The following is a 57,671-nucleotide window of genomic DNA, read 5'->3' as shown; positions in this document are numbered from 1 at the left end:
AAGACTTTCCACCCTACGGATACCGGCATGAGTTATTCCCTCGGCGTCGTGATGGATCCCATCACTGAGATACATTTTAAAAAAGATACCACCCTGGCACTGTTGCAGGCCGCACAGCGCGAAGGTTTCGATCTCTACTATTTCGAACAGAGCGATCTTTATCTGGATCGCGGCCGCGCCATGGGTCGCGGCCGCCCCCTGCGCGTTTTCAATGATCCCGCGCGCTGGTTCGAAACCGGGGATGTCGCCGACATGCCGCTGGGAACAATCGATGTACTGTTAATGCGTGTCGATCCCCCCTTCGACAACGAATACATCTACTCCACTTATATCCTTGAAGCCGCAGAGCGCGAAGGCGCACTGGTAGTGAACAAACCACAGGCGCTGCGCGATTGCAATGAAAAAATATTCGCCACCACTTTTCCTCAGTGCTGCCCACCACTTATTGTCAGTCGCGACATGCAGAGACTGCGCGAATTTCACAAAAGTCACAAAGACGTCATTTTTAAACCGCTGGACGGCATGGGGGGCAGCGGCATCTTTCACTGCAAGCCGGACGGAGCTAATCTCGGCACCATTCTAGAGATGCTGACCGATAATGGCCGCAGACAAATTATGGGCCAGCGCTATATTCCGGAAATCACTAACGGTGACAAACGCATTCTGGTGGTGGATGGACAGGCGGTACCCTACTGTCTCGCACGCATTCCCGAGGCCGGCGAAACCCGGGGCAATCTGGCCGCTGGCGGACGGGGTGAGGCCCGCCCACTTTCCGATCGCGACCGCTGGATTGTCGAGCAAGTAGCGCCGACGCTAAAAGAGAAAGGGCTGCTGTTTGTCGGCCTGGATGTAATCGGCGAATATCTGACCGAGATCAATGTCACCAGCCCCACCTGTGTGCGTGAAATAGACGCTGCCTACGGTACCGATATCGGCGGGCTGCTGATGCGCGCGATCACAGACCGATTAAAGAAAAAAGAGTAAACTCGCGCCCCACTTTGCGGGAAGCTGAGCAGTAACTAAATAAGCGACAATGAATTCCACCGCCGACACCATGCAATTCCAGGCCGCTCAACAGGATCGCTTTGCGTTCGCCCTGTTCCTCGCCTGCGCCTTGCACGCGCTGCTTATCTTCGGCGTCTCATTTACCATACCGGAAGCCAGACAGACACCGCCCACCCTGGAGGTGACACTGGCGCAACACCGCGAGATGGAGACGCCCGAGAATGCTGATTATCTGGCCCAGCATAACCAGCAGGCCAGCGGCACGGCGGAAGACCCGAGAGAGCTGTCCAGCAACCGCCGCGCCGACATCGCCGACACCGTTATCCGCGCGGTCAATCCGCTGCCGCAACAGCAGGCCGCTCGCCCTGCGGAGCAGCGCCGTCAGCTGGTTACCACTGTCGGCGAAAGCCCGCAGCAGGCACCGGAGCTCCCCGCGGAAGACAAGCCCTCCAAAGAAAAGCGTGGCGACTCGCCCAGTGACCTGCCGCTCACCAATCCGGAAATCGCCAGCCTGCAGGCACGCCTGGACAAAATCCGCCAAACCATCGCACAGCGCCCCCGCGTACGCCGCCTGACTTCAGTGGCCACCAAGGCCTCCACCGATGCCGCCTATTTGCACGACTGGCGCCAAAAAGTGGAAACTGTGGGCAACGACAACTTCCCCGAGGAAGCACTGCGCAAACAGATTACCGGCAGCCTGCGCATGATGGTGCGCCTGCTTCCCACCGGCGCGGTGGAGAAAGTGGTGATACTGGAGTCATCTGGCGAGCCTATTCTCGATGATGCCGCCCAGCAAATCGTGCGCCTGGCCGCCCCCTTCGCGCCTTTCCCACCGGAAATCCGCAAAGAGGCGGACCGCTTGGAAATCATCCGTACTTGGCGCTTTGAGATGACTGGATTCTCCACTGCCGCAGGACGGGACCCCAAGCGCGGCTAAACTTCAATTTCGCGCTCGCAATACGATTACACTGGTACCATGCATAACACCAATATCGACAGCGACCTGACGTCCGGCAGCCTGCGCGGCCAGTTCCTGCTGGCCATGCCCGGCATGCAGGACCCGCGATTCAAACAGACCATCACCTTTATGGTGGAACACACCGACGAGGGCGCCATGGGCATTGTTATCAACGCGCCCAGCAAGGTGACCTGGAAAGAAGTTTTTGAACAGCTATCTCTGGACGACAACAGCCAGCGGGGGGACGAAACCGTGCTGCTGGGCGGCCCCTTGTCCCCGGAGCAAGGTTTCGTGTTGCACGGCGCTGGAGTGACATTTGACTCAACCCTGGAGGTCAGTGATGACATCAGCCTCACCGCCTCTAAGGACATCCTCGAATCTCTCGCCGCCGGCCGCGGCCCCGACGACATACTCTTGGCCCTGGGCTATGCGGGTTGGGGACCGGGTCAACTTGAGGGAGAGTTGGCTCAAAACGCTTGGCTGACGCTGCCGGCCGAGCCAGAAATCCTCTTCGCCACGCCTTGGCAGAAACGCTGGCAGACGGCTGCCGCACGCCACGGTATCGATATGAGCGGTCTCGGCTCCCAGGCAGGACACGCATAAGTGAACACCAACAAGCCCATAACCGCTCTCGCCTTTGACTTCGGCACCCGCTCTATCGGTGTCGCCTTCGGCCAGAGCTTGACGGGTAGCGCCCGCGAATTGCAACCGCTGGCAGCGAAAGACGGCACGCCCGACTGGGAGGCGGTGCAAAAACTGATCCGAGAATGGCAGCCACAAAGATTACTGGTAGGCTTGCCGTTGAATATGGATGGCAGCGAGAGTGAGTTTGGCAACCGCGCGCGCAAATTTGGGCAGCGGCTGCACGGGCGAACCGGCCTGCCGGTGGACTATGTCGATGAACGGCTGTCCACCCGCGCCGCCAAACAGGAAGCCTTCGAGCGCGGCCACAAAGGCAACTATGCGCGCGATCCTGTCGACTCCATCGCCGCGCGCATCATTCTGGAAGACTGGTTGCGCGCCCGCTCATGAATGGCGCGCCGCCAGCCGGCCCACTCTGATAGAATGCCCCACCCATTTCCCGAGTGAACAAACCGCATGTCCATTGACCGTATCCGCATCGCCACCCGCGAGAGCGCGCTAGCACTCTGGCAGGCCAACTATGTGAAAGAACGCCTGCAGCAGCAACATCCCGAATTGCACATTGAATTGCTGCCACTCACCAGCCGCGGCGACAAGTTGCTGGATATCCCCCTGACGAAAGTGGGGGGCAAGGGACTGTTCGTAAAGGAACTGGAAGTAGCCATGCTCGAGGGCCGCGCCGACATCGCCGTGCACTCCATGAAAGACGTGCCGATGGCATTCCCCGAAGGCCTGCACCTGCCCGTGATCTGCGAGCGCGAAGACCCGCGGGATGCCTTTGTCAGCAACAACTACGCATCCCTGGACGAACTTCCCGAAGGCGCAATTGTGGGTACATCCAGTCTGCGCCGACAGTGCCAGATACTCGCACACCGCCCCGATCTCGAAGTGAAATTCCTGCGCGGCAACGTCAACACTCGTCTAGCCAAGCTGGACGCTGGTGAGTTTGACGCCATTGTGCTCGCTTCCGCCGGCTTGCTGCGCTTGGAAATGCGTGAGCGCATCCGCCAGTTCCTGCCGGTGGACATATCCCTGCCAGCGGGCGGCCAGGGGGCAGTAGGTATCGAATGCCGCGCAGATAGGGAGCTGGAAGCACTGCTACAGCCACTGCACTGCGAGGCCACCGCCACCCGCCTGGCTGCGGAGCGCGCGGTGGTCAAACGCCTTAACGGCGGTTGCCAGATACCCATCGGCTGCTACGCCGAGCTTGAAAAGGACCAGCTGTGGCTGCGCGGACTGGTTGGCAGCCCCGACGGTCGCAGCCTGATCCGCGCAGAACGGCGCGGGGCCGCCGCCGAAGCCGAGGCGCTGGGCAAGGGCCTGGCGGAAGCACTGCTTTCGGCCGGCGCAGACAAGATACTCGCAGCACTCTGACCCCCGTGAACAACGTACTTCAGGGCAAGCGCATACTGATCACCCGCCCGGAACACCAGTGCGGCGACTGGCTCGCGTTGCTGCAATCTGCCGGCGCGCGGGTGGACAGTATTCCGATGCTCGCCATAGAGCCTATCGAGAAAGGACCGGGGTGGCAGGTACTCAAAGCGCAAGTGCTCGACTTCGATCAGGTAGATCACGCTATTTTTGTATCCCGCAACGCCGTGCAGCTAGGCTGCGACTGGCTGGAGGACTACTGGCCGCAACTGCCTCAGGGCCCCCGCTACTACGCCATAGGTGCTGCAACCACGAGCGCTTTGCGCAGCCGCGGCATTGAGTGCGTCACTAGTGAATCTATACCCGATACCATGGACAGCGAGGCCCTGTTATCCCTGCCTTCACTGCAAAATGTGACCGGCCAGCGGGTTTTGATCTTTCGCGGCAGCGGCGGGCGCACCTTGATGGGAGACACCCTGCGCGCGCGCGGCGCGCGTGTCGACTACTGTGAGCTTTACCGACGAGTACTGCCCGCAGACGCCCTCCCGCAGCTGCAACAATACAATGTGCAGCCGGATGCCATCAGTGTGCACAGTGGCGAAACTCTCACCAACCTGGCGCACTGTATACAGCAGGCAACCCGCCCCGCATTGTTTGAGGTTCCCGTGGTCTGCCCTAGTGTCCGCGTCGCCGGCCTGGCCGGCGAACTTGGCTTTCAGCGTGCCACCGCCGCGCGCAATGCCGGCGACGCCGCCATGCTGGCGGCACTGCAAGCGTTACTTGCGAATGACTGAGGCGATTTCGCTACAAACCGCAGACAAAATATTTCAAAAGCACGCCAGACTTCGTATCAAGCGTGCCTGCACTCGCTATAATCTGACGACATTTTCCATCTTCCGCGCCAGCCACGCCTATGACTGACGAAACATCTAAAGACACCGCTCAGGCATCCACCCCACCTGAAGGGGAGAAAAAAAGTAACTTCGCCAAAGCCGCGCAGGAAAAATCCACGCAAACAGGAGACCGCAAAGGAAAAAGGCGGGCCAAGGGCGGAAAGGGCTGGCTGTGGCTGTTTGTGTTCGCCGCCATCGGCGGCCTCGGCGCCTGGGGCTGGCTCAGCTGGCCACAACTGCGGAGCCACGTAAGCAGCTACCTCCGCCTCACCCCTTTGACGCAAGATTCCGCCTCTCCTACAGAAAGTGTCCAGGCCCCGCAACCCGCCGGACAACCCCGGCAGCCGGCAACACCGCAGCCACCCTCCGGTGCACAGGCACCGGAAGCACCGGCTCCCTCTAGAGACGCTGATACCGCCGCGCAGGAACAGCGTCAAGCCGAAAGCGCCTTGCGCAACCAGGTACAACAACAGAGTCGCACCATCGCGCTGCTGCAACAGCAACTGGCGGCCCTACAACGGGAAATGACCTCCCAGGCCAATCGCCTCAGCGAATTGGGCAATGTCAACCGCAGCGACTGGCAACTGGCCGAAGCCGACTATCTGCTGCGCCTGGCCAACCAACGGCTGCTGCTGGAACGCGACAGCCGCGCCGCTCTCGGACTGCTGGAAGAAGTGGACAAAATCCTCCGCCGGCTCGATCAGCCGGACCTCTACGGCGTACGCCAACAGCTGGCCAATGACATCACGGCATTGAAACTGGTGGAGAACATCGATCGCGAGGGGCTCTATGCACAACTACGCGCCTTGGAAGATCAGCTGATCAGAGTCAATATCCAGCCGGAATTTGACATCACCACCCAGGGCACCGTTGATACCCAGGTCGAAAGCGACGCGGATTCATCCCCTTTGCAGCGCGGCTGGGATAGCTTCACACAATTCCTGCATGAATCGGTGCGTATCCGCGATGGCAATATAGACCCGGTATTGCTTTCCCCGCAAAGTGAAGCGCGCTTCCGCCAGAGCCTGCGTCTCAATATGGAGCAAGCCGAACTGGCCCTGCTACGCGAAGACACCAATGTGTATCGGGACTCCCTCAATCGCAACCGACAGTTGCTGTTGGAATACGCTGTTCCCGGTAAGCGGCGGGATGCCCTGATGGAGGAGCTGCGGCAACTCAGCCAAGTGACCATCAAGGCCGACCTACCGAGCCTTGCCGCTTCGCAACGGGCACTGCACGACTATATCGAACGGTTACACAAAACCACCTCTCAGAGCACTGACGTGCCGGGAGGCGACAGCCAGTGAAACGTTTCCTGTTCGCCGCTCTCGCACTGCTGTTGTTCGGTGCCTTCCTCGTGGAGGCAATCCGTACCTATCCCGGCTATCTGCTGATTGCCATTGGTGGCGGTATCGACAAGCGTATAGAGTTGAACCTTTGGGTCGCCATCATCGCACTAATGTTGGGTGTGCTCGCTCTCTTCGTCGTCCTGTGGCTCGCGCGCAGCCTGCTGCGCGCAGTCGGCGGTAGCGTCAGCCGTATCCGCTTTGGCCGCCAGCGAGTGGCGCGCCGACGCCTCACCAATGGTTTGGTGGAATTTATGGAAGGCAACTGGGCCCGTGCGCGGCGCCAGCTACTTAAAAGCGCCCCACGCTCCGAGGCCCCGTTGATCAATTATCTGGCCGCCGCACGCAGTGCCTTCGAGCTCGGTTATCGCGACGAGGCAAACGAGCTGCTGGCCCGGGCCGAAGCCAGCGGAGAAGATACCCGGCTCGCCGTCGCTCTCAGCCAAGCGCGCATGCAACTGTTGGACAAACACTACGAACAGTGCATTGCCAGTCTCGAGCGCGCGAAGCAGGTGGAGCCCAAACACCCGGCACTGCTGCAACTACTCAAACAGGCTTACTACCGTCTGGGCGACTGGAACAGTCTGCGGGAGCTGCTGCCCCAGCTTGAAAAACACGCCAATATGCGCGAGGAAGAGCTGCAACAGTTAGAACTTGAGGTTTACCAACACCTGCTTACAGATGCCGTCGATCGCCGCGACAAAACCAAATTGCGCGAACTGTGGCAAAGCCTCAGCGGCCGCTGGCAGCGCAATATGGAACTGCGCGGCCTTTACGCCAGATTACTTCATCAGGTTGGCGAAGACGTAGAAGCGGAAAAGCACCTGCGCTGGCTGCTCAACCGCGAATGGCAACCGGAGCTGGCCCGCTTGTACGGCTGCCTGACCGGTGCCGATGCCAGTACCCAACTCACTGTTGCCGACGGATGGCTCAAGGAATACGGCGAAAACGCCGACCTGCTCACCTGTATCGGCCGCCTGTGTCTCCGCAATGAACTCTGGGGCAAGGCTCGGCAATACTTTGAAAAAAGCCTATTGCTCAGATCAGAACCCGCCACTTCCGCGGAACTGGCGCGACTGCTATACGCCCTGGGCGAAACTGATGAGGCCGCCGAACGCTACAAAGAAGGCTTGATGCAGGCGGTAAGCGACCTGCCTTCACTGCCGCTTCCGAGTGAAGAGCGCGCGCTCTTGGGATCCACTACCAAATTCGACAATCACAACCCCGCATAGACAAGGAGAAAAGTATGCGCCTCCCTGCGGTTTTGCTTTTGATATGCAGCACACTGCTCGCCACCGGCGCCATCGCCGAGGTGCAACCGCAAGATGCCATGCTGAGCGGCTACTCTTACCCCTACCCCGTCAAACAGTTTGATCTGCAAGCCCAACAACAGCCGCTCACCATGGCCTACATGGACATACCGCCAGCAGCGGGGAAAAAAGCCCAGGGCACAGTATTGCTTTTACACGGCAAAAATTTTTCCGGCGCCTATTGGAAGGACACTATCGACGCCTTGAGTAGTGCGGGCTACAGGCTCATAGTGCCGGACCAGATCGGCTTCGGCAAATCCAGCAAACCACTCAACTTTCAATACAGCTTTCACGCCCTCGCCGACACCACCCGCGCACTACTCGATCAGCTCGATGCCGACAAGGTGACTGTCGCCGGCCATTCCATGGGCGGTATGCTCGCCACACGCTTTACGCTTATGTATCCAGAGCGGGTGGAAAAACTGGTTATGATCAACCCGATCGGCCTGGAGGACTACAAGCGCTACGTGCCCTATCTTCCTCTCGATAAATCCATAACACGGGAGGAGGCTCAGACACCGGACGCCGTCAAACGCTATATGACACGCGCCTACTTTGACGGCAAGTGGCGCCCGTCCTACAACCCACTGGTGGATATCCAGGGGGGATGGACCATTGGTCCAGACGCAAAAACCATTGCCGTGGTAGATGCTCTGACCACGGATATGATCTTCACTCAGCCGGTCGTTTATGAGTTCCCCGATCTTAAAGCTCCCACCTTGCTGATCATCGGAACCCGCGATCGAACCGCCATCGGCAGAGACCGCGCACCGCAAGCGCTCAAGGACAAATTGGGGCGTTATGATCAGCTGGGTAAGAAAACCGCCAACGCCATTCCCAATGGCACTCTAGTGGAGCTGGAAGGTGTCGGCCACGTACCGCAATACGAAGCCTTTGACCGCTATATGCGCGCGTTTCTTGAATTTTTACAAAAATCATAGTGGCCAATGGGGGCTCTGCGCCCCTATTCTAAATTCCCTGAATCTTGTCCGGCCGCTTCCTACGCGCATGTAATCACCCAAACCCTTTAACAATCATCCAGTAAGCATTTGAAAACAATTACCTATAGAATATAAAGACTGGGGAAATCTTTAGCCACATTGCTTTTGTAACACAACAAATCTTTGCAACCGGGCGAATAAAACAAACAGCGCCTTCAGTGTTCCCAAAAACCCTGTTGCGGAGGGCGAACGATGAATAACGATCCGCAAACTATTGTGATGCATCTCTCAATACATCACTTTCCCTGCGTGGCATAGCAGTTGCCATTCGCTACTCAGCAATGTTTCTAAAACTCAGCAAACCGTAAACTGTTACAGTATTATGATTTTCTCCCTCCCTCTGGGTAGAAGAAAAAGGCAAATTCACTTATTGGCTGATAGCCGATACACTAACCTACCAACATATCGCAAGCCATGAGACCGTAATGCCAACGCAATTTCAGGCAATTGCAGAATCTAACAGAAATCTGAATATCCAGATTGCACGGGAAATTGCCCAGAAGATACTTTCCGGAACCCTGGCTCAAGGAAGCATTATTCCCGGTGAGGTGTACCTGTGCTCCCAGTTCGGCGTCAGTCGCACAGTTCTCCGTGAAGCGATCAAGCTGCTTAAATCCAAAGGCATGCTCGAGTCCAAACCCAAAGTGGGGACCCGCGTTTGCTGTAAAACGCGCTGGAACTTCCTCGATGCGCAACTGCTGGAATGGATGACCGAAGTTGAAACACCCGAAGGTGTATACCTGCAATTCCTGGAACTACGTCGCGCCATCGAGCCCCAGGCGACGGCGCTGGCTGCCGTCCGCGCAACTGAAGAGCAACGCACTGAGCTCACCACTATTTTTCAGCAAATGAAAGCCATTGCCAAAGATTTTGATCAACAAGCCTGGACCGAAGTGGACACCCTGTTTCACCACCTGATTTTCCTCGCCACCGATAATAGCTTCTACAGGCCCTTCGGCAATGTAATGGCGACCATGCTTAAATGGTTTATCCGCTTTTCATCCAAGGATGGCGGTGTATGTATCGAGGAACACCGCCAGATTTATGAAGCCATTATGGACCGAGATCCAGTACGTGCGATGCAGGCCAGCATGTCGCTGATGGAAAACCACAATCACCGTCTCAGCGAACCGCAATCTGTACCAATATAAGAGTGCCGGCGGTATTTTCTGCCAGCTTCGGGAATTCTGATTAATTAACCCGGTCGCTGTCGTTATTTTTGGGACACGCCACCAATAGGTAACTTGCAAGCTCCAGGAAAATCTTACCTAGCTTAAAGTTACAGAACCACATCGAGGATAAAGGCCACCAACCACAATCCTACCCACAACCAGACAATATCCAGTTGTCCATTTGTCAAAAACTTCATATCCGCCTCCTGAAGCAAGCCTTTTCTTATTATGAGCATCAGATTGGGTTTTGTACTGATAACGTACAAAACCCAATCTCCGAATTATTCGGAGCCTTTGTGAGACACAAGCCTAAAACTGTCAAACAAAGTCACAGTATCGGCCGGCGGCTGGCCTAAATACGTCAGCCTGAAATCATCCACCCGAACTTCACTGCCACTTCCTTGATACTCGGCAAAAATTGTCAGTGAGGTATTGTTGCCGCTGTTGAATGTAATCAAATCCTGTCTAAAGCTGTCGTCTCCCTTTGGAGCTCCGGACAGCGTGCTGTAGTCAGATAGTTTTTCTGCAACTACCGTTGATCCATCACTGCTCAGGACACCAAATTTTACTTTTGCGTCACTGCCATTCTTCTCAAGGATGTACATTGACAGCGTATAGTCCGTGTAGGCCACAACATTCACAGTTTGAGAAATTCGGGGCTCACTGGGTGAGCCCGAGTCCTCTGCATTGTATTTGAATTTAATCGATCCATCGGCACCGCTGGCGGAGTTACTGGAATCCTGCACCTGACCGATTCCCACGCCCTCGTAGACGTCCCAACCATACTGTCCGTCTGTGAAATCCGCATTAATAATTTCCGCCTCTTCGGCAATATAGTCGTCGATTAGGGCGAAAATCTGCGCGCTGTTTGCAGTACCAGAATTGAAACTCAATGTAGACAATTTGTATTTATCGGTACTACTCAAGTCACTACGGTAGATTTCTGTGCCAAGATCAACTAGTAAAGTCGCATGCCCCTTTACAAAGGCTGATAGGGTGTAATTGGTATTCTGATTGAGGCTCACGCTCTGGGAAACACTGGCCGCGGGGGAGTCCAACCTCACACTTCTACCACGAGAGAATACTTCTCCCACATCTGTTGTCAGTATCGCGCCGTTATTGATCCATCCATCCAGCCCACTATCAAAGTCGTGATTCACAATGGCGACTTTTTTTACGAATCCACGGCTCATTGGTGGCCGGTAGTTGATTGGACCGACATCTTCGGCGCTCAACAAACCGCTGGTCACTGGATCAGTGGATATGTCGTCCGCGCCGGCAAGTGTATTCCCTAAGCGCACCTGCCCATCCATATCATTTACAACACCATCAAAGTCCCCCCGCTCGAGGCCATCCACCGCCGACAAATCAACACTTCCATCAGGCCGGTAAATACCCTTTGAATCCTCTACCAGGCTGGCATCCTCAAAACGTATTCCCTCTACTGAGGACAGAAGCTCACTGTCGGAAAATGTTCCACCATAAAAGATATTCCCACCAATGACTGAATTCACTGGCATTCCATCTTCTGCCTGAACAATAACCGGACCAATGCCTGAGGCAATAATATTATTGTGCAGGTAGATATTCCGTGGATTTGTCGACTTGCCTCCACCATCTACGTTGAGACTGTTGACGCTGTCAACTATGGTATTGTGCGCAATATATACATTTTCCACTTGCTGGTATCCATTGGTATCGTTTCCATCGGCTCCCAACAAGACAATTCCACCGTGGTGAAGGGTATCCAGGTAGCGAGCACCCTGAATATAGTTGTTTATGATGGTGTGTCCATCATCGACAATCCGCAGCCCTCCAGCAAAGGGGTGATCGTCACCGAGAATAAAGTTACCGCTGATCGTTGCGCTAGAGCCGTGCCGGGTTGTTATCGATCCATGACTATCCCGAACTGTATTATTGCGAATAGTATTATTTCCAGATTTATTGGAAATAATCTCCGCTTCTCCCTGAATTCTTTCAAAGTAGTTGTATTCAATCACGGAGAAAGAATCGCCGGTATGAGAATCGCTTGTCCCCAAGCGTATCGCCTCATACTCATTGTCACTACTGTCGGCATAAGCCTTGCCATTGGCAGGAGGGCGATCTCCGAAATAGTTATGATCGATTGTTGCCCTATCCTGCTCCATGGTATCCACGGTCATTCCATTTTCTGAGTCCAACCAGCGGTCAACCACCAGCAAAGCACCACGGTTATTCTTTCCAGCGAACCAGCTGTGATCCACGCGATTATTTGAACCGTAAATATTGATCCACTTGCTCGATTCCGTGCTGTCCACATCGAAATCAATGATGGAAATTTCCGTAATCCGGCAGTAATTGCAAGGTATATTGCCGTTGCCGCGGGTTTGAATGACATCGCTATTGGCCGCATAGCCGTCTTTGAAAATCAATCCCTGCAAGACAACGTATTCCCCGCTCATATTGACGCTCACTTCACCTGTTACAGTAACAGTACCTGAACGCTCGGCGGCGACGGTTATCGGCGCTTCGGGGCTTCCAACACCACCGAATTGCAACTCAAGATTTCTGTATTCACCCGCGGCGAGACATACAGTAGTCCCCGGTGCCATATCGTAACTGACAGCATCTTCCAGGGCCCCAATGCTTGCGACCGTCTCCGTGCAATGGATTGCCGGAACGGTATCGTTATCTCCCAGGCTACCGCGAGCAAAATTTGGACCTTCGGGATCGGGTTCTGGATCGGGTTCTGGATCGGGTTCTGAATCGGGTTCGGGATCAGGTTCTGGGGCGGGTTCCGTAGATACGATCCCATTGAAGTTAGTTTTAGCGTCGCTATTGGAGTTGCCTCCACATCCGGGGAGAAAGGAGAGCAATACCAGCACTCCGAGCAGGTATTTGATATGCACTGTGATTCCCTCATCTCGCATTTATCTGTTTTATTGTTGCGCCCATCGCACGGACCGAGCGGGGCCACAGCATGCTAGCAAAGCCATATTTGTCGAACAATATTATTATTTTAATTTATGCGCTATTACAGATTTGGCTTCTAGAAGACAATATAAAAACAATAAATTGTTCTGATACAGAGGAAATACAGGTTGATTTAACATTCGCAGGAGCGCTTAACAGATTACGCCCGAGGGATTAGATTCTTTGCGGATAAGAGGGGGAGAGAGTTGTGCACCCCGCATCCGCTAAGGTGCACACGAGAATCGTTGAAGGCTGAAGGGTAACTTGGGTGCTTTTTACAGGCCGAGCTCGGCCCATATTTCATCTACTTTTTTAACCACTCTGGGATCTCTTTCAATTGGTCTGCCCCACTCCCGGGCGGTTTCTCCCTGCCATTTGTTTGTGGCATCAAAGCCGATCTTGGAACCAAGACCGGAAACCGGAGAAGCGAAATCGAGGTAATCGATGGGTGTGTTTTCCACCATTACAGTGTCCCGTGCGGGATCCATACGGGTAGTTATGGCCCAGATAACGTCCTTCCAATCACGGGCATTGACATCATCATCGGTAACGATCACAAATTTCGTATACATGAACTGTCGAAGAAAGGACCAAACCCCCATCATCACCCGCTTGGCATGGCCGGGATACTGTTTTTTCATGGTCACTACCGCGAGACGGTAGGAGCATCCCTCCGGCGGCAGATAGAAGTCGACAATTTCCGGGAATTGTTTCCGCAATATCGGCACGAAAACTTCGTTTAGAGCCTCGCCCAGTACCGCCGGCTCATCCGGCGGCCGACCAGTGTAGGTGCTGTGATAGATCGGATCTTTGCGGTGGGTGATTTTTTCCACGGTGAATACGGGGAAGCGATCCACTTCGTTGTAGTATCCGGTATGATCACCGTAAGGTCCCTCATCGGCCATCTCATCGGGGTGTATAAAGCCCTCCAATACGAATTCTGCACTGGCGGGCACCTGCAGGTCGCTCAATTTGGCCTTGACCACTTCAGTTTTATCGCTTCTCAGCAGACCGGCAAACGCATATTCCGACAGGGTATCCGGCACTGGTGTTACCGCGCCGAGAATGGTGGCGGGATCTGCCCCCAAGGCAACCGCTACCGGATAGGGCTCACCGGGATGGCGCTTACACCAGTCGCGGAAATCCTGAGCTCCCCCCCGATGGGAAAGCCAGCGCATAATCAGACGATTGCGACCCAGTAGCTGCATGCGGTAGATACCCAGGTTCTGGCGTTTTTTCTCGGGGCCACGGGTAATCACCAATGGCCAGGTGACCAGTGGCGCCGCATCGCCCGGCCAGCAGGTCTGGATCGGCAATTTGGTCAGGTCCACATCCCCTCCGCTGATTTCCACCTGCTGACAGGGAGCCTTGTTTACTACCCGCGGGCCCATATTCATCACCTGCTTGAATACCGGCAGTTTCTCCCAGGCATCGCGCAGATTTTCCGGGGGCTGGGGCTCTTTCAAGAATGCGAGCAGCTCCCCCACCTCTCGCAGTTCGCTTACCCGTTCGCGGCCCATCCCCAGCGCCACCCGCTCAGGGGTACCGAACAGGTTGGCCAATACCGGGATATTGAAACCTACCGGGTTTTCAAACAGTAACGCAGGGCCACCGGAACGCAGCACACGGTCGGCAATTTCCGTCATTTCCAACTTGGGGTTTACGGGGTATTGAATGCGCTTGAGAAGGCCGCGTTTTTCCAGCAGCTGGATAAAGTCGCGGAGATCTTTGTATTTCATCTGGTTTCTGGCACCGAATAGTCATTCGCGCCAGTTTAAAACAGCGGGAGCAAAATAGGGAACGGCCCCTTGGAACAAGGAGCAAAAACGGCCCGCAGCGAACGCTGCGGACCAGGGGCGATTAAGCAGCTCTTTCGCGGGACCGCGAAAGAACGGAGTTCTTAGAAGCGGGGACGACGCGGACGATCTTCTCGCGGCTTGGCTTCGTTGACACGGATGTTACGGCCAGACAGCGGCTTGTCGTTCATCTCCTCAATCGCTTTGCGCGCTTCGTCGTCATTCGGCATTTCTACAAACCCGAAGCCTTTGGAGCGGCCTGTCTCCCGGTCGGTGATCACAGTAGCCCGGGAGATTTCTCCAAAAGCACCAAAAGCTTCGTGCAGCTCGTCAGAGGTAACGCCGTAGGCCAGATTTCCAATATAGATATTCACAAAAAAGTCTCACTAGATACGTGGGCTGTCGTGCAGTCACAAATGGATAACCAGCTCCACCAGATCATCCATTTGAGATTGACCCCATATAGAGACTCCCCAATTGGGAACTCCAGGGTCAATTCGGTTGGGCGTCGTACACTTCCAGCGCCACAATGTGGAACTTATATGCCTAAAGGCGCACCTTTTCAACTGAAATTGGCGCAAATGGCTGTCTTATTCCACAGCTGTCCATAACCGACGCCGCGCAAGCGACACCGGTTATAAACCATGATTATTTCCGTTTCATGGACAAGAAGAATTCGTCGTTGGTCTTGAAATCCTTCAATTTATCAATCAGGAATTCAGTGGCGGCCAAGTCTTCCATGTCGTGCAGCAGCTTGCGCAAAATCCACACCCGCTGCAGTTCGCCCTCTGGCATCAACAATTCCTCGCGGCGAGTGCCGGAGCGACGGACATTAATGGCAGGGTAGACACGCTTTTCAGCGATCTTGCGGTCGAGCTGCAGCTCCATATTGCCGGTGCCCTTAAACTCCTCGAAGATCACTTCATCCATTTTTGAGCCGGTGTCTACCAGCGCAGTCGCGATAATGGACAGGCTGCCGCCCTCCTCGATATTGCGCGCCGCACCAAAGAAACGCTTGGGGCGCTCCAGCGCATGTGCGTCCACGCCGCCGGTCAGCACCTTGCCGGATGAGGGCACAGTGGTGTTGTAGGCACGTGCCAGGCGGGTGATAGAGTCCAGCAGGATCACTACGTCTTTCTTGTGCTCCACCAGCCGCTTGGCCTTCTCGATCACCATCTCGGCCACCTGTACGTGGCGGGCCGGCGGTTCATCAAAGGTGGAGGCCACCACTTCACCGCGCACGGAGCGCTGCATCTCTGTCACCTCTTCGGGTCGCTCGTCAATCAGGAGCACGATCAGGTGACATTCGGGGTTGTTGCGGGTAATGGCCTGCGCCATGTTCTGCAACATAATGGTCTTACCGGCCTTAGGCGGCGCCACAATCAGCCCGCGCTGTCCCTTGCCAATAGGAGCCACCAGATCAATGATGCGGCCGATCAGGTCCTCGGAGGAACCGTTTCCGCATTCCAGAGTCAGGCGTTCGTTGGGGAAGAGTGGGGTGAGGTTTTCAAACAGGATTTTGTTGCGGGCGTTTTCGGGCTTGTCAAAATTAATTTCACTGACTTTCAGCAGTGCAAAGTAGCGTTCACCCTCTTTCGGCGGACGTATTTTGCCAGATATGGAGTCGCCAGTGCGCAAGTTGAATCGACGGATCTGACTGGGCGAAACATAGATATCATCCGGGCCCGCCAAGTATGAGGAATCGGCGGAGCGCAAAAAACCAAAACCATCCTGAAGAATTTCCAATACGCCGTCGCCGTAAATATCTTCACCGCTTTTCGCGTGGCGCTTGAGGATATTGAAAATAATGTCCTGCTTACGCGATCGGGCCAGATTTTCCAGGCCCATGCCCTTGGCAATTTCAATCAGTTCTTCAATGGGTTTGGTTTTAAGTTCGGAGAGATTCATACCAATTGCTTTATTAAGGTTTCATACCAGTTGGCGCGGACGCGCCGGAAACATTGAGGAGGGGTTAGGGGTTTGAAAATTTGCTCATTGTTACCCGAAATATCGCAACGCCGTTGCCTGCCAAACGAAAACCTCAAGGGAACTCACCGTCTACCCTGATTCCACAATGGGAGGAGCAGCTTTGACCGGATTAATTCAGCTCTTCGAGTTCGACTCTAAGGAGTATTCGCGCCGGGGATGGTCAGCGACCTTACGGAGGGGCGTCTTCGTCAGCTCGTCGTCAGTTCTCTGATTTGCGACTCGTCTGAATAATTACAGATTAACGAACAGTATAACGGCTGTTTCCCATCCTGCAAAGGGGATTTTCCCCCCATGCAGGATTGGCGCCACACTTTACAGTTGGCTGTCGATGAACTCAGTCAGCTGAGCGCGGGAAAGCGCGCCGACCTTGGTTCCTTCCACATTGCCGCCTTTGAACAGCAGCAGGGTGGGAATACCGCGCACATTGTACTTGGCCGGAGCCTCTTTATTCGCGTCCACATCAACTTTGACGATCTTCAGCTTGTCGCCATAGTGCTTGGCCAAATCTTCCAGTACCGGCGCGATCATCTTGCAGGGGCCACACCACTGAGCCCAGAAATCCACCAATACCGGGCCCTCGGCCTTCAGGACTTCGGCTTCGAATTCGGCGTCAGATACGTTGACGATCTCGCTCATATTGCTTACCTGTTCTTTGCTCGTTCATTGTTGGGCCGTTACCGGCCTCGCGGTCTCCGCGGAGGTGGGCGACATGATACACGATATTGTGGGTGCCGCTGTCATTCCGCGGGGCGTTTTCCGCTAAATGGGGACGCAGGCGAAGCTTTCAAGGCCCCTCAGCACTGTTCGAGAAAGCGCTGCAATATCTCATCAAGATAGTCAAAACCGAAAGGCGTCGCGGCTATATGCCCTTCCAACGGCTGCACCAGATCCATCGCCTGCAACAGCGGCCACTGGCGTTTCAACGCCGTCAGCGGCAGCCCCGTGTAGCGGCTGAAACTGTCCGACGGTACCCCACCCACCAGTCTCAAGGCATTCATCAAAAACTCCAGCGGCAGATCCTCCGGCGCCACCGGATCGCTCTGTGGTGGGGCCAGCCCGGTGGCGATCAGATCAGGCGAAGCCGCTGTCAGATAATGATGCGGCGCGCGGGTGCGACGGCTGCGCAATATCCGCCCTTGGTCCGGCAGTGTCACCTTGCCGTGGGCGCCGGCGCCGATGCCCAGGTAGTCGCCAAAAGACCAGTAGTTCAGGTTGTGACGCGACGCCATACCGGCGCGACTGTATGCGGACACTTCATAGCGCGCATAACCCTGCGCGGCCAGATATTCCCGCCCACTGGCCTGCATGGCCGCAACCAGGCCAGATCCAGGTACAGTCGGCGGCGCACTGTAAAAAGCCGTATTCGGTTCTATGGTCAGCTGATACCAGGAAATATGTTCCGGCCCCAGGGATACAGCGCGCTCAAGATCGGCGAGCGCTTGCGCTTCCGTCTGCCCCGGCAGGGCGTGCATCAGATCCAGATTGATATTATCGAAGCCCGCGCGACGCGCCATCCCCAGCGCAGCCTCGGCCTCCTCCCCGCTGTGAATACGCCCCAGGTTCTTCAGCTGGCGCTGGTCGAAACTCTGCACACCGATGGACAGGCGGTTGACCCCAACGGCCCGGTAGCCGGAAAACTTTTCCTGCTCGAAAGTGCCGGGATTGGCCTCCAGGGTAATTTCAATATCTTGGGCGAAGCCCACCATTTTCTCCGCTGTCTCGAGAATCTCACCAATGGACGCCGGAGAAAACAGGCTCGGGGTGCCGCCACCGAAAAATATAGAGCACAGCCTGCGCCCCTGTACCCAGGGCAATTGGCTCTGCAAATCGCGCCGCAACTGCTCAACGTAGGCAGCTTCGGGCAAACCGTAAGCGCTGCGGCCGCCATCCGCCTCCCGACCGCCAACGCCTGTAGCTACCGCATGTGAATTGAAATCGCAGTATGGGCACTTGCGCACACACCAGGGAATATGTACATACAGGCTGAGCGGAGGCAGCCGCAAGGCGGAATCATTCAAGCCGGTTGTCATCCTGCATCTGTTCCCGCCACATGGCTTCAAACAGCCTCACCGCCCGGGCTCGGTGACTGATGCGGTTTTTCACTTCCCGCGGCAACTGTGCCGAAGTCATTTTATGGGACTCAACGTAAAACAGGGGATCGTAACCGAACCCCTGCTCGCCCAGCGGCGATTGCAAAATACTGCCGCGCCACTGAGCGCTGCACACCAGCGGAACCGGATCGTCGTGGCCGCGCACAAACGCCAGAGCACAGTGAAAACTGGCATGGCGCTGACTGTCCCCGACACTTTCCATAGCATCGAGCAACTTGCGGTTGTTTTCCTCGTCGCTGGCACCGGGGCCCGCGTAGCGAGCGGAGTAGATGCCCGGGGCGCCACCAAGGGCGTCTACCGCCAGGCCAGAGTCATCTGCCAGCGCCGGCAGGCCGCTGACACGGCTGGCATGGCGCGCCTTGATTAATGCATTTTCGATAAAACTCAGGCCCGACTCCTCGACATCCGGGGTTTTGAACGCCGACTGGGGCACAACTTCGATATCCCAGCTGGCGAACAACTGGGAAAACTCGCGGAGTTTGCCAGCATTTCCACTGGCCAGCACGATTTTTTGTAGCATCTCGGTTCAATAAAAAAAGCGGGCGCCAGGCCCGCGGCAGCTTATACGGATATCGCAGGGAAAATGTCAGTCTTTTTCCAATTTGCGGCGGAATGTAATGGTCTCGGTCCTGCCGTTGGGCAGCTTGACCTTTATGTCAAAGGTGAGAGTTTCCTCGTCTTCGAAGCGCAGCGGCGCCAAGTAGTAAACGGCATCACCCTCGCGGATTTCAAGAAACTTCAGTTGCCTCGACTGCTGGATCAGGTTGGTAGCGGTCCCAGACAGCTCTGTACTGAGCCCGCGCTTGCCCCCCACCTTTTCCACCACTGATACGTTGACAAAGGCCCGGTCCTTGGCGCGTACCAATTGGTAGTTCTGCGCAATTGCCGGCTTGATAAATTCACTGTTGAACACCGTAAAGATTACCCGGTAGTCACCGAAATCCTCGTGACTCTTGATAACCTTGGCCTCTTGCGCGGCGGCGCCGGCGGCCCACATAAGCAGCAGCGATGCGGCGGCTAGAATCTGTTTCACTATTTACCTCCAATCGTTATCAGTGGATACCGAATCGGCACGCGGATGAATCACCTATGACTGCCGGCCGGAGCAAGCCGCCTGTCCGGTAGCAGTTTACCGGCACGTCATTCCGCAAAAAACCAAGCACCGCGAATAAGGCGGCGACCGGGCGCGGGAACTGCATGTCCCAAAGAAAAAGTTTAGCGCGTCAGATGGTAGATGGCCGTCTCGCCAAACAGATTGGGCAGAAAATCCTTAAGAGCGGCTCCCACCCTGGATTCGGATACTACTTGGCGGTGTAAAATCGTCCAATGATTCTCGCGGCAGAGGACCTCAAAATCACGAAAAGTACAAAAGTGAATATTGGGTGTGTCATACCATTCGTAGGGTAATAAATCCGATACCGGCATACGTCCGGAAAAAGCCAGGTGCCAGCGCGCCTTCCACTGCCCAAAGTTGGGAAAGGTAATGATGCATTGGCGCCCCACCCTGAGCATTTCCCGCACCACCAAGTGGGGGTAGCGCAGGGTCTGCAGCGCCTGGGTCATAACAACGGTATCAAAGCTGCCGTCGGCAAAATTGCCAAGCCCCTTGTCCAGATTCTGCTCCACCACGCTCACACCGCGCGCCATGCAACGCTCTATCTGCGCCGGATCGATTTCGAGGCCGTAGCCGCAGACCTGCTTGTTGCGACTCAATTGCTCCAATAGCTCACCATCGCCGCAACCCAGATCAAGCACCCGGGTTCTCGGTGCTATCCAGTCCTGGATGACATCCAGATCTATGCGCATTCAGTTCGCCTCCCCTGCTTTTGTCAGTGCCGCGGCCACACCGTGCATATATGTCGCGAACACGCGTTGATAGCGCTCGTTCGGCAACAGAAAGGCGTCGTGCCCCATGGGAGACTCAATCTCGGCATAGCTGACCGGCACATTGGCGTGCATCAGTGCATCCGCAATCTCACGTGAACGCTGCGGGGCGAAGCGCCAATCAGATGTGAAGGAAATCAACAGGAATTTGCATTTGGCGTGGGAGAAGGCCTGCACCGGGTCGTCGCTGTATTCTCTTGCCAAATCAAAATAATCCAGTGCGCGGGTCATCAGGATATAGGTATTGGGATCAAAACTGCTGGAGAAGGTGTCGCCCTGATAGCGCAGGTAACTCTGCACCTGGAATTCCACTTCTTCCTCCACCCCCAGCTGGAAGGAACCGGAGCGCAGCTCGCGGCCGAATTTCCGCCCCAGGCCGTCGTCGGACAGATAGGTGATGTGACCTATCATTCGCGCCACTGCCAAACCCCGGCGCGGCAGTTTTCCCTGCTCCAGGTAGCGGCCGCCGCAAAAATCCGGGTCCGAAATAATCGCCTGCCGGGCGGTCTCATTGAAGGCAATATTCTGCGCGGACAGTTTCATCGCCGAGGCGATCACCACACAGTGGCGCAAGCGTTCGGGATATTCCAGTGACCAGCGCATTGCCTGCATACCGCCGAGGCTGCCGCCCACCACTGCGGCCCACTGCTCTATGCCGAGCAGATCCGCCAGGCGCGCCTGGCTGTGCACCCAGTCGCGCACGCGCAGGGGGGGGAAATCCGGCCCCCAAGGTTTGCCGGTTTCCGGATTGACGGAGGCAGGACCGGTAGAACCGTGACAGCCCCCCAAATTGTTCAAAGACACCACAAAGAACTTGTCGGTGTCGATCGGCTTGCCTGGGCCTATGTAGTGATCCCACCACCCCGGGCGCTTGTCTTCCGGCGTATGGCGACCGGCGGCATGGTGGTGACCGGACAGCGCGTGGCAAATCAGCACCGCGTTGCTTCTGTCCGCGTTCAGCTTTCCATAGGTCTCATAGACCAGGGTGTATTCCTTCAGCGTGCGCCCACAGGCAAGCGTCAGTGGCTCACTGAAAGTGTGGCTCTGCGGCACTACGATACCGACGGAGCCGGGTTCAGCAGTGTCGCGCTCGAAAGGCGGTGAAAGTTTTTCGGTGGACAAGGCTGTCGTAACTTCCGGAGTTGGCGGATGTAAACGGATAGGGATTCGGGGAGTTTACGGGACTAGGACAGTAGAAGACAAATGACACCCACCGGCGGACGGCCACGCTCCGCCGGTGGAAAGGACCCGTGCTTTAGTGCACAGCCGGCACCTTCTTCAGCGGCGTGACGTTATGCGGTTTTGGTGCCGGTGCCAGCGGTTGCGGGGCGGCGCTACTCTGGCGCAAAAGTTCCTCGAGTGCTGCCAGGGCACTTTCATTGCGCAGCACTTCCTCCTCCAGCGTGCGCAAGTCGCTGCGCTTGTTACGCGTCTTCTGTTTCAGCTCCGTCAACTTAATCAGGTGCCGGTTGAGAAGGTGCTTCTGATACTGCACATGCTGCTTCAGCGGTTCCAGGGCCTGGTCGAGCCAGCCGTCGGCGGTGGAAATAAGCTGACTGTAGAGGCGGCCCACCTCACTGGCGAGTGTGGCGATAAAACGCTCCGTGAGACGGTTGCGGCGCGCCAGCAACAGTTGCGGTGAACGCCGCAACTGTGCAGCCTGGCGATGCAGGCCACGCAGCGCGATGCGGAATTTGTGAATACTGAAATGCTGCTCCCGGGCTTCTTTCTCTCCAAGATTGGCCCGTTCAAAAATGGCGTCCAGCAAGCGATTGACCTGGGCCACCTCCCGCTCCAGGTTGGACAACTGGTGATCAACCCCCTCCATAAAACCGTCGATGGCCTTAGCCAGCCCCAGCGGTGTCCAGCGCTGATGCAACGCGCGGCTGGTGTCATCAATCAGGGACTGCAGCTGCTGGCTGGAAATAGGAGCCAACAGTGATGCCCGCTGGCGGGAGAGCATGCGCTGGCTGGATTTTAGCGTCAGCAGCTCCTGATGGCAGACTTTGTGCTGCTCACGCACCGTTTGCTGCAGCTGCGCCAGTTCCGCAAGCTGATCGCCATTGGCAGCACTATTGCGCTGTAGGTGACCGAGCGCCGCCCGCCCACTGTTGAGCCGGCGCTTGAGCAAGTCACGAGTATCCGCCATCAGGGTCAAAGCCTGGTGGAGGGAGCGGTTCTCGGCCATTTTCTGGCGGTGCTCCATTAGCCGCTGTACCAGCAAACTCTCGAATTCGGGAAAGCGACTCGCCTGCAGCAGCTCCTGGTCCCCCTGCGAACGCGCCAAAAGCGCCTTTTTGGCGGACACGCCGACGACGCTCTCCTGCGGCAGTGCCAGCAACTTGGCCACCTGGGCCCGCATGCGCCGCAGCAGCATCTCCGCGTCTTCATCCGGATCGTCCCAGAGCACATCGACTTTATTCAGCAGCGCCATCACCGTTGTGTCTCGGTGTTCGCGCAGGGGCACCAGGTGGGTCTCCCACATATTCAAATCGGTGCCGCTGACACCCGCATCAGCGGCCAGCAAAAAGGCGACCGCCTGAGCGCTGGGCAGGGTGCTGAGCGTCAATTCCGGCTCATTGCCGAGGGCGTTCAATCCGGGGGTGTCGATAATCCGCAACCCCTGGGCCAGCAGCGGGTGTGGCAGGCAGATAAGGGCGTAGCGCCAGGCGGGAATTTCAACCAGCTTGCCCTTGCTGTCCAGGTGGCGGCGATCAAATCCGTAGCGGGCGGCTTCTTCCGGCGTCACCGACTTGCTCGCTGCGACTTTGGCCAGAGCCTCGCGGGTGGCATCTGGGTCATCGGCATCAAATTCGTGCGTGACCCATTTCTGCGGTATGCGGCGAAAGCTTTCCAGGCTGGTGTTGGTGGCCAGCGTCTCTATTGGCAACAGGCGCAGACTCGCCCGCTCGCCGCCATCGCTGAAAATCTCCGTCGGGCACATGGTGGTGCGCCCGGGCTTGGATGGCAACAACCGCTTGCCGTAGGTATCCGACAACAGGGCGTTGATGAGTTCTGTCTTGCCGCGGGAGAATTCGCCCACCAGCGCAAGGGTGAATTGATCCTCGGCCAGCAGCGCGCGCGCCTGCTGCACCACTTGGCGCGCCCCGGCGGAATTGGGGAAATGCTCCCGGAGCCAAGTGTTGAAACTGGCAAACTGGTGGTCCAGGGCCTTTTTCCAGCGGTCGTAATCGGCGATGTGCTGGCGCAAGATGGCGTCTTCCATGTAATCCGTGTTCTTCTTATTACTGCCGTTCGGGGTCGGCCCTGACAGCCGACCGACAGATTATAGAAGCGCCTGAAGCACAGTTTTGCGACCTAGTACGCGGGAAATTGAATTAAGGAACCTCTGATTAATTCGCGTGAACACTATGGTAGCTTCCGGGGCGCTCAGGCAATAGGATGGCCATTTCGAAAACGCACGAGTGCTTCCCTGTAGCTCCGACGGATACATCCCTGTATCCGACGGTTTCGAAATATCCGTCCTATCACCTGAGCTTCATATCCGCCCCTGAAGAACTTCTGCCACCAGAAAGTGATTTAATCAGAGGTTCCTTAAAAGCCGGGGATATGCCAAAAGAGGCTGTAGACAAACGCGGGCATATTGGCCATCTGCGCAAACCCCAACAGTAGCTTGTCCGCCACCGTCAGCAAAATAAACACGAATATGGGGCTGATATCGATCATACCCAGCGGCGGTATCAACTTGCGTACCGGACCGCAAAAGGGCTCCAGCAGCTGGTGCAGCAACAGCAGCGCGGGATGGCCGCTATGCGGCGCTATCCAGCTGAAAACAATGGAAATCAACAAACCGACAAAGGCGATGGCAATCACTGTCATCGCGCAGCCGATCAGCGACCACAGCAGTGCCGAAGCCGGGTTGTACAGGCCTCCACTCGCCAGCAGGCCGCAACCGAGAATCATCACCCAGCCCACCAGCAGCGCCAGCACCACCGACGCCATATCCACGCCAAACAGCCCCGGCACCACCTTGCGCAGCGGCAGCAACACCGGGTTGGTGACCTTCACTATGCCCTGGGAAATGGGATTGTAGAAATCCGCCCGGGCCAACTGCAGCAGGAAGCGCAGTAGCACCGCGAAGAGATAGAGAATGCCCAGTGAGGCGAGCAGAAAGACACCGATATTGCTGAAAGTGTTGACCATCGAAAATCCTTGTTTAGTGGAAGCAGCCGCAAAAATTGTCGGAGCGAAAAAAATCCGGAGCAAGGGGCCGGCAGTGCTCAGGAGCGGCTGATTAATTCGCGTACGCGCTGTGTTAGTTCCCCAGGGCGCTGGAAGCGCCTCAGTTATCCAGCTCTTTTGCCATCTCCGCCGCGCGCGCGGCACAGTCACCCATGGCCCGCTCGACCAGGTCCGGCAGGCCGCCGTTCAGGAAACGTTGTATTGCGCGCTCGGTAGTGCCTTTCGGAGACATAACATTCCGTTTCAACTGAGCCACGTCCACATCGCTGGCAACCGCCAGTTTCGCCGCCCCCAGGGCGGTTTGCAAGGTCAGCCGCTCCGCATCCTCGCGCCGCATGCCGGCCTTTTCCGCCGCATCGATCATCGACTCCATAAACTGGAAATAATAGGCGGGACCAGAACCGGATACGGCGATCACCTGATCTATCCCCGACTCGTCATCGACCCAGTGAGCGATACCCACCGCTTCCGCCAACTGCTCGGCGATCCGCCGCTGTTCCGCCGACACGTCCTCCGCCGCATAGAGGCCGGTGACGCCAGTTCCAACCAACGCCGGCGTATTCGGCATGGCCCGCACCAGGGGCACGCCGGTACCCAGCCAGCGGCGGTAAGCGGCGAGGGGAATACCGGCGGCGAGGGTAATCACCAGAGGTGCGCGGGCGCTTACCGCTTCGGCCACAGACAGGCACACATCCTTCATAACTTGCGGTTTCACCGACAACACCAAAACATCGGCCTCGGCCACCGCGGCACTGTTGTCGGTTGTCACCCGCACTCCGGTGCGCGCGGAAAAATCCGCCAGCTTCCGTTCATTGACACCAGTGGCAATAATTCGCTCCGCCGGATAGCCGCTGGCCAGGAGGCCCTCGATTACCGCCCCGGCCATATTGCCGGCACCGCCGATAAATACCATTTTGGGTTCTGTCACACTGGCCTCCTCTTTATTAATTGCGGGCACCGAAGATATCAGTACCGATTCGCACAATGGTCGCGCCGCAGGCGATGGCCGCTTCCATATCGCCAGACATGCCCATGGAGAGGGTGTCCAGCGGTTGCCCCGGCAATTGATTCCGCAGTTGGCGCAGCAGCTGTGCCAACTGCGCGAAGGGCTCCCGTTGTCGGGCGGCGCTTTCTCTCGGTGCGGGGATAGCCATCAGTCCCCGCAGGCGCAGATTCGGTAGCTCCGCCACCGCCGCAGCCAATGCCGGCAGCGCTTGCACAGACACGCCGGACTTACTTTCTTCCGCGTCAACATTCACTTGCAGACAGATGTTCAAAGGCGGCATCTCCGGCGGCCGCTGCGCGGACAAACGCCGGGCAATCTTCAAGCGATCCACCGTATGCAGCCAGTGGAAGCCCTCTGCCACCGCGCGGGTTTTATTCGACTGCAGCGGCCCGATGAAGTGCCAACAGATATCCAGGTCCGCCAACTGCTGTCGCTTCTCCTGCGCCTCCTGCAAATAGTTCTCACCGAAATGGCGCTGACCCGCCACATAGGCCGCGCGCAGGTCTTCCGCCGGGCGCGTCTTGGATACCGCCAACAGGCTCACCGCGCCCGGATCGCGGCCGCAGGCGGCGCAAGTTGTGACGATGCGCTCACGCACGCGATTCAAGTTTTCGACGATAGTCTCTTTGCGCATATACTGGGCCCCTTATCCGCGAGGCGGGCAATTCTAACCGAGGCCCCCGCAAGAACCACAAAACAGCCCGACAGATACCCCAGGCTTGAGAGAACAATAAGGTAGCAGTATGGACATTACAGAACTCCTCGCCTTCAGCGCCAAACAAAACGCCTCCGACCTGCACCTGTCCGCGGGACTGCCGCCCATGATCCGTGTGGACGGTGACGTGCGCCGCATCAACCTGCCGCCTATGGAGCACAAGCAGGTGCACTCTCTGATCTACGAGATCATGAACGACAAACAGCGCAAGGATTACGAGGAGTTCCTGGAGACCGACTTCTCCTTCGAGGTGCCCGGTGTGGCGCGCTTCCGTGTCAACGCCTTCAACCACAACCGCGGTGCCGGCGCGGTTTTTCGGACCATTCCGTCCAAGGTCCTGACCATGGATGACCTGGGGATGGGCACGGTATTCCGTCAGATCTGCGACACGCCCCGCGGCCTGGTTCTGGTAACCGGCCCCACCGGCTCCGGTAAGTCCACCACCCTGGCGGCGATGATCGACTACATCAACGACAACAAATACGAACACATCCTCACCATTGAGGACCCGATCGAATTTGTGCACGAATCCAAAAAGTGTCTGGTCAACCAGCGCGAGGTGCACCGGGACACCCACGGTTTCGCCGAAGCCCTGCGCTCGGCCCTGCGGGAGGACCCGGACATTATTCTGGTGGGTGAGATGCGGGACCTGGAAACCATCCGCCTGGCGCTCACCGCCGCCGAAACCGGCCACTTGGTATTCGGCACCCTGCACACCACCTCCGCCGCCAAGACCATCGACCGCGTCGTGGACGTTTTCCCGGCGGAAGAAAAGGCCATGGTGCGCTCCATGCTGTCGGAATCCCTGCAGGCGGTCATCTCGCAAACACTGCTGAAAAGAAACGGCGGCGGCCGCGTGGCCGCCCACGAAATCATGCGCGGCACGCCGGCGATCCGGAACCTGATCCGCGAGGACAAGGTCGCGCAGATGTACTCCGCCATTCAAACCGGTGCCAACGTCGGCATGCAGACCATGGACCAGTGCCTCCAAGACCTGGTGGGCAAGCGCATCATCAGTCGAGAGGCCGCGCGCGAGAAGGCCAAAATGCCGGAAAATTTCTAAGGAACTTCCGACTCATTCGCTCCCGCGGGCCCGTGTGAGCAGCTCGGATAATAGGACGAATCGCAGATGCACTGCAGCCGGCCCAGAGCCGGGGCCTCGCCCCTCAGCCGCCGGCCGACATAAACCTAAAGCGGTTACAACACAATGGATATTGAAAGACTTTTGCAACTGGTTGTAGAAAAAGGGGCTTCCGACCTCTTCGTCACCGCCGGTGTGCCTCCTTCCATCAAAGTTCACGGCCGGGTAGTGCCCGCCAGCAGCACTTCGCTGACACCGGAAAAGGCGCGGGAGCTGGTGGTCGGCATTATGAATGCCAAACAGCGCAAGGAGTTCGCAGACAAAAAAGAACTCAACTTCGCCATCGCCGTGCGCAATGTAGGCCGTTTCCGGGTCTCGGCCTTCTTCCAGCGCAACCTGGTGGGCATGGTGCTGCGCCGTATCGAGACAAAAATCCCCACCATCGATGACCTGGGTCTGCCGGATGTGCTCAAGGATCTGGCGATGACCAAGCGCGGCCTGATTATTTTCGTCGGCGCCACCGGTACTGGTAAATCCACCTCCCTGGCCTCGATGATCGGCCACCGCAATGAAAACGCCAAAGGGCACATCATCACCATCGAAGACCCGATCGAATTCATCCACCCGCACCGCGGCTGTATCGTTACGCAGCGCGAAGTGGGCCTGGATACCGAGTCTTTCGAGGTGGCTCTGAAAAACACCCTGCGGCAGGCACCCGACGTCATACTGATCGGTGAGGTCCGCTCCCGTGAAACCATGGAACACGCCATCGCCTTCGCCGAAACCGGCCACCTGTGCCTCTGCACTCTGCACGCCAACAACGCCAACCAGGCCCTGGACCGCATCATTCACTTCTTCCCGGCGGACCGCCACCAACAATTGTGGATGGACCTGTCGCTCAACCTGAAAGCCATGGTGGCACAACAACTGGTGCCGACTCCCGACGGCGATGGCCGCCGCGCTTGTCTCGAGATCATGATCAATACGCCACTGATGGCAGATCTGATCCGCAAAGGCGAAGTGCACAAAATGAAAGAGCTGATGAGCCGCTCCAATGAGCAGGGTATGCAGACCTTTGACCAGGCTCTGTACGAGCTCTACGACCGCGGCGAAATCACCTACGAAGACGCCCTCGCCCACGCCGATTCCGCCAACGATCTGCGCCTGATGATCAAACTCAAATCCGAATCGGACGCCGAGTACTTAAACAGCGCGGCGGGAGGGTTGAGCCTGCAAAACGATTCCGAATACGGAGATGGCGGGCCGCAATTGTACTGAGAGATTGCGGCACCTTTTGCGCGGCCGCGGATATTGGTGCAAGCCGATCATGGCGCTGTAATGGCCGCCGACGCTGGCAGGCGGGCTCAGGCCAGCTCCTGAAGCAGCGCCTTGACCCCGGCCAGCATTCTGCGGCTGACCAGCGGCTGCTCGGCGACCCCCTGCAGCGTTACACGATAGTGGTTGCCGTCCTTGCGCAGACCGAGAATATGCTGCACCGCCACCAGTGCATTGCGGTGCACACGCACAAAGCGCCCGGCGAACTCGGCCTCCAGGTCCTTCAAAGACTCATCCAAAATGGTCTCACCGTCGCTGTGGTGAGCGACGACATATTTACTGTCAGCGATAAAACAGCGGATGGAATCCACCTCCACCAGCTCCACGCCGCGGCGGCTGACCGCCTTGATACGACTGCGCCCCTGCGGTGCCTCATCACTCTCAACCAGCTTGCGCTGTGGCTTGCTGAGCCTTCGCACCTTGGCAATGGCCTCCGCCAGCTGTGCTGCGCTAACCGGTTTCAGTAGATAGCCGACCGCGGCTGTGGCGAACGCCGGCAGGGCAAACTCGGCGTGGGCAGTGCAAAAAATCAGCGCCGGGGGCGTGTCCCGTGCCGACAGGCGACGCGCCAGCTCCAAGCCGCTGTCTCCGGGCATTTCAATATCCAGCAGCACTAGGTCCGGGTCCAGCCCGTCCACCTGTGCGAGCGCATCCAGAGCATCGCCCGCCTCTCCCACCAGTTCGCAATCATCCAGTGACCGCAGCTGCCGGGCCAGGCGCCCGCGTGCCAGGGGTTCATCATCAACGATCAGAACTTTCAACGGGTTCACGCCACCGCCTCCTTCTCCTGCCTCTGTCCCGGAATACCCGCAGTGACCGGCAATTGCAGGCGTACCCGGTAGTCCCCTCCCTCGCGAGCGGCGGAAAATTTGAAACGGTTACCGTAATAGGCCGCCAACCGCTGGCGGATGTTATCCAGTGCCAATCCGTTGCCGCCATGCCGCACCGCCTCCGAGTTCTCCGGTACCGGATTGTCGATGCTCACCTGTAAACTCCCCTGGGCCGACACGAGCTGTATGCGAATTTCGCCGCCCTGGCGCAACCGCGCCACCCCGTGCAGTACGGCGTTTTCCAGCAGCGGTTGCAGCAGCAGGCTGGGCACCTGCAGATCTTCCAGCCCCGCGGCAACTTCCCAGCGGGTGCGCAGGCGATCGCCGAGGCGCAGCCCCTCGATCTCCAGGTAGCGCCGTGCCAGCGCCAGCTCCTGCCCGAGAGGCACCAGGCGGGATTCCGCCAGGCTGGCGCGGAAAAGCGCGGAGAGGTCCTCCACCAGCCGCTCGGCCCTGTCCGGATCGACAGCGATCAGGCTGGCGAGACTGTTCATGCTGTTAAATAAAAAATGCGGGCGTATGCGCGCTTGCAGCGCGTCTATCCGCGCTCCCAGCTCCGCCTGCTGTTGGTTGTATAACTGCTGCTGCACATAGGCGTAGCGCAGCACCACCCCGGCGCAAATGGCGCCGATCAGGCAGTCGCTGAGAAAACGCCAGTAGTCGAAAGGAGCCTGAGACAGGAGCGCCCGCCAGCAATGCTGGGCAACCATTACCGTAAGCAGGACCGCCAGCACCACGGCAAAGCTGAAGGCGCCGGCCAACTTGTGGGGCAATGCCGACAGACGCGGGCGCAACCGGCACAGCAGCGCGGCTGAAGGTAATATCACCCACTGCACCACCAGTGACAACAGTCCCAGGCGCTCCCAGCTGAATGCGCGCAGGCCATCCACGGCCAGCACCAGCACCAGGGCCAGCAATTCCCCCATCAATACCAGTGCCGCCAGGGCGGAAATGCCGCACAGGTCGGGCAGAAAGGGAGGGCGGGTGAGAGGCGCAGAATCTTTACCGCCGCCGGCAATTTCGCGATTCTGCTGCGCTATAATGCCGGCCGGCCTGGGATAAGACATGCCACTTATTATTCTTCCTGGTTCCATAGTCCAAGCGGGAAGATACCACCAGCGCCACGGCCTTTCATCCAACCAGTTGTCAGGGACACCATGAGCAAAGACAATCCCTCCTCCAACCCCGCCGCCAAACTCTGGGGCGGCCGCTTCTCAGAAGCCACCGACGCCTTTGTGGAAAGATTTACCGCCTCGGTCACCTTCGACCAACGCATGGCGCGGGAGGATATAGAGGGCTCCCTGGCCCACGCGCAGATGCTGGCGGAAGTAGGCGTTCTCACGAACGAGGAATACAGCAAAATCGCCGCGGGCCTGAAAGCCATCGCCGCGGAGATCGAAGCCGGTGAATTTCCCTGGGAAGTCGGTCTCGAAGATGTGCACATGAACATCGAGGCGCGCCTGACCGAGCGCATCGGCGACACCGGCAAGAAACTGCACACTGGCCGCTCCCGCAACGATCAGGTGGCAACCGATATCCGCCTGTGGCTGCGCAACCGCATCGATCTGATCGCCGCAGAACTGACCCGACTGCAAGGCGGCCTGGTGGATCTGGCAGAGCGTGAGGCGGACACCATTATGCCCGGCTTTACCCATCTACAGTCAGCGCAACCGGTGACTTTCGGCCACCACCTGTTGGCCTGGAATGAGATGCTCAACCGCGACTACGAGCGGCTGATGGACTGCCGCAAGCGGGTCAACCGTTCGCCGCTGGGCGCCGCCGCCCTCGCCGGAACCACCTACCCCATCGACCGCGCCCGCACCGCTGAGCTGCTGGGCTTTGAAGCGCCGACAGAAAACTCTCTCGATTCAGTCAGCGACCGCGACTTCGCCATTGAATTCTGTGCTTTCGCCGCACTGCTGCTCACCCATCTCAGCCGCGCCAGCGAAGAGCTGGTACTGTGGACTTCGAGCCAGTTTGACTTTATCGACCTGCCAGACCGCTTCTGCACCGGCTCTTCCATTATGCCGCAGAAGAAAAACCCCGACGTACCGGAACTGGTGCGTGGAAAAACCGGTCGCGTCAACGGCCACCTGATCGCCCTACTCACACTGATGAAGAGTCAGCCACTGGCCTACAACAAAGACAATCAGGAAGACAAAGAACCGCTGTACGACGCCGCCGACACAGCCCTCGACTGCCTGCGCGCTTTCGCCGATATGGTGCCGGCACTGAAGCCGAAGAAAGAAAATATGCTCGCCGCCGCGGCAAAAGGCTTTTCCACCGCTACCGACCTTGCGGACTATCTGGTGCGCAAGGGGGTGGCCTTCCGCGATGCCCACGAAATTGTCGGCCAGTCGGTGTCATTTGCCATCGCGCAGAACAAAGATCTGGCGGAACTCAGCCTGGAACAGCTGCGGCAGTTCTCCAATGTGATCGGAGAAGATGTCTTCGAAGTGTTGACCCTGGAGGGATCGGTAGCGGCGCGGGACCATATCGGCGGCACAGCGCCGAATCAGGTGCGCGCCGCCTGCGCACGGGCCAGAAAAGCCCTCGAGGCACGCTGAGGGCGCAGGCGTATAATCAGACGCCCTCGAGTTCTAGAGACACCGGCTCGCCCTGCTGCTCGGTCAGAACGCGATCGAGCAGCGTCGGCAGATCCTCGCCAGTAGTGGAGCATTTCCAGCCGGGATTCTCGAACGCGAGGTGGTAACCGCCGGATTTGGCCGCCACCCAGAGTTCGCGGTTAGCGGACTGGCGTGACAGAATCACCTGGGTGCCGTTGTCTTCCAACGTCAAAGTCAGAACAGCACCGGCGCGTTCATAGTCGATATCCCACTCGCAATTATCCAGAGCATCTTCCACCGCCATCAGGGTGCGCTCAATGGCCGCATCGTATTCCGCTTGACTCATACTTGGTTACTTCTGTTACGGATGTGCTGAACTAAACAGCTGGCTATACTAGCAGGCTTTTCCGAATTCTACGCTGTAGGAAGCCCTCGATGCCGCATAAGTATAAGTACCTCCTCCCCCTTACCCTGCTCCTCGCCGCATGCGGGCAAAAGGGCCCTCTGTACCTGCCGCAGGACCCTGCTGTACCGGCGCAAGCCACTGCCGCTTCCGCGCCTGTTTCCGCCGCGCCAGAGGAAGAAGAAACCTCCCCGCGCGACAGTGAAGCCACAGCGACAACTCCGGAGCCGGCGGCAGAAAAATGAGCGAATTCAACTACCGTAACGGCACACTCTGGGCGGAAGAAGTTTCTCTGGAAAAAATTGCCGAACAGTTCGGCACCCCCACTTACGTCTACAGCCGCGCACATTTTGAAAAGCAGTATCAAATCTACGCCGACGCCCTGGGAGATCATCCGGGTCTGATTTGCTACGCGGTCAAAGCCAACAGCAACCTGGGGGTTTTGTCACTGCTGGCGCAGCTGGGGGCCGGTTTCGATATCGTCTCGGGCGGCGAACTGGAGCGGGTACTGCTGGCCGGTGGCGATCCATCGAGGATCGTTTTTTCCGGTGTGGGCAAAACCGCCGAGGAAATGCGGCGCGCGCTCGAAGTGGGCGTGCACTGCTTCAACGTGGAGTCCGAGGCGGAACTGGGGCGGCTCGAGGCCGTTGCCGCCGAATGCGGGGCGAAAGCACCCGTCTCCCTGCGGGTAAACCCCGATGTGGACGCCGGGACCCACCCCTATATTTCCACCGGGCTGAAAGAAAACAAATTCGGCATCGACATCGAGATCGCACCCGAGGTCTACCGCCGGGCGGCGGCCTCGCCACATATCAAGGTAATCGGCGTCGACTGCCACATCGGCTCTCAACTCACTGAAATCGCCCCCTTCCTCGACGCGCTGGACCGCCTGCTGATCCTGGCGGACAAACTCGCAGACCAGGGCATTCAGTTGGAACACCTGGATCTGGGCGGCGGCTTGGGTGTGCGCTACCGCGGCGAAGAGCCGCCACAGGCCGGAGACTACCTCGCCGCGGTCATGGAAAGGCTCGGCGAACGCCAGCTGGGGTTGATTCTCGAGCCCGGTCGTTCCATCGCCGCCAACGGCGGCCTGCTACTGACCAGGGTAGAATTCCTCAAGCGCACTGAAGAGCACAATTTCGCCATTGTCGACGCAGCCATGAACGACAACCTGCGACCAGCGCTTTACCAGGCCTGGCAAGACATAGTGCCGGTGACACCTGCCGACGGCGAGGCCGAACTCTGGGACATCGTGGGTCCGGTATGTGAAACGGGCGACTTTCTCGGCAAGCACCGCACCCTGGCCTTGCAGCCCGGACAACTGCTCGCCATGCTGTCCGCTGGCGCCTACGGCTTTACCATGAGCTCCAATTACAACACGCGCCCGCGCGCCGCCGAAGTACTGGTGGACGGCGATAAAACCTATCTGGTGCGCGCTCGCGAAACGCTGGCGGACCTGGTGCGTGGCGAAAGCCTGGTACCAGCGCGACTGACCACACGGGAAGAAGACTGACGGATAAAGGAATGCGCTTAAAATTCACCAAAATGCACGGCCTCGGCAACGACTTCGTGATGCTCGATGGCATCAGCCAACGCATCAGGCTGTCGCCGGAAAAGATCCGCCGCCTGGCCGACCGCCATTTCGGTATCGGTTGTGACCAGGTTCTGGTAGTTGAAGCCCCGCGCTCTCCGGATGCCGACTTCCGTTACCGCATCTTCAACGCGGACGGCGGCGAGGTGGAAAACTGCGGTAACGGCGCCCGCTGCTTTGCCAAGTTTGTGCGCGAACGCCGCCTGACGGGAAAAAAACAGCTCACGGTGGAAACCGCGGCCGGCCCGCTGAAACTGTCACTGCTCGACAGCGGTGAAGTCAGTGTCGACATGGGCGCGCCGGTACTGGAGCCGGAGCAAATCCCTTTCTGCGCCGACAGACGCGCCGAAACCTATCCGCTGGAGGTGGACGGCGAGGTGTATACCATCGGTGCCGTCTCCATGGGCAACCCCCACGCGGTGCTGTTGGTGGACAATGTGGATTCCGCACCGGTCGACACCCTGGGGCCGAAAATCGAATGCCACGAGCGCTTTCCGCAGCGGGTCAACGTGGGCTTTTTGCAGATTCAATCACGTCAAAAAGCGCGCCTGCGGGTCTTTGAGCGCGGCGTCGGTGAGACTCGCGCCTGCGGCACCGGCGCCTGTGCCGCCATGGTTTCCGCACACCTGCGCGGCCTGGTGGACGACAGCCTGCAAATACAACTGCCCGGCGGCACACTCACAATCCACTGGGGCGGCCCCGAACAAGCGGTTACCATGACGGGACCCGCCACCACTGTGTACCAGGGGCAGATCACACTGTAACCAGCCCTACGCCGGGGCTGCGTCCGGCTCACGCGGCGGCGGGAATGCAGAAAATGCCCGGAGCGGTTATTCTACGCTCTTCCCTTCACCTACCCGGTACATCGATTTAGCAATGACGGAACAAAGCGACGCCACCCGCGCCCTGCAAAACGCCACCGGCGACGAACAGAAAGCGCGCAGCAAAAAGCTGCTTGCGCGCCAAGTGGCCCGCTATCTGATCCAGAACCCGGATTTTTTCACCGAACATCTGGAACTGCTGGAGAATATCCGGCTGCCGCGGGAAAACGGTAAAACAGTGTCGCTGATGACACATCAGACCAACCTGCTGCGGGAACGCAATATCGAGATGCGACAGCGCCTCGACCAACTTCTACACAACGCCCGCGAGAACGACCAGTTATTCCGTCACAGCCGCCGCCTGATACTGGCACTACTGGAAGCGGAGAACGTCGGCGAGGCCACCGAGGCCCTGTACACGAGCTTCGCGGAAGATTTCAAAGTAGAGTACACCCGCCTGATCTTGTTCGGCCCGTTGCCCCAAGGGCGCCATGTCCTTGGCGAAGTGCGCACCAGCTCCCGCGCCGCGGCGGAAGCCGCCATCGGCGCAATCCTACGCAATGGCCGCACCGTGTGCGGCGTACTGCGCCCGGCGGAGCGGGAATACCTGTTCGACGATGACGGCGCCCAGGTGGCCTCCGCCGCGGTCGTACCCCTGGCCAACCAGCTGGGCGTGCTGACAGTGGGTTCCAGCGACCCGCAGCACTACCGCTCCAGCCTCGGCACTCTCTTTTTGTCCTATATCGGCGAAGTACTCGAGCGGCTGCTGCCCCGTCTCCTCGCTCCCTAGACAGCGACCTCGACGTGCTCCTGGAAGATGCCACCGCCCGCTTCCTGCAACAGCTGCAAACCGAGCGCCGGCTGTCCCCCCACACACTCACAGCCTACCGCCGCGATCTCGGCAAAGCACAGCAGCTGGCGACCGCGGACGGCGTAACGCACATCGAGCAACTGCGGCCCGCAATAATCCAGGGGTGGCTGGCGCAACTGCACCGGGGCGGACTGGGCGCCAAAAGCCTGCAGCGCTGGCTTTCTGCGGTGCGCAGCCTGTGTCACTGGGCCCTGGGCGAAGGCTGGCTCCAGGCCAATCCCGCGGATGGACTGCGCGCGCCCAAGAGCGAAAAAAAACTGCCGAAACTACTAGACGCCGACGCGGCATCAGAGTTTGTGGAGTTCCCCGACGATTCCCCCCTCGGCCTGCGCGACCGGGCAATGCTGGAACTCTTTTACAGCAGCGGTTTACGCCTATCTGAACTGACCGCATTGAACTGGAGCGATCTGGATTTGCACAGCGGCGAAGTGCGGGTTATCGGAAAGGGCAACAAAGTCCGCCTGCTACCGGTAGGGCGCCACGCGCTGGCAGCCCTGAAAGCCTGGCGCCGGGCCGCACCGGGTGGAAAAGACGGCGCCATCTTTACCTCGATGAAGGGGCAACGGCTCGGCAACCGGGCTGTGCAGAAGCGCCTGGCTCACTGGGCCCGCACCGGGGGTTCGGAGCAGCGCGTACATCCACATATGCTGCGCCATTCCTTCGCCAGCCATCTGCTTGAGTCCAGCGGTGACCTGCGCGCAGTGCAGGAACTGCTCGGCCACGCCGATATCAGTACTACCCAGATCTACACCCATCTGGATTTCCAGCACTTATCACGCGTCTACGATAGGGCGCACCCACGCGCAAAAGAGAAAAAATAAAACCCTCCTTTGCAGGTGAGAAACGCCGGATGCCGAAGCTCACTGGAAGGGGGGGTAGCGCGGGGAGCGAACACAAGGCCCGCTCCCCGACTTTGGGACTTGCTAGATCGGACGGCTGCCGTATTTAGGTTGCGGCTTGCGGGGAGGATCAGCGGTAACATCTGGATCGATTTCGTTGATGGCACCGCCGCGGGCGAGAAATTCCTCTATATCTGTATTTAGTTGCGATCTGGCCCGCTCACGGGAAGTCACACTACGCTCCTCAGCGCACTCCTCGGTATCCTTGCCCCTGTAGTTGTTGCCCGGATCTTCGAATACATCGTTCATAGTTGAAACCCTGTAACTGCTACTTCTGTTACAAAGGATGTACCTCTGTGCCGCGGATTACAGTGGGGCCGACTCACTTCAATCAACCGCAGGCGGTGATCAGCCTTCAGCACCCGCTTAACCGCGGCGAATAATATATAGGCACTCACTGCTGGGGGCGCCAGCTGCGATTGGAGCAGTCAGTAGTTTTTTTTGTTGCGGCAGCAGTACGGGTTATTGCCGTTGGTTATGCTGGTTTCGGCGCCAAATCACCACCTACCAACAATGCCAACTTATGCGGTTTCATTGAATCCGGATTGCGTTTTTACGTGGGCCATAAAAAGAAAAAGCCCCACAGAGGGGGCTTTCGGGCATGTGGCGGATAATACATCCACATACCTGTGAGACCGCAACCGGCCTCGACTAAACCGCTTCGCTGCCAGTCTCGCCGGTGCGGATGCGGATTACTTCTTCCAGCGCAGTGATAAATATCTTGCCGTCGCCGATCTTGCCGGTCTGGGCGGCCTTGGTGATTGCCTCCACGGCGCTGTCCACCATGCTGTCGTCCACCGCCAGCTCCAATTTCACCTTGGGCAGAAAATCCACCACGTATTCAGCGCCGCGATAGAGCTCTGTGTGGCCTTTCTGGCGCCCGAAGCCTTTGACCTCGGTTACCGTCATGCCCTGCACACCGACTTCGGACAGCGCGGTGCGCACGTCATCCAGCTTAAAGGGCTTTACCACAGCCGTAATCAATTTCATCTTTTGTTATCCCCTGGTTTTTCCGCGGTCTTGTGGAAGCGGGCCCCGCGCAGCGGCGGGGCGAGCTCCCTTGCAATGGGCAATCTTACTTGCTCATAAATTCCGGGTAAGCTTCCATTCCGCATTCCACCAAGTCAACACCTTCTTGCTCCTCTTCCTCGGTGACGCGGATACCGGTGATGACCTTGAGCAGGAACCACACGGCAAAGCAGGAGATGAAGACCCAAGCGAAGATGGTAACGGCACCGATCAGCTGCCCGCTGAAAGTCGAATCGTCGTTGGTGAACGGTACCAGCAAGAGTCCCAGCAGGCCGACCACACCGTGCACGGAAATCGCGCCCACCGGATCATCGATCTTCATTTTGTCCAGTGTAACGATGGAGAAAACCACCAGCACGCCACCAATCGCGCCGAACAGTGTTGCCTGCAGCGCGGTCGGAGTGGAGGGCTCGGCAGTGATTGCCACCAGGCCCGCCAAAGCACCGTTCAACAGCATAGTCAGATCGGCTTTGCCGAACAGGATACGCGCGGTAATCAGCGCGGCCACCGCACCGCCTGCCGCCGCAGTGTTGGTATTCAGGAACACCATTGCCACCGAGTGGGCATTGGCCGCATCGCCCAGCTTTAGCACGGAACCGCCGTTAAAGCCGAACCAACCCATCCACAGGATAAAGGTACCCAGCGTCGCCAGGGGCAGGTTAGCACCGGGGATTGCGTAGACCTCTCCATTGGCACCGTACTTGCCTTTGCGCGGTCCCAGGAGCAGTACGCCGGCCAAGGCGGCGGAAGCACCCGCCATATGCACGATGCCGGAGCCGGCAAAGTCTGAGAAGCCCAGGTCGCCCAGGTTATAGAGGCCAAATACGTCGGCGCCACCCCAGGTCCAGGAGCCTTCAAGCGGATAGATAAATCCGGTCAGGACCACCGCGAAAGCCAGGAAGCTCCACAGCTTCATGCGCTCTGCCACTGCGCCGGAGACAATGGACATGGCGGTAGCCACGAAGACCACCTGGAAAAAGAAGTCGGCGGCGCCGGAGTATACGGAGTCGCCATCAAAGCCGTTTTCCGCCGAGTCCGCCAGCACGGTTTCCAGACTGAAGGATTCTATTCCACTCAGCATAAAGCTGCCGTCGTACATAATGGCGTAGCCGGTCAGCAGGTACATAATGCAGGCAATGGCGAACAACGCCACGTTCTTGGTAAGAATTTCGGTGGTATTTTTCGAGCGCACCAGGCCAGCTTCCAGCATGGCAAAACCCGCTGCCATCCACATCACTAGTGCGCCGCATACGACGAAATAAAAAGTATCAATTGCATACTGCAATTGAAAAATTTGATTTTCCATCTTTAGCTCCGTTAATCCCGAGAATTTCTAAAAAATCTTTTCCGAAAAATAAATTCGTGTTTACGCGAGATTTAAATCGCCTCGGCGCCCGTCTCTCCGGTGCGGATGCGTACAACTTGCTCCAGATTGGACACAAAGATCTTTCCATCGCCGATCTTGCCGCTTTGCGCGGCGCTCCCCACCGCGTCCAAAACTGCGTCCAGAAGGCTGTCGTCCACCGCGATCTGCAGCATTGTCTTGGGCAGAAAGTCCACAACATATTCGGCACCACGATAGAGTTCCGTGTGGCCTTTCTGTCGGCCGAATCCCTTCACTTCGGTAACCGTGAGGCCATTCACGCCCGCTTCCGCCAGCGCGTCGCGCACCGCGTCCAGCTTGAAGGGCTTGATGATTGCTGTAACCAGTTTCATGTCTCCCCCCCGGGGTTGTTGGCCGGCCCGTTGGAGCCGGCCCGAATGCATTACCAGCTGTAGGTGGCTCCGGCGATTACCGAAGGCTCGCACCAGTCCGTTTCGTAGCACTCGCTGTCGCTGATGTCCGTGCCAACCAGAGACGCACTCAGGCTCAGACCACCAAACTCCTTCGCCACGGTTACTGAGTAGTCGATATAGGAGTCCGCCTCATACAAAAAGCCCTCCTCATCAAAGAGGTTTACGCCCAGGTGAAAGTCCAGGCTGACATCCGCCGGCAGGGCGAAGCTGTATTCGGCATAGGGGTAGTAAAAGGTGCCCGTCCCGGCCCAGTAGTCGTCGCTGTATACAAAACCCAGGGTCAGATCGGAAATGCTGAGGCTGCCGAAAAACTCCTGGTAATCCTCATCCCAGTCGCTTCCGTGGTAGGCGTAATAGGCGTAGCCAATGTCGTAACTGACGGTTTCGCTGATCTCGCCGGCGTAGCCGCCATAAAAATCATGCTCGTAGTCGGTTTCATCCTCGCCGTAGGCGAAATCGACCTGCGAGGCCCAGGTGCCCAGGTAAAACCCATTGTCAAACTCCAGGTCTATGCCGCCCTGCAGCGCGGGGCTGCCATCGGTCTGCGAGATGCCGCGAAACTTGTAGTCGCTGACCACCCCCAGGTTGGCGCTGAAGCTGGCTTCGGCCTGAGCTTGCGCGGCAATGCCTCCAAGGGCGCCCAAAGTCAATACGGCGGCGAATTTATTAATTGCTGTGCCCACGTTGGTTCTCCTCAAAACTCTGTGAATGTCTCGTCGGTGATTTGTTATTGAATGCATCATGTGCGCCGCGGTGGGTTTGGCGACGGCGGTGTCTTTTTTTATTCGCCTCGTGAGCTTTCTTTTTCGTTCCGGCCGCAGTGAGTGGTCTGCGGTGGAACATCTGCACTCCTGCAGTACTCTCCGCAATTGAGCTTTTTGCAGTCTTAATGCCAATTTCGCATTTGCACTGAAAATCAAGCAGTTAGAGGAGATTTGCGCCAGTAGCGGGGCGGTATAGCAGCGAGGGGAGAAAAGCGTGTGCACCTTAATGGCGCCCGCGGAGCGCAAACGCACAGAAGTGGTGAACTGGCGGGCGCTACTGAACCAAGGTGGCGCAAAGGCCGCACGCTTTTGCCGGCCAAAGGGCTGGGTTACAATCCGGTGCTATCAAAAGGGGCATTTTTAGTCATCTGATCACAGGAGAAGGCCCTTGGGCGAAGACAAATTGCAAAAGCTGCTCGCGGAGCTGCAACAGCAGGGCACAGTGATCACCGGAGACCTGCGCGATGCGCTGGCCGTGGCGCTGGGCAAGCTGCCGCTGGTGTCCCAGCGCGAATTCGATACGCAGGCGGAAATTTTGAAGCGCACCAGGGAAAAACTGGCGCGCCTCGAGGCACAGGTTGAACTCCTGGAGCAAAAGCTGGCGGAACAGGAAAAAGACAGCCCCACTTCTCGCCAATAGAACAAACAGAATTTCAAGGATGAAATTTTGAGCCTCTCGATCACCTACAGCCGCGCGCAACTGGGCGTCTCCGCACCACTGGTCACCGTCGAAACCCATTTGGCCAACGGCCTACCGGCCTTTCATATCGTAGGCCTGCCCGAGGCCGCGGTGCGCGAAAGCCGCGACCGGGTCCGCAGCGCACTGATCAACAGCCACTTCGAATTTCCCCAGCGGCGCATAACCGTCAACCTGGCCCCCGCGGACCTGCCCAAGGAAGGCGGCCGCTACGACCTCGCCATCGCCGTGGGCATTCTCGCCGCATCCGGCCAAATCCCCCGCGATCCCCTGGATAACTATGAGTTCATCGGCGAACTGGCACTCACCGGGGCACTGCGGGAAGTCCCCGGCGCCCTGCCTGCAGCCATCGCTTGCGGTGCCGCCGGGCGCCGGCTGGTATTGCCGCGGGAGTCCGGCGGCGAGGCGGCGCTGGCGGAAACAGATGTAAAGGTCGCCGCCTCCCTGCTACAGGTCTGTGCCGAATTGCACGGGCGCGAACAGCTCTCGGAAGCGCAGCGCGAGGCGGAAGACAATGCACCAGCCTGTGCTGATCTCGCCGATGTGCGCGGCCAGCTCAAGGCGCGGCGCGCCCTGGAAGTGGCCGCGGCCGGCGGCCACCATTTGCTTTTTTACGGTCCACCCGGCACCGGCAAAACCATGCTCGCCAGCCGCCTGCCGGGCATACTGCCGCCGCCCGGCGGTGACGAGCTGATCGAAGTGGCCGCCGTCTACTCCAGCGCCGGTCTGGCGCGGCCGCAACAGCGCCCTTTCCGCGCGCCCCATCACAGCGCCTCGGCAACCGCTCTGGCCGGGGGCGGCACTCAGCCGAAACCGGGGGAAATTTCCCTGGCCCATCGCGGGGTATTGTTTCTGGACGAAATGCCGGAGTTCCCCCGCCACGCGCTGGAAATATTGCGCGAGCCGCTGGAAACCGGGCAGGTGCATATCGCCCGCGCCCGTGCCCAGGTCACCTATCCCGCCAACTTTCAGCTGGTGGCCGCCATGAACCCCTGTCCCTGCGGCTACCTGGGCGAGCCCCGCTGCCGCTGTACCCCGGACCAGATAGACCGCTACCGCAACAAGCTCTCCGGCCCTCTGCTCGACCGCATCGATATGCAGGTGGAAGTGGCGGCGATGTCGGCCAGTCAGCTGCAGGACAGTCCGCCCGGCGAATGCTCGGCGGCGGTGCGCAAACGGGTGATTGCCGCCCGGGAGCGGCAGCTGCACAGACAGGGAAAAATCAACGCGCAGCTCAACGGGTCCGAGCTGGACCGCTTCTGTGCACTGGGACAAAGCGAGCAAGCACTGCTGCGGCACTCGGTGGAAAGACTGGGGCTGTCCGCGCGCAGTTACCACCGGGTATTAAGAGTCGCGCGCACCCTGGCAGATCTCGCTGGAGAGGCGCACATCGGCGCAGGCCAAATTGCCGAAGCGCTGGCCTACCGAAATCTAGATCGGCGACAACTCACCGCAGAAATCTAGGGAAACTCGGTTTAGTTCGCGCCAAAAATTTAATGCTTTTCCACCCCTGGATGCAGCACTCAGCTGGTGAGATGGACATTTCAAAACCAACGGGAGCGAGGGACTACTCGTGTGGTTTCGAAGTGTCCACCCCGCTGCCTGAGCCCCCAGAATTCGCACAGCACCCACACGAATGTATCAAAGACACGGTTAGACGCCATTAATGTTGTTTCAACCCGGCTCACTGTTGCATCGCCACTGGGCAGCGGACAGTCGGTAGAGGCAGTGGCGCCGCAGTGGGCTGCTCTCCGGCAGCAGCGGGTGATCGAAAGCGTGCGGTTCCGCGCACATGCCCAGGCGCTGCATCACCCGCTGTGAACGGTAATTTTGTAGCGCAGTAAAGGAGACGATTTCAGATAAGCGCAATATCTCGAACGCAACCTCCAACGAAGCCCGTGCCGCTTCACTGGCATAACCACAGCCCCAGAATTCCGCCGCGAGGCGCCAGCCGATTTCAACACAGGGAGCAAAGGGCAGCACTTCGGGCGCCTGTTTGATACCGACAAAGCCGATAAACTCGCCGCCCTCCTTGCGCTCTACCGCCCAGAACCCCCATCCGCGTTCGGCAATATGTGTGCGGTTGCGACGCATTGCCGCATCACTGGCGGCCCGGTCCAGGGTTCCCGGAAAGTATTCCATCACCCGGGGATCTGCATTGAGCGCGGCAAATGGTGCACTGTCTTCATCGCGCCACTGGCGCAGTCGCAGACGCTCTGTCTGCGGTTGAATAATCCTAACCAATCTCCACCACCATAATATTTCTCGTCGGCGCGATCATATCGCTACCGTCACCTACAACGTTCCGGGCGCTCAGGAAACCTCTGATTAATTCACGGCCTGACGACAAAGAGATACCGCCCCTAAATTGAGGGACTCAGGCGATGGAATGGATCGTTCGAAATCGTCAGATACATGGACATATCCGGCAGAGCTGCAGAGAAGTACTGGTGCATTTTCGAAATAGCCCCCATTGCCGAGCATCCGGAATCAATGGCTGCCCCAAGTTAATCAGAGAGGCGCCCTGCTGCTCGCGCTTCGCCGGCTATCTCACCTGCCTGGCCCCATTCACCGTTTTCTGCGCGCCGCCGCCAGCCAGCGATCCAACTGATCGGCGAAGGCTTTGCGCTCCTGCTGCCCCAGTGGCGGCGGACCGCCGGTGTGCAGGCCGCTGGCGCGCATGGTATCCATAAAGTCGCGCATATTCAGGCGCGCGCGGATATTTGCCTTTGTGTAGCGCTCGCCGCGGGGATTCAGCGCATCGGCGCCTTTATCGATCACCTCAGACGCCAGGGGAATATCGCTGGTGATCACCAGATCACCGGCGGCACAGCGTTTAACGATTTCGTTGTCGGCCACGTCGAAACCGGCAGTCACCTGCATCGACCGGATAAAGCGCGACGGCGGCACCCGCAACGGCTGATTGGCCACCAGGGTCATTTCGGTATGGGTGCGCTCAGCGGCGCGGAAGAGGATTTCCTTGATGGCCACCGGGCAGGCATCCGCATCGACCCAGATTTTCGTCATTGATCTTTTCCCTCTTCGATGCGCGCCCCGTCGAACCAGTCCCGAGGAGCACCCTCATCGCACTTCTTGCAGTTCAGCAGATGGCCGAGCATGGAATCGCGCCCGGCTCTACTCGTGACCCAGGGGCGATTCTGCCAGGGCGGATCGTGGCGCACATGCTGGTTGTGGCCACAGGTCAATTCGGCGACCCAATGGTCTTCTTCGTCGCGGTGGTAACCGCAGATGGGCTGTTGCATGAAGTGGGCTCCGCCCTGAATGCTCTGGCGCTGTTATAGCCAAAGGACGCCGATATGTACACGAAATACGGCAACCGCAAGCTTCGGCCTTCAACACTGGTAGAATCCCCGCCTCAACGCCAACCGAAGATATCAACCCAGAATGACCAAGCTGAACCCCCGCCAGGCGGAGGCGGTGAAATACGTCGACGGCCCCTGCCTGGTCCTCGCCGGTGCCGGCTCCGGAAAAACCAGCGTGATCACGCGCAAGATCGCCTACCTGATTGAGGAGTGCGGCTACAGCGCGCGCAATATCGCCGCATTAACTTTTACCAACAAGGCCGCGCGGGAAATGAAAGAGCGGGTGGGCAAGCTGCTCAGCGCGCCCGGCGGCGGCAAGTCCGCAGCCGGCCGAGGACTGACCGTTTCCACCTTCCACAACCTGGGGCTGAACATACTGCGCAAGGAGTACCGGGCTGCCGGCTTCAAGCCGGGTTTTTCCATCTTCGATGTCGAGGACGCCCGCGCCCTGATCAAGGAACTGATGCTGCGCGATGGCGACTTGGACACCGACCTGCTCGACCGGGTACAGCACCAGATCTCCAACTGGAAGAACGACATGCTGGCCCCCAGGCGCGCCCTGGAACTGGCGCAAAGTGCCGGGGAGCAGGCCATGGCCATCGCCTATGGCCGCTACTGCGACGCGCTCAAGGCCTACAACGCCGTGGATTTCGACGATCTGATCCTGCTGCCCGTACAGCTGTTCGACTCGGACCCGGAGCTGCTGCAGCGCTGGCGTAAAAAAATCCGCTATCTGCTGGTGGACGAATATCAGGACACCAACAACGCCCAGTACCTGCTGGTCAAACAATTGGTCGGTGGACGCGGCGGGCTGACAGTAGTCGGCGACGACGACCAGTCCATCTATGCCTGGCGCGGCGCCCGCCCGGAAAATATGAGTCAGCTGAAAGTCGATTTCCCCAACCTGAAGCTGATCAAACTGGAGCAAAACTATCGCTCTACCAGCCGCATTCTGAAAGTGGCCAACCACCTGATCGCCCACAACCCCCACGAATTTGACAAGGCGCTCTGGTCCGACCGGGGCCTGGGGGAGGAAATACGGGTCATCAAAGTCGCCAACGAGAACGAGGAAGCGGAGCGGGTGGCCAACGAGATCTTTCTGCAGAAGGTGCGCCGGGGCTGCAAATTTATGGATTTCGCCGTGCTCTACCGCGGCAACCACCAGGCGCGCCTTATCGAGATGAAACTGCAGGAACACCAGATCCCCTACCAGATGTCCGGCGGCACCAGCTTTTTCGCCCGCGCGGAAATCAAGGACGTGATGGCCTACCTGCGCCTGCTGGTGAACCCGGATGACGACAACGCCTTTCTGCGCATCATCAATACCCCGCGCCGGCAGATAGGCACCAGCACCCTGGAGGCACTGGGCAACTATGCCAAAGGGCGCGAAATCTCCATGTTCAGTGCCTCCACAGAACTGGGTCTGAAAGAATTCCTGAACGAGCAGGGTTACGAGCGTCTGAACCGTTTTGCCCTGTGGCTGGAAGGGGTACGCCGCAACTGCCGCGAAAAGAGTCCGGATGCCGCACTGCGGGAAATGCTGGACGATATCGACTACGCCGGCTGGCTCAGCCAAAACGCCAGCAACGAGAAAGTGGCCGAAAAGCGGATGGAGAACGTCTACTGGCTGCTGGAATCCCTGAACAAAATCATGGAAGGCACGGATGACGAACTGGAGCAGGATATCCGCCTGGAACAGGCCATCTCCAAGTTGATCCTGCGGGATATGCTCGAGCGCCAGGAAGAGGAAGAGGCCACCGACAAAGTCAGCCTGATGACCCTGCACGCGGCCAAGGGCTTGGAATTCCCTCACGTGTTTATGATTGGCATGGAGGAAAACCTGCTCCCGCACCGCAACAGCATCGAGGATGACAATATCGAGGAAGAGCGCCGCCTCACCTACGTGGGCATTACCCGCGCACAGCGCACACTCACCATGACCCTGGCCGGCAAACGCAAACAGTTCGGTGAAACCCAGGACACCACCCCAAGCCGCTTCCTGGATGAACTGCCGCAGGATGACTGCGTCTTCGAAGGTTTCGGCAAAGCTACGCCCGAGCAAAACCAAGCCAAGGGCGAGGAAACCCTTGGCTCGCTGCTCAGCATGTTCGACTAGAAAACCGCCCCAACCCGTATGCCTTTATTGCTGCAGGGGCACCTACAAAAAAGGCCGCTCAATGAGCGGCCTTTTTATAAGGACGAAAAGCAAGCTTACTTGCTGTTTTCCACCATATAGTCCACTGCGGCCTTGACCTCGTCCTCACTGCAATCCATGCACAGCCCTTTGGCCGGCATTGCATTGAAGCCATTCAGCGCGTGGGTGTAGAGCGTATCCATCCCCTGGGCGATCCGCGGAGCCCAGGCACCCGCATCGCCAAATTTCGGCGCACCGGCAATACCTGCACCGTGACAAGTATTACAGGAGGCGTTAAAGATATCCTCACCGCTGCGGGCGCCGCCGCCAGCCGCTGCCGGCGCCGCAGCTGCCGCCGCACACTCGTCGCCCTGCATGCAGGTGCTGCCTACCGGTGCGATACGCTGGGCGATCTCCTCGTCCACAGACTGCGCCACAGCAGTGGCCGCGCCAGCGGCCAAAATCGCCACAAAACCGAAAATCATCTTCATCTCATCCCCCAGAGGGCCGAATCGCGACCCATAGATCAGCGGCACGCCGTCGCGTACCTATACCAGCCGCGCATTATAAGCGCTGCGGCCTCCACTGCGAAGGGCGCCCGTTTTTGCCCCGCCCCAAGCCCACCCCACTTTGCCCTAGGGGCGTCCTTCTGTATAATCCGCCTCCTTCCCGCCCCTAGCTCAGCTGGATAGAGCGTTGCCCTCCGGAGGCAAAGGTCAGAGGTTCGAATCCTCTGGGGCGGGCCATTCCTCCTGGTATCCGCACCACGATAACCCCCATACCCTCCATCGTATCCGCACTTTGAAGAAGGTCGCTTTTGTATTATCCCGCCTAGGCCATGGGCGGCACTCCACTCGTAGCCACCACTTTCTCGGCCCACCGATGAATCAGTTGCCCACCGGACGAAAGCCGGTATCCGCCTGACTGGCGGCAGCCTACTGGTGGCCGCGGCCCCCCGCTGGCAACGCCGAATTCTCGCCACCGCCTCGAAACTGGCACCGATCAGCGAGTTCTACGCGCAACAGGGCTACGCTGTTAAAGTAGAGTGACTGTCCGCCAAGAAGGCCCCGGCTGATGAAAACGCTGCCTGTGACCCAGTCTGTAATTGCATTATTTGTCGCGGCCTGCCTCGCCATTGCCATACACGGCGAGGCGGCGGGTCGAGATTGTGCCAGCGCGGACAAATGCAAGGCGCTGGAACTGCACAATCAGGTGCGGGCAGATCTGAACGCGGGCCGGCTCCCCAACAGTCCCAGGCCGAGGCCACCCGTCGCCCCTCTGCAATATGACGAGGCCCTGGCGCGCACCGCCCGCAATTGGTCGGCAGCGCAGTGCAACGCGCGGCTGCGCCACAACCCAAAGCGGCATGCGCAGTTTCTCGCCAACGGCGGCAGTCCCGCCTACCCCTCTGTGGGGGAAAATATTTTTTACCATTCGGCGCTGTTGCCAGAAGAAGAGGCGCTGGCACAGGCTGTGGCGAGCTGGGCGGCGGAGGCGCGGCAGTACCGCTACGGTCCCTTCCGCGATCTCAAAACCGGCCACTACAGCCAGCTGATCTGGAACACACAAGACGCCTTTGACGCGAACGGAAACCGGCTACCGCGCGCGGTGGGCTGCGGGGTCTATCACTGCCCGAGTGGGAAATTCAGAACCATAGTCACCTGTAACTATGCCCCGGCGGGCAATATCCGCGGCTATCCACCTTACCGGATCGACTGATTCTCTCAGCTGTTCTACGTAAGTAGTCACCAACAGACTGGACAAATGTCACAGTTCGGTCACACCCGCGTATTAATCCCTCACTAGTATCCGGCTCCGCGAAACTACCCCAACAGATGCCGGAGTCACCATGAATCAATCCGCTAAACGGACTTTTCCCGTCTCCCTCCTGTCTTGCCTGATCGCAGCGGCAGTGCCCGCGGTTCAGGCCCAGGTACAGCAGACCGAGTCGCAGGAACTGGAAGAAGTAATCGTCACCGCGCAAAAGCGCGCGCAGTCGATTGTGGATGTACCGCTGACCATCAGCAGCCTGGACGGACAGACGCTGAAGGATCTGGGCATCGACCGCTTCGATACCTTGTCGGACATGATCCCCGGCCTGGTGGTCCAGCAGCAGAGTGTCAACAACAACGGCTATGTGATCCGCGGCATCACCTCCGATGACGGCAGTGCCCCCGGCGCCGCGCGGGTATCCGTCTACCTGAACGGCACCGATGTGTCCCGTTCCCGGGCCTCCTATTTTGAGGTCTACGACATGGAGCGCATCGAGGTGGTCAAAGGGCCGCAGGCGACCCTGTTCGGCACCGCCGCCTCCATCGGCGCTATGAGCTTTATCACCGCCAAGCCGCAGCGGGACTTCGCCTCCGAGCTGACGGTTGGCGCCGGCGACTACGGCATGCGCAAAGTCGAAGGCATGGCCACCGGCGGCAACGACACAGTGCAGGGCCGTTTCGCCTTTGTCTCCCGCGAGCGCGACGGCTATGTGGAAAACACCAGTGGCGAGGCCGACCTGAACGGCTACGACCGCCTCGCCTACCGCCCCAGCCTGCGCATAACGCCTAACGACGCACTCACCATCGATCTGATTTACAACTACGACAAAGCCGAAGATCTGGGTACCGCCTTCGTCAGCCAGAACCTGTTGTTTACCGACGACGCAGCTCTGAGCGTGCCGGACAACGACATACTCGGTATGGACGATGTGGGTGTGGACCGCACTGTCAAAGATTTCAACGCCACTGTGTCCTGGGATATCGACGACCATCTGGCACTGACCTATATCGGCGCCTGGCGGGACTACGATTCCCTCGAAGCCTTCGACGCGGACGGCACCGCTTTCGAGGTGTTGAATTTCTCCGAAGAAGCCACCGGTGATCAGATTAGCCACGAATTGCGCCTGAATTTCAGCGGCGAGCGGCTCAACGGCTTTGTTGGCGCCAGTTATTTTCAGGAGGAGGCCGAACAATTCGTCGGCTTCGCCACCGAAGAGGGGCTTTTTCTCAGCTGTGCCGGCGCACTCGCAGCAGCGGGTATCGAAAGCTGCAATACCGCATCCACCACACTGCTCACCGGCGGCCTCGCCTCCGCACTGCCCTACGAAAGCTATTACGCCAACGGGGCTGACAACCGCAGCTTGAACCTCTTCGCCGACATTTCCTACCAGGTGACGCCGGACCTGGAAGCCACCGTCGGTGCGCGCTGGGTGGAAGAGGAGCGGGAATCCAGCTACCGCAGTGCGCTGCCGTTGTCCTCGCTGCTGTCTGCGCAGGGTATCGACAGCGATCTCTTCTTCGGTCTGTTGCTGAACACGCAAGGGGAAACCATTGACGGCGACGCCGATGACTCCGCCGTGCTGCCGCGCTTTAACCTGCTCTATTCCTTGAACGACAGCGTCAACCTCTACGGCACTGTGTCGCTCGGTCAGCGCTCCGAGGTAGTGGATATGTCTTCGGGGGTGAAAAGCATCATTCCCGCCGAGGAGATCACCAACTACGAGTTCGGTCTCAAGGGCCGCCTGGAAGAAGTCGCGCTGGATTACGCTCTGGCGATTTTTTACCAGGATTACGAAAACTTTCAGGTCAATGTTGTCGACCAGGACAGCGGCCAGATCCGCACTGAAAACGCCGGTTCCGCCACCAACACCGGTATAGAGATGGACCTGCGCTGGAGTGTCTCCGAAAATCTGATGCTGCTGGCCAACGCCGCCTATATCGATGCGGGCATCGACGACGACGCCGACAACGGCATCTACGCCGGCAATCAGTTCCGCCTGCAACCGGAGGTCACCGGCGCCCTGAGTTATCTCTACGAAAGGCCCATCAACGCCGACCTGATCTTTACCAGCAGCGGCAGCTGGAGCTACCGCTCCTCTGTGTATTTCGATATTGAAAACCGCTTCGAGGAAGATGCCGTTGACCTACTCAACCTGCGCGCGGGTATCGCAGCCAACGACTACAACTGGAGTTTGACGCTGGCGGCGAGCAACCTCCTCGACGAGGAGTACATTATGGACGCGGGCAACACCGGCGACGCCTTCGGCTTCCCCACCTATATCCAGGGCGCGCCGCGCACCCTGAGCCTGGAATTCAGCAAGCGGATCGGCGCTTTCTGACCCGGCATATTCTGCAAACAAAAAAAGCCAGCGCCCAGAGGCACTGGCTTTTTTAATTTCGAATCACGCCAATCTGTGCACCACCCGGTGACCCGCCGCCTCGGCAAATTCGGTGCTGCGGATATTGTCGATAAATTTCCACTCCGCCTGCACCTCGTCTTCGCGGAAAGTCAGCGCCAAATAGCCGCGCTGGTGCAAATTGCAATACTGGAGGTCATCGATCAATAGCGGCATGCCCCGGGCCAGTTCCACTGCGGCCCGCTCATCCAGCCCCAGATAGGTTTCCATCCCCGGCGATGAAACACTGGCGGTGGCGAATTCCAATCCCACCAGAGTGCCCTCGGCATATTTTAAATGGCTGAACCAGGCGTTGTGGGTATCCCCCGCCGCCACCACCAGATTTTTACCCAGCGCACGTACGCGCCGGTACAGTGCCTCCCGCTCCGCCGGATAACCGTCCCAGGCATCCAGGTTGTAGGGCAGTTGCTGTTGCAGCCGCGCGCGCTGGGATTCACTCAAAGGTTTCCCTTTCATACTCGCGGCCTTCAAAGCGATCAGTTCAGGCGTGATCGCGGTGCTCTTTTTACCCGACGCAAAATTCACCATAATTTCCGCCGGCAGGTGCATCTTGCCCATCAGCACCTGCTGGCCGAGCAGCTGCCAGCGGCCGGTGGATTTTTCCAGTGTATCCGCCAGCCACTGAAACTGCGTCTTACCCAGCAGGCTGCGCCCCGGGTCCGCCAGTGCCGCGGCAAACGATTCGCTGTCGAAGCGGCCCTTTTCGTCCATGTAATCGGCAAATTCGATTTGGCGGTCGCGGCCGATCACGCGGGTGTCCAGCATATGCAGATCGACCAAGCCGCCGAAATGAAAACTGCGGTAAATCTGCGGGTGCCGCTCTCCCGCGGGCGGGCGGATCGGCAGCCACTCGTAGTAGGCCTGTACGGCGGCCGCGCGCCGGGCGAAGAAGTCCCCTTCCCCCTCGTTGTGGTTTTGCGCACCGCCCTTCCAGGTGTCATTGCTGATTTCGTGATCGTCCCAGACTGCAATAAAGGGCGCGGACGCGTGCAGTGATTGCAGGCCGGTGTCGGTACGGTAGAGGGCGTAGCGTTTGCGGTAATCGGTCAGGGTCAGCAGTTCGCCGGCATTATCCTCCGGCAGTGCGCGTCCGATTTCCGCAGAATGTTCGGTGGCGTAACCGTTGGCGCCGTATTCGTAGATATAGTCCCCCAGATGCAGCACCGCGTCCCAGTCGCCGCTCTGGGCGGCCAGCTGGTACACATTGAAATAGCCGGCGGGATAATTGGAACAGGAAAAAACCGCCAGCTTTATCTGCTCCACGCCGCCCTCGGGCAGCGTCCGGGTGCGGCCCACCGGACTCTGTTCTGTGGCGCCGATAAAGCGGTAGTAATAGCGGCTGCCCGGCTCCAGCTCGCGCACATCAATCTTTACTGTGTAGTCTCGGGCCAAATCTGTCTCGGCATTGCCGCGCCGCAGCACTTCCTTAAATGCGCTGTCGCGGGCCAGCTCCCAGATCACTTTTACCGGGCCCGACTCGCCGCTTTTCACCGGCGTGGCCCTGGTCCAGAGAATCACCGCATCCTGCAGCGGGTCGCCACTGGCGACACCGTGCCGAAAGGCGACCTCAGACGGCAATTCCGGCCGGGTCATGGCCTGCAGAGGCGTGGATACCAAAACACTGCCGGAGGCGGCCAGGGCGGCCTTGATAAAATGGCGTCGCGTAAACCTGCTCACACTTTCCTACTCCCCATAATGGCTGTCAGCTGCGCAGCCTAGTGCTAAAGTGTGACAGCTCCGCTAAAGCCCTGTGACACACTGCAAGACCCACCGCCCCGCCAGGCATCAATAGGCAGAATGATGGTTCTAAACATGTATCGCTTTACCTTCACCCTCCCTCTTCTGCTGTTGTGCACCCTCGTCGGTTGCGAACCGCACCCGTTTGCTGGTGGCACAGCCCTGCCGGACGGCTCCGTTTATTCCGGGGGCATGGAAAACGGCCTCTTCCACGGCCACGGCAAACTAACCTGGCCCGATGGGCGCACTTACACTGGTGAATTCCACCGCGGGCGCATCAGTGGCCTGGGTAAATTCGATTACGGCGATGGCTGCATCTACGAGGGGGCTTTCCGCAACGGCGAACTGCACGGCGAGGGGCGCTACGCCTGCGAAGAAAATATCTGGGAAGGCGATTTTGAGCAGGGCGAAATTCGCCGAGGCACGGTTTCCTGGGATAACGGTGAAACCTATACCGGGGAGTTTCAGGACTGGCAGCCCCACGGACGGGGACTTCTGACAACTGCCGAAGGCACCGAATACGAAGGCAGATTCGAAAACGGCTTGCCAGTAAATGGCAGCTACCGGGACCGACTGGGCTACAGCTATCGGGGCGGCTTCGAGTATTTCCAATACGCCGGCGAGGGGGAATTGATCCAGCCGGACGGCACCATGGTCCGCGCCAACTTTGAATATGGCGAAGCCAACGGTGAGGGCGTACTGATTCTTCCTGACGGCACGGGAGAGCTGCAAGAGCAAAAAGGCTTCTTCGTATCCGGGCGCTACTACCCCAGCGAGCAAGCTTGGCGGCAGAGTGAACAGGATCAGCGCTCCGCTGTTGAAGCGCGTCTCTATTCCGAAGCCGAGCGATTGCAAGCGCAGTTTTCCGCCCTGGCACCACAGCGTCCCGGCGTGCGTGACGTCTACCTCCTGGCGGTAGGCGGCGACGGTACTTCACCCGTGTTCGCCAAGGAAGTGGAGTGGGTGACGGAAAGACTGGGCACTGTTTTCGATATTGAGCAGCGACAGATCAAACTGAGCAACGGCGGCGGCGACAAGTATCCGCTGGCCACCCGCACCAGTATAAGGGAGAGCCTCAAGGCGCTGGATCGTATTATGGACCCGGAAGAGGATCTGCTTTTGCTGCACCTGGTGAGCCATGGCGACGAAAACGGGGATTTCCTTCTCGCCGAAGCGAAAGTACAGCTCAACGATCTGTCCGTCGCCGACGCCAAACAGTGGCTGGATGCTCTTGAGGTGCGCCACCAATGGATAGTGGTCTCCGCCTGCTACTCGGGTTTATGGAAAGAAGCGCTGGCCGGCCCGGAGCGCACCATATTCACCTCCGCCGCTCCGGACCGCACCTCCTTCGGCTGCAGCGACGACTCCGAACGTACCTGGTTCAGCGCCGCTCTCTACGGCGATGCCCTGGACACGGGCGTAAACGACCCTGCCGCCTGGTTTGCCGCAGCCAAACAGCGAGTGATGGAAATGGAAAAAGAACAGGGTATTGAGGAAGACGCCTACTCACTGCCGCAACTTGCGTTGGGAAGGGAGTTTCTGAGCTGGTGGAACTCACCAAACTAGGGAACCTCTGATTAATTTAATTTCTGGTGGCAAGGTTGTTCGGGGACAGATGAGAAGCTCAGGCGATAGGGCGAATATTTCGAAACCATCGGATACAGGGGTGTATCCGTCGGAGCTACAGGGAAGTACTTGTGCGTTTTTGAAATATCCGTCTTATTGCCTGAGCGCCCCGGAAGCTACCATCGTATTCACGCGGATTAATCAGAGGTTGTTAGGCCAGCCTGGGGTTTTGGCTTTAACAGCGGCCCGGCGGCTTCAGCCCGCCGGGCCTCGGTTATCGCTGACCTGCGCATAAAGTGTAGACAAAAGCCCAACCCCCAAACGAGCGCCAAGAGACCGATGGCCGCACCGGCATAGCCGACCCGGCTCAGCCCGCTGTGCAGGATCACCAAACTGCCAACCAATGCACCGCCACCGATGCCGACATTATAGATACCGGAAAAAATAGCAGTTCCCACGTCGGTGGCATCGGCGGCGAGCTTGAGAACGCCAACTTGCGCGGCCAGTGTCATCAAGGTAATGCCAACCCCCCAGGCGGCGCAAATCAGCAAGGTTGTATAACGGCTGCCACCCCAGGGAAGAAGGAGCAGCATGCTCAGAGTTATCAGTCCAACGGCGCCGAACAGAACGCCCAGGGGAAAGCTGGCGTAAAGACGGCTGAACTGCGTGCTCGCCACCAGGCCCGCAAGGCCATAGACAAACAGGATCACAGTGGCAAAGTGCTCGCCAAATCCCAGCGTCTCTTGCACCAAGGGTTCGATATAGGAATAGGCCGTAAAGTGCGCCGTTACGATCAGCATTACCAACACATACAGGCCGATCAACGCCGGCCGTTGCAGCAGAGAGGGCAGATTCTTTAAAGAACCGGCGTTGGTGCTCGGCAATGGCGGAATTTGGCGGTAGGCGACCAATAACATCACCGTAGCCACCGCACCGATCAGCAGAAAAGTCAGTCGCCAGCTGATCCACTCGCCGACGATACGCCCCAGCGGCAACCCCAAAATCACCGCCAGCGCCGATCCCGAAACCAGCAGGCTGAGCGCCTGAGTCTGTTTACCCGGCGGCGCGACCCGCATGGTGATTGCCGCAGTAATGGCCCAGAATACCGCGTGTGCCATGGCTACCCCCAGGCGGGACAACAGTAGCACTTCGAAGCTCCAAGCCACGGCCGATAAGACATGGCTGACAACGAACAGCGACATCACGCCGAGCAGCAAGCGACGGCGCTCTAGCGTGCTGAACAGGAGCATAAACGGCAGAGAGACCAATGCCACTACCCAGGCATAGATGGTCAGCATCAGTCCCGTATCGGCGACACGCATCTCAAACGACGCCGCGATATTAGACAGCAAGGCCACCGGAGCAAATTCCGAGGTATTGAATACAAACGCCGAAAACGCCAGGCAGGCCGCCGGCAGCCAGGCGGAAAAACGTGCCCCTCTCATGGTTTACTTCACCGTGTTCGGAATAACATGCCCCTGATTTATGTGCGCACCAGTCGCTTTGCGGCCCGCGCCGCATGCAGCTTCTTGTAACTTTCGATCAGCCGCAGGTGTTTATCCAGGCCTTCAAGCTGCATATTGGTGCGTGTCAGCCCGTGGAAGCGCACAGTACCTTGCACCGATCCGACAACGGCTTCCATGGTTTCCTCGCCAAACATTCGTTTGAAGTTGGGTAGGTAGTCGCTCAGTTCAAGCGCATCGTCGAGGCTGATTTCCAGCACTGCTTGCATCGCGCGGTAAAACAAGCCGCGCTCCACGGTATTGTCGTTGTATTGCAAAAACTGCTCCACAAGCTCCAACGCTTCTTCGTGCCGCTGCAAGGCCAGGTAGATCAGCAGCTTCAGTTCCAGAATTGTCAACTTGCCCCAGACGGTATTCTCGTCGAACTCGATACCGATCAGGGTGATAATGTCCATGTAGTTGTCGAGTTGACTTTCCTCCAGGCGCTCGACCAAATCTTCCAGCTCAGCATCGCTCAGTCGGTGGATATTGAGAATATCCTCCCGGTAATCCAGGGCCTTGTTGGTGTTATCCCAGATCAGATCCTCCACCGGATACACCTCGGAATAGCCCGGCACCAGAATCCGGCACACCGGCGCGCCCAGGTCCTCGTAGACGGCCATGTACACCTCTTTGCCCATTTCTTTGAGAATACCGAACAGACGATCCGCCTCTTCCTCGGTAGTACCGGAAAAATCCCACTGGCAGAATTCGTAATCCTGTTTGCTGCTGAAAAAACGCCAGGAAACTACACCGGTAGAATCGATAAAGTGCTCGACAAAATTGTTGGGCTCTGTCACCGCCAGGCTGTTAAAGGTGGGCGGCAACATGTCATTCAGCCCCTCAAAACTGCGCCCTTGCATCAGCTCCGTAAGGCTGCGCTCCAGTGCCACCCGGAAATTCGGGTGCGCACCAAAGGATGCAAATACCCCGCCTGTACGCGGGTTCATCAGTGTGACGCACATCACCGGGAAGCGGCCGCCCAATGAAGCGTCCTTGACTAAAATCGGGAAGCCCTGCTTTTCCAGTGCCTCAATACCTTCGAGGATTTCCGGATAAGTTTCCAGAACTTCTCGGGGCACATCGGGCAATGCGATTTCCTTTTCAATAATTTCCTTTTTCACCGCCCGCTCGAAAATTTCCGACAAACACTGCACCTGCGCTTCAGTGAGGGTATTTCCCGCACTCATGCCGTTGCTGAGAAACAGGTTCTCGATAAGATTGGAGGGGAAGTACACCACTTCGCCGTCGGACTGACGCACGAAAGGCAGAGAGCAGATGCCTCGATCAGCTCTGCCGGAATTGGTGTCGATCAGGTTGGAGCCCTGCAGCTCACCGTCCGGGTTGTAGATGGCCAGACAGTACTCATCCAAAATGCCTTCCGGCAACGCGTCGTCCGGCCCCGGTGTAAACCACTTTTCATTGGGATAGTGGACAAATTCGGCATTGGCAATTTCCTCGCCGAAGTACTGGTCGTTGTAAAAGAAATTGCAATTCAACCGCTCGATAAATTCACCCAGTGCGGAACACAGGGCTGCCTCTTTGGTGGCACCCTTGCCGTTGGTAAAGCACATGGGCGAAGCCGCGTCGCGGATGTGCAGTGACCAGACGTGGGGCACAATGTTGCGCCAGGACGAGATTTCGATCTTCATACCGAGTTCTTCCAGAATCCCGGTCATATTTGCGATGGTCTGCTCCAGCGGCAGATCTTTGCCCTCGATCACCGTGTGCTGCCCGCTATCGGGCCTGGCCATCAGCAGCGCCTGGGCATCTTCGTCCAGATTCTCCACCACCTCAATCTGGAACTCGGGTCCTGTCTGCACCACCTTTTTTACTGTGCAGCGGTCAATCGAACGCAGTATGCCCTGCCGGTCTTTCTCGGAAATATCCTCGGGCAACTCCACCTGGATCTTGAAGATCTGGTTATAGCGGTTCTCCGGGTCGACAATATTGTTCTGCGAAAGCCGGATATTGTGCGTCGGAATATTGCGTGAAAGGCAGTAAACGCGAACAAAATAGGCGGCGCAGAGTGCGGAGGAAGCCAGGAAGTAGTCAAAGGGACTGGGGGCGGAGCCGTCGCCCTTGTAGCGGATAGGCTGGTCGGTGATTACCGTAAAGTCATCAAACTTGGCTTCGAGGCGCAGGTTTTCGAGAAAATTGACCTTGATTTCCATTGCAGTA

General features: G+C 58.3%; 53 protein-coding genes and 1 tRNA gene. 25 read left to right on the top strand and 29 right to left on the bottom strand.

All coding sequences use genetic code 11. The features are described 5' to 3' along the window. The first annotated feature begins 27 nt into the window (after positions 1–27). From gshB to A3224_RS00965, 10 genes are all read left to right on the top strand, one after another. Entirely contained in the window at positions 28–984 is a 957-nt protein-coding gene (gshB, locus tag A3224_RS01010; RefSeq protein WP_067150305.1) for a glutathione synthase, read from the top strand. 49 nt (positions 985–1,033) lie between these two features. Then, positions 1,034–1,942 carry an energy transducer TonB gene (locus A3224_RS01005; RefSeq protein ID WP_082817340.1) on the top strand — a complete coding sequence of 303 codons (909 nt, stop codon included), beginning with the start codon at positions 1,034–1,036 and terminating at the stop codon, positions 1,940–1,942. 39 nt (positions 1,943–1,981) lie between these two features. Further along, a complete protein-coding gene (locus A3224_RS01000; protein WP_067150302.1) occupies positions 1,982–2,566 on the top strand; it encodes a YqgE/AlgH family protein in 585 nt (194 codons plus the stop codon). Beyond that, positions 2,567–2,995, top strand: coding sequence for a Holliday junction resolvase RuvX (ruvX, locus tag A3224_RS00995; RefSeq protein ID WP_067150300.1), 429 nt, complete (start codon positions 2,567–2,569; stop codon positions 2,993–2,995). 66 nt (positions 2,996–3,061) lie between these two features. Next, positions 3,062–3,979: a hydroxymethylbilane synthase gene (gene hemC, locus A3224_RS00990; protein ID WP_067150297.1), complete on the top strand. Its 918-nt coding sequence runs from the start codon at positions 3,062–3,064 to the stop codon at positions 3,977–3,979. Between the two features lie 5 nt (positions 3,980–3,984). Continuing rightward, positions 3,985–4,770: a uroporphyrinogen-III synthase gene (locus A3224_RS00985; RefSeq protein ID WP_067150294.1), complete on the top strand. Its 786-nt coding sequence runs from the start codon at positions 3,985–3,987 to the stop codon at positions 4,768–4,770. A 119-nt stretch (positions 4,771–4,889) separates the two neighbouring features. Further along, a complete protein-coding gene (locus A3224_RS00980) occupies positions 4,890–6,176 on the top strand; it encodes a uroporphyrinogen-III C-methyltransferase (protein ID WP_067150290.1) in 1,287 nt (428 codons plus the stop codon). Continuing rightward, positions 6,173–7,447 (top strand): heme biosynthesis HemY N-terminal domain-containing protein, encoded by a 1,275-nt coding sequence (locus A3224_RS00975; protein ID WP_067150287.1) that lies wholly within the window; start codon positions 6,173–6,175, stop codon positions 7,445–7,447. Before A3224_RS00980 ends, A3224_RS00975 begins: the two co-directional genes overlap by 4 nt. Before the next feature lie 14 nt (positions 7,448–7,461). Next, a complete protein-coding gene (locus A3224_RS00970) occupies positions 7,462–8,466 on the top strand; it encodes an alpha/beta fold hydrolase (protein WP_067150284.1) in 1,005 nt (334 codons plus the stop codon). Between the two features lie 485 nt (positions 8,467–8,951). Then, positions 8,952–9,677: a FadR/GntR family transcriptional regulator gene (locus A3224_RS00965; RefSeq protein ID WP_067150281.1), complete on the top strand. Its 726-nt coding sequence runs from the start codon at positions 8,952–8,954 to the stop codon at positions 9,675–9,677. A 302-nt stretch (positions 9,678–9,979) separates the two neighbouring features. On the opposite strand, the gene A3224_RS00960 is transcribed toward A3224_RS00965, so the two are convergent. The 14 genes from A3224_RS00960 to A3224_RS00895 form a co-directional block, all read right to left on the bottom strand. Beyond that, positions 9,980–12,586 carry a polysaccharide lyase 6 family protein gene (locus A3224_RS00960; RefSeq protein WP_197463022.1) on the bottom strand — a complete coding sequence of 869 codons (2,607 nt, stop codon included), beginning with the start codon at positions 12,584–12,586 and terminating at the stop codon, positions 9,980–9,982. A gap of 339 nt (positions 12,587–12,925) precedes the next feature. Continuing rightward, positions 12,926–14,389, bottom strand: coding sequence for a 4-hydroxy-3-polyprenylbenzoate decarboxylase (ubiD, locus tag A3224_RS00955; protein ID WP_067150276.1), 1,464 nt, complete (start codon positions 14,387–14,389; stop codon positions 12,926–12,928). A gap of 161 nt (positions 14,390–14,550) precedes the next feature. Further along, the gene (locus tag A3224_RS00950) at positions 14,551–14,820 is read right to left on the bottom strand and encodes an RNA recognition motif domain-containing protein (protein WP_067150273.1); all 270 of its coding nucleotides are present in this window, start codon (positions 14,818–14,820) and stop codon (positions 14,551–14,553) included. A 274-nt stretch (positions 14,821–15,094) separates the two neighbouring features. Next, positions 15,095–16,354, bottom strand: coding sequence for a transcription termination factor Rho (gene rho, locus A3224_RS00945; protein WP_067150270.1), 1,260 nt, complete (start codon positions 16,352–16,354; stop codon positions 15,095–15,097). A 393-nt stretch (positions 16,355–16,747) separates the two neighbouring features. Next, positions 16,748–17,071, bottom strand: a complete 324-nt coding sequence (gene trxA / locus A3224_RS00940) for a thioredoxin TrxA (RefSeq protein WP_067150267.1) — start codon at positions 17,069–17,071, stop codon at positions 16,748–16,750. Positions 17,072–17,229: 158 nt separating this feature from the next. After that, positions 17,230–18,465, bottom strand: a complete 1,236-nt coding sequence (gene hemW, locus A3224_RS00935) for a radical SAM family heme chaperone HemW (RefSeq protein ID WP_067150264.1) — start codon at positions 18,463–18,465, stop codon at positions 17,230–17,232. Beyond that, on the bottom strand, positions 18,446–19,066 hold the full coding sequence (rdgB, locus tag A3224_RS00930) for an RdgB/HAM1 family non-canonical purine NTP pyrophosphatase (RefSeq protein WP_067150261.1): 621 nt from the start codon (positions 19,064–19,066) through the stop codon (positions 18,446–18,448). Before rdgB ends, hemW begins: the two co-directional genes overlap by 20 nt. 66 nt (positions 19,067–19,132) lie before the next feature. Beyond that, entirely contained in the window at positions 19,133–19,579 is a 447-nt protein-coding gene (locus tag A3224_RS00925; RefSeq protein ID WP_067150258.1) for a DUF4426 domain-containing protein, read from the bottom strand. A 182-nt stretch (positions 19,580–19,761) separates the two neighbouring features. Continuing rightward, a complete protein-coding gene (gene metW / locus A3224_RS00920; protein WP_067150254.1) occupies positions 19,762–20,352 on the bottom strand; it encodes a methionine biosynthesis protein MetW in 591 nt (196 codons plus the stop codon). Next, the gene (metX, locus tag A3224_RS00915) at positions 20,353–21,552 is read right to left on the bottom strand and encodes a homoserine O-succinyltransferase MetX (RefSeq protein WP_067150251.1); all 1,200 of its coding nucleotides are present in this window, start codon (positions 21,550–21,552) and stop codon (positions 20,353–20,355) included. A 133-nt stretch (positions 21,553–21,685) separates the two neighbouring features. Then, positions 21,686–23,656, bottom strand: coding sequence for a dynamin family protein (locus A3224_RS00910; RefSeq protein WP_067150248.1), 1,971 nt, complete (start codon positions 23,654–23,656; stop codon positions 21,686–21,688). 329 nt (positions 23,657–23,985) lie between these two features. Next, positions 23,986–24,594 carry a YggT family protein gene (locus A3224_RS00905; RefSeq protein WP_067150245.1) on the bottom strand — a complete coding sequence of 203 codons (609 nt, stop codon included), beginning with the start codon at positions 24,592–24,594 and terminating at the stop codon, positions 23,986–23,988. Positions 24,595–24,733: 139 nt separating this feature from the next. After that, a complete protein-coding gene (gene proC, locus A3224_RS00900; protein WP_231902426.1) occupies positions 24,734–25,561 on the bottom strand; it encodes a pyrroline-5-carboxylate reductase in 828 nt (275 codons plus the stop codon). Between the two features lie 16 nt (positions 25,562–25,577). Continuing rightward, positions 25,578–26,273, bottom strand: coding sequence for a YggS family pyridoxal phosphate-dependent enzyme (locus A3224_RS00895; RefSeq protein ID WP_067150242.1), 696 nt, complete (start codon positions 26,271–26,273; stop codon positions 25,578–25,580). A gap of 109 nt (positions 26,274–26,382) precedes the next feature. On the opposite strand from A3224_RS00895, the gene A3224_RS00890 reads away from it, so the two are divergent. Both A3224_RS00890 and A3224_RS00885 read left to right on the top strand, forming a co-directional pair. After that, a complete protein-coding gene (locus A3224_RS00890) occupies positions 26,383–27,417 on the top strand; it encodes a type IV pilus twitching motility protein PilT (RefSeq protein ID WP_067150239.1) in 1,035 nt (344 codons plus the stop codon). Between the two features lie 144 nt (positions 27,418–27,561). Further along, positions 27,562–28,713: a PilT/PilU family type 4a pilus ATPase gene (locus tag A3224_RS00885; RefSeq protein ID WP_067150236.1), complete on the top strand. Its 1,152-nt coding sequence runs from the start codon at positions 27,562–27,564 to the stop codon at positions 28,711–28,713. Positions 28,714–28,799: 86 nt separating this feature from the next. Here A3224_RS00885 and A3224_RS00880 read toward each other — a convergent pair whose 3' ends face one another. Both A3224_RS00880 and A3224_RS00875 read right to left on the bottom strand, forming a co-directional pair. Further along, a complete protein-coding gene (locus A3224_RS00880; RefSeq protein ID WP_437180637.1) occupies positions 28,800–29,540 on the bottom strand; it encodes a LytR/AlgR family response regulator transcription factor in 741 nt (246 codons plus the stop codon). Then, positions 29,537–30,667 carry a sensor histidine kinase gene (locus tag A3224_RS00875; RefSeq protein WP_067150233.1) on the bottom strand — a complete coding sequence of 377 codons (1,131 nt, stop codon included), beginning with the start codon at positions 30,665–30,667 and terminating at the stop codon, positions 29,537–29,539. The genes A3224_RS00880 and A3224_RS00875 overlap by 4 nt, the downstream gene beginning before the upstream one ends. A gap of 90 nt (positions 30,668–30,757) precedes the next feature. Between A3224_RS00875 and argH the strand changes: the two genes are divergently transcribed. Beyond that, positions 30,758–32,167 (top strand): argininosuccinate lyase, encoded by a 1,410-nt coding sequence (gene argH / locus A3224_RS00870; protein WP_067150229.1) that lies wholly within the window; start codon positions 30,758–30,760, stop codon positions 32,165–32,167. A 16-nt stretch (positions 32,168–32,183) separates the two neighbouring features. Here argH and cyaY read toward each other — a convergent pair whose 3' ends face one another. After that, a complete protein-coding gene (gene cyaY, locus A3224_RS00865; RefSeq protein ID WP_067150226.1) occupies positions 32,184–32,513 on the bottom strand; it encodes an iron donor protein CyaY in 330 nt (109 codons plus the stop codon). Positions 32,514–32,602: 89 nt separating this feature from the next. On the opposite strand from cyaY, the gene lptM reads away from it, so the two are divergent. The 5 genes from lptM (at position 32,603) to xerC (ending at position 36,674) form a co-directional block, all read left to right on the top strand. Next, positions 32,603–32,815 (top strand): LPS translocon maturation chaperone LptM, encoded by a 213-nt coding sequence (gene lptM / locus A3224_RS17590; protein ID WP_067150223.1) that lies wholly within the window; start codon positions 32,603–32,605, stop codon positions 32,813–32,815. After that, positions 32,812–34,083 carry a diaminopimelate decarboxylase gene (gene lysA / locus A3224_RS00855; protein WP_067150220.1) on the top strand — a complete coding sequence of 424 codons (1,272 nt, stop codon included), beginning with the start codon at positions 32,812–32,814 and terminating at the stop codon, positions 34,081–34,083. The genes lptM and lysA overlap by 4 nt, the downstream gene beginning before the upstream one ends. A gap of 11 nt (positions 34,084–34,094) precedes the next feature. Then, positions 34,095–34,925, top strand: coding sequence for a diaminopimelate epimerase (dapF, locus tag A3224_RS00850; protein ID WP_067150217.1), 831 nt, complete (start codon positions 34,095–34,097; stop codon positions 34,923–34,925). Positions 34,926–35,037: 112 nt separating this feature from the next. Continuing rightward, the gene (locus A3224_RS00845) at positions 35,038–35,772 is read left to right on the top strand and encodes a DUF484 family protein (RefSeq protein ID WP_082817339.1); all 735 of its coding nucleotides are present in this window, start codon (positions 35,038–35,040) and stop codon (positions 35,770–35,772) included. A 14-nt stretch (positions 35,773–35,786) separates the two neighbouring features. Further along, complete coding sequence (gene xerC, locus A3224_RS00840) at positions 35,787–36,674, top strand: tyrosine recombinase XerC (RefSeq protein ID WP_082817338.1); 888 nt, start codon at positions 35,787–35,789, stop codon at positions 36,672–36,674. A gap of 102 nt (positions 36,675–36,776) precedes the next feature. On the opposite strand, the gene A3224_RS00835 is transcribed toward xerC, so the two are convergent. The 5 genes from A3224_RS00835 to A3224_RS00815 form a co-directional block, all read right to left on the bottom strand. Next, positions 36,777–37,001 carry a hypothetical protein gene (locus A3224_RS00835; protein WP_067150214.1) on the bottom strand — a complete coding sequence of 75 codons (225 nt, stop codon included), beginning with the start codon at positions 36,999–37,001 and terminating at the stop codon, positions 36,777–36,779. A gap of 402 nt (positions 37,002–37,403) precedes the next feature. Beyond that, on the bottom strand, positions 37,404–37,742 hold the full coding sequence (locus A3224_RS00830; RefSeq protein ID WP_043319767.1) for a P-II family nitrogen regulator: 339 nt from the start codon (positions 37,740–37,742) through the stop codon (positions 37,404–37,406). Between the two features lie 85 nt (positions 37,743–37,827). Beyond that, a complete protein-coding gene (locus A3224_RS00825) occupies positions 37,828–39,087 on the bottom strand; it encodes an ammonium transporter (protein WP_067150211.1) in 1,260 nt (419 codons plus the stop codon). 71 nt (positions 39,088–39,158) lie between these two features. Next, entirely contained in the window at positions 39,159–39,497 is a 339-nt protein-coding gene (locus A3224_RS00820; protein WP_067150208.1) for a P-II family nitrogen regulator, read from the bottom strand. A gap of 50 nt (positions 39,498–39,547) precedes the next feature. Further along, positions 39,548–40,261, bottom strand: coding sequence for a TorF family putative porin (locus tag A3224_RS00815; RefSeq protein ID WP_067150205.1), 714 nt, complete (start codon positions 40,259–40,261; stop codon positions 39,548–39,550). Between the two features lie 469 nt (positions 40,262–40,730). On the opposite strand from A3224_RS00815, the gene A3224_RS00810 reads away from it, so the two are divergent. Both A3224_RS00810 and A3224_RS00805 read left to right on the top strand, forming a co-directional pair. Further along, entirely contained in the window at positions 40,731–40,982 is a 252-nt protein-coding gene (locus A3224_RS00810; RefSeq protein ID WP_067150202.1) for an accessory factor UbiK family protein, read from the top strand. Positions 40,983–41,009: 27 nt separating this feature from the next. Further along, positions 41,010–42,503: a YifB family Mg chelatase-like AAA ATPase gene (locus A3224_RS00805; protein ID WP_067150198.1), complete on the top strand. Its 1,494-nt coding sequence runs from the start codon at positions 41,010–41,012 to the stop codon at positions 42,501–42,503. 210 nt (positions 42,504–42,713) lie between these two features. Here the strand turns inward: A3224_RS00805 and A3224_RS00800 are convergent, their stop codons facing one another. The 3 genes from A3224_RS00800 to A3224_RS00790 all read right to left on the bottom strand — a co-directional run bounded on the left by A3224_RS00800 (position 42,714) and on the right by A3224_RS00790 (position 44,302). Continuing rightward, the gene (locus tag A3224_RS00800; protein WP_067150195.1) at positions 42,714–43,283 is read right to left on the bottom strand and encodes a GNAT family N-acetyltransferase; all 570 of its coding nucleotides are present in this window, start codon (positions 43,281–43,283) and stop codon (positions 42,714–42,716) included. Positions 43,284–43,607: 324 nt separating this feature from the next. Beyond that, positions 43,608–44,066 carry a YaiI/YqxD family protein gene (locus A3224_RS00795; RefSeq protein ID WP_067150192.1) on the bottom strand — a complete coding sequence of 153 codons (459 nt, stop codon included), beginning with the start codon at positions 44,064–44,066 and terminating at the stop codon, positions 43,608–43,610. After that, positions 44,063–44,302: a DUF3565 domain-containing protein gene (locus A3224_RS00790; protein WP_067150190.1), complete on the bottom strand. Its 240-nt coding sequence runs from the start codon at positions 44,300–44,302 to the stop codon at positions 44,063–44,065. The genes A3224_RS00795 and A3224_RS00790 overlap by 4 nt, the downstream gene beginning before the upstream one ends. Positions 44,303–44,444: 142 nt before the next feature. On the opposite strand from A3224_RS00790, the gene rep reads away from it, so the two are divergent. After that, positions 44,445–46,478, top strand: a complete 2,034-nt coding sequence (gene rep, locus A3224_RS00785) for a DNA helicase Rep (protein WP_067150187.1) — start codon at positions 44,445–44,447, stop codon at positions 46,476–46,478. 95 nt (positions 46,479–46,573) lie between these two features. On the opposite strand, the gene A3224_RS00780 is transcribed toward rep, so the two are convergent. After that, the gene (locus A3224_RS00780; RefSeq protein ID WP_067150185.1) at positions 46,574–46,987 is read right to left on the bottom strand and encodes a c-type cytochrome; all 414 of its coding nucleotides are present in this window, start codon (positions 46,985–46,987) and stop codon (positions 46,574–46,576) included. 178 nt (positions 46,988–47,165) lie between these two features. Between A3224_RS00780 and A3224_RS00775 the strand changes: the two genes are divergently transcribed. The 3 genes from A3224_RS00775 to A3224_RS00765 all read left to right on the top strand — a co-directional run bounded on the left by A3224_RS00775 (position 47,166) and on the right by A3224_RS00765 (position 50,607). Beyond that, positions 47,166–47,242 (top strand) — tRNA-Arg (locus tag A3224_RS00775). Positions 47,243–47,570: 328 nt separating this feature from the next. Then, complete coding sequence (locus A3224_RS00770) at positions 47,571–48,215, top strand: CAP domain-containing protein (RefSeq protein ID WP_067150182.1); 645 nt, start codon at positions 47,571–47,573, stop codon at positions 48,213–48,215. A 130-nt stretch (positions 48,216–48,345) separates the two neighbouring features. After that, complete coding sequence (locus A3224_RS00765; RefSeq protein ID WP_067150178.1) at positions 48,346–50,607, top strand: TonB-dependent receptor; 2,262 nt, start codon at positions 48,346–48,348, stop codon at positions 50,605–50,607. A gap of 63 nt (positions 50,608–50,670) precedes the next feature. Here A3224_RS00765 and A3224_RS00760 read toward each other — a convergent pair whose 3' ends face one another. Further along, entirely contained in the window at positions 50,671–52,362 is a 1,692-nt protein-coding gene (locus A3224_RS00760; RefSeq protein WP_067150175.1) for an alkaline phosphatase D family protein, read from the bottom strand. A 120-nt stretch (positions 52,363–52,482) separates the two neighbouring features. Here A3224_RS00760 and A3224_RS00755 point away from each other — a divergent pair, with 120 nt between their 5' ends. Then, entirely contained in the window at positions 52,483–53,988 is a 1,506-nt protein-coding gene (locus tag A3224_RS00755) for a C13 family peptidase (RefSeq protein ID WP_231902425.1), read from the top strand. 197 nt (positions 53,989–54,185) lie between these two features. Here the strand turns inward: A3224_RS00755 and A3224_RS00750 are convergent, their stop codons facing one another. Then, the gene (locus tag A3224_RS00750) at positions 54,186–55,433 is read right to left on the bottom strand and encodes a sugar transporter (protein ID WP_082817337.1); all 1,248 of its coding nucleotides are present in this window, start codon (positions 55,431–55,433) and stop codon (positions 54,186–54,188) included. A gap of 38 nt (positions 55,434–55,471) precedes the next feature. Further along, complete coding sequence (locus A3224_RS00745; protein WP_067150172.1) at positions 55,472–57,664, bottom strand: OsmC domain/YcaO domain-containing protein; 2,193 nt, start codon at positions 57,662–57,664, stop codon at positions 55,472–55,474. Positions 57,665–57,671: the final 7 nt, after the last annotated feature.

It is taken from the genome of Microbulbifer thermotolerans, from assembly GCF_001617625.1.
In the GTDB taxonomy this organism is placed as follows: Bacteria; Pseudomonadota; Gammaproteobacteria; order Pseudomonadales; family Cellvibrionaceae; genus Microbulbifer; species Microbulbifer thermotolerans.
Note: the sequence above shows the minus strand (reverse complement) of the source record. Positions and strands in the feature narration are given on the sequence as shown.

Coding starts and splice junctions, on each gene's coding strand:
- gshB (WP_067150305.1), top strand. CDS start 28: ATGAGTTATTCCCTCGGCGTCGTGATGGATCCCATCACTGAGATACAT.
- A3224_RS01005 (WP_082817340.1), top strand. CDS start 1,034: ATGAATTCCACCGCCGACACCATGCAATTCCAGGCCGCTCAACAGGAT.
- A3224_RS01000 (WP_067150302.1), top strand. CDS start 1,982: ATGCATAACACCAATATCGACAGCGACCTGACGTCCGGCAGCCTGCGC.
- hemC (WP_067150297.1), top strand. CDS start 3,062: ATGTCCATTGACCGTATCCGCATCGCCACCCGCGAGAGCGCGCTAGCA.
- A3224_RS00980 (WP_067150290.1), top strand. CDS start 4,890: ATGACTGACGAAACATCTAAAGACACCGCTCAGGCATCCACCCCACCT.
- A3224_RS00970 (WP_067150284.1), top strand. CDS start 7,462: ATGCGCCTCCCTGCGGTTTTGCTTTTGATATGCAGCACACTGCTCGCC.
- A3224_RS00965 (WP_067150281.1), top strand. CDS start 8,952: ATGCCAACGCAATTTCAGGCAATTGCAGAATCTAACAGAAATCTGAAT.
- ubiD (WP_067150276.1), bottom strand. CDS start 14,389: ATGAAATACAAAGATCTCCGCGACTTTATCCAGCTGCTGGAAAAACGC.
- rho (WP_067150270.1), bottom strand. CDS start 16,354: ATGAATCTCTCCGAACTTAAAACCAAACCCATTGAAGAACTGATTGAA.
- trxA (WP_067150267.1), bottom strand. CDS start 17,071: ATGAGCGAGATCGTCAACGTATCTGACGCCGAATTCGAAGCCGAAGTC.
- hemW (WP_067150264.1), bottom strand. CDS start 18,465: ATGACAACCGGCTTGAATGATTCCGCCTTGCGGCTGCCTCCGCTCAGC.
- rdgB (WP_067150261.1), bottom strand. CDS start 19,066: ATGCTACAAAAAATCGTGCTGGCCAGTGGAAATGCTGGCAAACTCCGC.
- metW (WP_067150254.1), bottom strand. CDS start 20,352: ATGCGCATAGATCTGGATGTCATCCAGGACTGGATAGCACCGAGAACC.
- A3224_RS00910 (WP_067150248.1), bottom strand. CDS start 23,656: ATGGAAGACGCCATCTTGCGCCAGCACATCGCCGATTACGACCGCTGG.
- A3224_RS00905 (WP_067150245.1), bottom strand. CDS start 24,594: ATGGTCAACACTTTCAGCAATATCGGTGTCTTTCTGCTCGCCTCACTG.
- A3224_RS00895 (WP_067150242.1), bottom strand. CDS start 26,273: ATGCGCAAAGAGACTATCGTCGAAAACTTGAATCGCGTGCGTGAGCGC.
- A3224_RS00890 (WP_067150239.1), top strand. CDS start 26,383: ATGGACATTACAGAACTCCTCGCCTTCAGCGCCAAACAAAACGCCTCC.
- A3224_RS00885 (WP_067150236.1), top strand. CDS start 27,562: ATGGATATTGAAAGACTTTTGCAACTGGTTGTAGAAAAAGGGGCTTCC.
- A3224_RS00875 (WP_067150233.1), bottom strand. CDS start 30,667: ATGTCTTATCCCAGGCCGGCCGGCATTATAGCGCAGCAGAATCGCGAA.
- argH (WP_067150229.1), top strand. CDS start 30,758: ATGAGCAAAGACAATCCCTCCTCCAACCCCGCCGCCAAACTCTGGGGC.
- cyaY (WP_067150226.1), bottom strand. CDS start 32,513: ATGAGTCAAGCGGAATACGATGCGGCCATTGAGCGCACCCTGATGGCG.
- lptM (WP_067150223.1), top strand. CDS start 32,603: ATGCCGCATAAGTATAAGTACCTCCTCCCCCTTACCCTGCTCCTCGCC.
- lysA (WP_067150220.1), top strand. CDS start 32,812: ATGAGCGAATTCAACTACCGTAACGGCACACTCTGGGCGGAAGAAGTT.
- dapF (WP_067150217.1), top strand. CDS start 34,095: ATGCGCTTAAAATTCACCAAAATGCACGGCCTCGGCAACGACTTCGTG.
- A3224_RS00845 (WP_082817339.1), top strand. CDS start 35,038: ATGACGGAACAAAGCGACGCCACCCGCGCCCTGCAAAACGCCACCGGC.
- A3224_RS00835 (WP_067150214.1), bottom strand. CDS start 37,001: ATGAACGATGTATTCGAAGATCCGGGCAACAACTACAGGGGCAAGGAT.
- A3224_RS00830 (WP_043319767.1), bottom strand. CDS start 37,742: ATGAAATTGATTACGGCTGTGGTAAAGCCCTTTAAGCTGGATGACGTG.
- A3224_RS00825 (WP_067150211.1), bottom strand. CDS start 39,087: ATGGAAAATCAAATTTTTCAATTGCAGTATGCAATTGATACTTTTTAT.
- A3224_RS00820 (WP_067150208.1), bottom strand. CDS start 39,497: ATGAAACTGGTTACAGCAATCATCAAGCCCTTCAAGCTGGACGCGGTG.
- A3224_RS00795 (WP_067150192.1), bottom strand. CDS start 44,066: ATGACGAAAATCTGGGTCGATGCGGATGCCTGCCCGGTGGCCATCAAG.
- A3224_RS00790 (WP_067150190.1), bottom strand. CDS start 44,302: ATGCAACAGCCCATCTGCGGTTACCACCGCGACGAAGAAGACCATTGG.
- rep (WP_067150187.1), top strand. CDS start 44,445: ATGACCAAGCTGAACCCCCGCCAGGCGGAGGCGGTGAAATACGTCGAC.
- A3224_RS00780 (WP_067150185.1), bottom strand. CDS start 46,987: ATGAAGATGATTTTCGGTTTTGTGGCGATTTTGGCCGCTGGCGCGGCC.
- A3224_RS00770 (WP_067150182.1), top strand. CDS start 47,571: ATGAAAACGCTGCCTGTGACCCAGTCTGTAATTGCATTATTTGTCGCG.
- A3224_RS00765 (WP_067150178.1), top strand. CDS start 48,346: ATGAATCAATCCGCTAAACGGACTTTTCCCGTCTCCCTCCTGTCTTGC.
- A3224_RS00755 (WP_231902425.1), top strand. CDS start 52,483: ATGATGGTTCTAAACATGTATCGCTTTACCTTCACCCTCCCTCTTCTG.
- A3224_RS00750 (WP_082817337.1), bottom strand. CDS start 55,433: ATGAGAGGGGCACGTTTTTCCGCCTGGCTGCCGGCGGCCTGCCTGGCG.
- A3224_RS00745 (WP_067150172.1), bottom strand. CDS start 57,664: ATGGAAATCAAGGTCAATTTTCTCGAAAACCTGCGCCTCGAAGCCAAG.